General features: G+C 70.2%; 50 protein-coding genes. 27 read left to right on the top strand and 23 right to left on the bottom strand.

Annotated features, from left to right (window positions below):
* Positions 1-13: 13 nt before the first annotated feature.
* A complete protein-coding gene (locus CEY15_RS06360; RefSeq protein ID WP_095717753.1) occupies positions 14-616 on the top strand; it encodes a maltokinase N-terminal cap-like domain-containing protein in 603 nt (200 codons plus the stop codon).
* Positions 617-686: 70 nt separating this feature from the next.
* Here CEY15_RS06360 and CEY15_RS06355 read toward each other — a convergent pair whose 3' ends face one another.
* The 4 genes from CEY15_RS06355 to CEY15_RS06340 form a co-directional block, all read right to left on the bottom strand.
* Positions 687-1,238: a YceI family protein gene (locus CEY15_RS06355; RefSeq protein ID WP_095717752.1), complete on the bottom strand. Its 552-nt coding sequence runs from the start codon at positions 1,236-1,238 to the stop codon at positions 687-689.
* A gap of 118 nt (positions 1,239-1,356) precedes the next feature.
* Positions 1,357-2,280, bottom strand: coding sequence for an alpha/beta hydrolase (locus CEY15_RS06350; RefSeq protein WP_095717751.1), 924 nt, complete (start codon positions 2,278-2,280; stop codon positions 1,357-1,359).
* Positions 2,277-2,930 carry a TetR/AcrR family transcriptional regulator gene (locus CEY15_RS06345; RefSeq protein WP_095717750.1) on the bottom strand — a complete coding sequence of 218 codons (654 nt, stop codon included), beginning with the start codon at positions 2,928-2,930 and terminating at the stop codon, positions 2,277-2,279. The genes CEY15_RS06350 and CEY15_RS06345 overlap by 4 nt, the downstream gene beginning before the upstream one ends.
* Positions 2,927-4,282: a flavin-containing monooxygenase gene (locus tag CEY15_RS06340; protein WP_095717749.1), complete on the bottom strand. Its 1,356-nt coding sequence runs from the start codon at positions 4,280-4,282 to the stop codon at positions 2,927-2,929. Before CEY15_RS06340 ends, CEY15_RS06345 begins: the two co-directional genes overlap by 4 nt.
* Positions 4,283-4,439: 157 nt before the next feature.
* Here CEY15_RS06340 and CEY15_RS06335 point away from each other — a divergent pair, with 157 nt between their 5' ends.
* Both CEY15_RS06335 and CEY15_RS06330 read left to right on the top strand, forming a co-directional pair.
* Positions 4,440-5,225, top strand: coding sequence for an SDR family NAD(P)-dependent oxidoreductase (locus CEY15_RS06335; RefSeq protein ID WP_176475035.1), 786 nt, complete (start codon positions 4,440-4,442; stop codon positions 5,223-5,225).
* Positions 5,222-6,094, top strand: coding sequence for an SDR family NAD(P)-dependent oxidoreductase (locus CEY15_RS06330; protein ID WP_095717747.1), 873 nt, complete (start codon positions 5,222-5,224; stop codon positions 6,092-6,094). The genes CEY15_RS06335 and CEY15_RS06330 overlap by 4 nt, the downstream gene beginning before the upstream one ends.
* A 15-nt stretch (positions 6,095-6,109) precedes the next feature.
* Here CEY15_RS06330 and CEY15_RS06325 read toward each other — a convergent pair whose 3' ends face one another.
* Together CEY15_RS06325 and CEY15_RS06320 are read right to left on the bottom strand one after the other, a co-directional pair.
* On the bottom strand, positions 6,110-6,520 hold the full coding sequence (locus CEY15_RS06325) for a cupin domain-containing protein (protein ID WP_095717746.1): 411 nt from the start codon (positions 6,518-6,520) through the stop codon (positions 6,110-6,112).
* A complete protein-coding gene (locus tag CEY15_RS06320; RefSeq protein WP_017835430.1) occupies positions 6,517-6,942 on the bottom strand; it encodes a DUF1622 domain-containing protein in 426 nt (141 codons plus the stop codon). The genes CEY15_RS06325 and CEY15_RS06320 overlap by 4 nt, the downstream gene beginning before the upstream one ends.
* Before the next feature lie 80 nt (positions 6,943-7,022).
* Between CEY15_RS06320 and CEY15_RS06315 the strand changes: the two genes are divergently transcribed.
* The 3 genes from CEY15_RS06315 to CEY15_RS06305 are packed head-to-tail and all read left to right on the top strand — an operon-like array spanning position 7,023 to position 8,989.
* Positions 7,023-8,138, top strand: coding sequence for an LLM class flavin-dependent oxidoreductase (locus tag CEY15_RS06315; protein WP_017835431.1), 1,116 nt, complete (start codon positions 7,023-7,025; stop codon positions 8,136-8,138).
* Positions 8,139-8,162: 24 nt separating this feature from the next.
* Positions 8,163-8,525 carry an MTH1187 family thiamine-binding protein gene (locus tag CEY15_RS06310; RefSeq protein WP_095717745.1) on the top strand — a complete coding sequence of 121 codons (363 nt, stop codon included), beginning with the start codon at positions 8,163-8,165 and terminating at the stop codon, positions 8,523-8,525.
* Entirely contained in the window at positions 8,522-8,989 is a 468-nt protein-coding gene (locus tag CEY15_RS06305; protein ID WP_095717744.1) for a hypothetical protein, read from the top strand. The genes CEY15_RS06310 and CEY15_RS06305 overlap by 4 nt, the downstream gene beginning before the upstream one ends.
* 354 nt (positions 8,990-9,343) lie before the next feature.
* Here the strand turns inward: CEY15_RS06305 and CEY15_RS06300 are convergent, their stop codons facing one another.
* The gene (locus tag CEY15_RS06300) at positions 9,344-9,748 is read right to left on the bottom strand and encodes a hypothetical protein (RefSeq protein WP_141244219.1); all 405 of its coding nucleotides are present in this window, start codon (positions 9,746-9,748) and stop codon (positions 9,344-9,346) included.
* Between the two features lie 70 nt (positions 9,749-9,818).
* On the bottom strand, positions 9,819-10,169 hold the full coding sequence (locus tag CEY15_RS06295; RefSeq protein ID WP_095717742.1) for a hypothetical protein: 351 nt from the start codon (positions 10,167-10,169) through the stop codon (positions 9,819-9,821).
* Positions 10,170-10,408: 239 nt separating this feature from the next.
* On the opposite strand from CEY15_RS06295, the gene CEY15_RS06290 reads away from it, so the two are divergent.
* The gene (locus tag CEY15_RS06290; RefSeq protein WP_095717741.1) at positions 10,409-11,620 is read left to right on the top strand and encodes a D-arabinono-1,4-lactone oxidase; all 1,212 of its coding nucleotides are present in this window, start codon (positions 10,409-10,411) and stop codon (positions 11,618-11,620) included.
* A complete protein-coding gene (locus CEY15_RS06285; protein WP_095717740.1) occupies positions 11,617-11,994 on the top strand; it encodes a sensory rhodopsin transducer in 378 nt (125 codons plus the stop codon). The genes CEY15_RS06290 and CEY15_RS06285 overlap by 4 nt, the downstream gene beginning before the upstream one ends.
* Here the strand turns inward: CEY15_RS06285 and CEY15_RS06280 are convergent.
* The 3 genes from CEY15_RS06280 to CEY15_RS06270 form a co-directional block, all read right to left on the bottom strand.
* Positions 11,957-12,526, bottom strand: a complete 570-nt coding sequence (locus CEY15_RS06280) for a GNAT family N-acetyltransferase (RefSeq protein ID WP_245847320.1) — start codon at positions 12,524-12,526, stop codon at positions 11,957-11,959. The genes CEY15_RS06285 and CEY15_RS06280 overlap by 38 nt on opposite strands.
* Positions 12,527-13,008: 482 nt before the next feature.
* On the bottom strand, positions 13,009-13,779 hold the full coding sequence (locus CEY15_RS06275; RefSeq protein ID WP_095717738.1) for an SDR family oxidoreductase: 771 nt from the start codon (positions 13,777-13,779) through the stop codon (positions 13,009-13,011).
* Between the two features lie 145 nt (positions 13,780-13,924).
* The gene (locus tag CEY15_RS06270; protein ID WP_095717737.1) at positions 13,925-14,671 is read right to left on the bottom strand and encodes an SAM-dependent methyltransferase; all 747 of its coding nucleotides are present in this window, start codon (positions 14,669-14,671) and stop codon (positions 13,925-13,927) included.
* 457 nt (positions 14,672-15,128) lie between these two features.
* On the opposite strand from CEY15_RS06270, the gene CEY15_RS06265 reads away from it, so the two are divergent.
* Genes CEY15_RS06265 through CEY15_RS06250 form a run of 4 tightly spaced genes read left to right on the top strand, consistent with a single transcriptional unit; the run spans position 15,129 to position 18,339 of the window.
* Complete coding sequence (locus CEY15_RS06265) at positions 15,129-15,782, top strand: sigma-70 family RNA polymerase sigma factor (RefSeq protein WP_176475034.1); 654 nt, start codon at positions 15,129-15,131, stop codon at positions 15,780-15,782.
* Positions 15,779-16,423: a methylated-DNA--[protein]-cysteine S-methyltransferase gene (locus tag CEY15_RS06260; RefSeq protein ID WP_095717735.1), complete on the top strand. Its 645-nt coding sequence runs from the start codon at positions 15,779-15,781 to the stop codon at positions 16,421-16,423. The genes CEY15_RS06265 and CEY15_RS06260 overlap by 4 nt, the downstream gene beginning before the upstream one ends.
* Positions 16,420-17,133, top strand: coding sequence for a LysE family translocator (locus tag CEY15_RS06255; RefSeq protein ID WP_095717734.1), 714 nt, complete (start codon positions 16,420-16,422; stop codon positions 17,131-17,133). The genes CEY15_RS06260 and CEY15_RS06255 overlap by 4 nt, the downstream gene beginning before the upstream one ends.
* A 24-nt stretch (positions 17,134-17,157) precedes the next feature.
* On the top strand, positions 17,158-18,339 hold the full coding sequence (locus CEY15_RS06250) for an MFS transporter (protein WP_095717733.1): 1,182 nt from the start codon (positions 17,158-17,160) through the stop codon (positions 18,337-18,339).
* A 146-nt stretch (positions 18,340-18,485) separates the two neighbouring features.
* Here the strand turns inward: CEY15_RS06250 and ppc are convergent, their stop codons facing one another.
* A complete protein-coding gene (ppc, locus tag CEY15_RS06245; RefSeq protein WP_245847317.1) occupies positions 18,486-21,347 on the bottom strand; it encodes a phosphoenolpyruvate carboxylase in 2,862 nt (953 codons plus the stop codon).
* Between the two features lie 174 nt (positions 21,348-21,521).
* On the opposite strand from ppc, the gene CEY15_RS06240 reads away from it, so the two are divergent.
* Together CEY15_RS06240 and CEY15_RS06235 are read left to right on the top strand one after the other, a co-directional pair.
* Positions 21,522-21,935, top strand: coding sequence for a DUF4870 domain-containing protein (locus tag CEY15_RS06240; protein ID WP_017835447.1), 414 nt, complete (start codon positions 21,522-21,524; stop codon positions 21,933-21,935).
* Between the two features lie 119 nt (positions 21,936-22,054).
* The gene (locus CEY15_RS06235) at positions 22,055-22,903 is read left to right on the top strand and encodes a tyrosine-protein phosphatase (protein WP_141244218.1); all 849 of its coding nucleotides are present in this window, start codon (positions 22,055-22,057) and stop codon (positions 22,901-22,903) included.
* On the opposite strand, the gene CEY15_RS06230 is transcribed toward CEY15_RS06235, so the two are convergent.
* Positions 22,887-23,288 carry a hypothetical protein gene (locus CEY15_RS06230; protein WP_017835449.1) on the bottom strand — a complete coding sequence of 134 codons (402 nt, stop codon included), beginning with the start codon at positions 23,286-23,288 and terminating at the stop codon, positions 22,887-22,889. The two genes, CEY15_RS06235 and CEY15_RS06230, sit on opposite strands and share 17 nt — an antisense overlap.
* Before the next feature lie 250 nt (positions 23,289-23,538).
* Here CEY15_RS06230 and CEY15_RS06225 point away from each other — a divergent pair, with 250 nt between their 5' ends.
* Positions 23,539-24,672 carry a DNA gyrase subunit A gene (locus CEY15_RS06225; RefSeq protein WP_095717732.1) on the top strand — a complete coding sequence of 378 codons (1,134 nt, stop codon included), beginning with the start codon at positions 23,539-23,541 and terminating at the stop codon, positions 24,670-24,672.
* On the opposite strand, the gene CEY15_RS06220 is transcribed toward CEY15_RS06225, so the two are convergent.
* Genes CEY15_RS06220 through CEY15_RS06200 form a run of 5 tightly spaced genes read right to left on the bottom strand, consistent with a single transcriptional unit; the run spans position 24,665 to position 33,469 of the window.
* A complete protein-coding gene (locus CEY15_RS06220; protein ID WP_095717731.1) occupies positions 24,665-28,105 on the bottom strand; it encodes a UvrD-helicase domain-containing protein in 3,441 nt (1,146 codons plus the stop codon). The genes CEY15_RS06225 and CEY15_RS06220 overlap by 8 nt on opposite strands.
* The gene (locus CEY15_RS18940) at positions 28,102-31,074 is read right to left on the bottom strand and encodes a PD-(D/E)XK nuclease family protein (RefSeq protein WP_095717730.1); all 2,973 of its coding nucleotides are present in this window, start codon (positions 31,072-31,074) and stop codon (positions 28,102-28,104) included. The genes CEY15_RS06220 and CEY15_RS18940 overlap by 4 nt, the downstream gene beginning before the upstream one ends.
* Before the next feature lie 35 nt (positions 31,075-31,109).
* On the bottom strand, positions 31,110-31,703 hold the full coding sequence (locus CEY15_RS06210) for a TetR/AcrR family transcriptional regulator (protein WP_042328789.1): 594 nt from the start codon (positions 31,701-31,703) through the stop codon (positions 31,110-31,112).
* A 36-nt stretch (positions 31,704-31,739) separates the two neighbouring features.
* Positions 31,740-32,543, bottom strand: a complete 804-nt coding sequence (locus CEY15_RS06205) for a Fic family protein (protein WP_095717729.1) — start codon at positions 32,541-32,543, stop codon at positions 31,740-31,742.
* Positions 32,540-33,469: a putative nucleotidyltransferase substrate binding domain-containing protein gene (locus CEY15_RS06200; RefSeq protein ID WP_095717728.1), complete on the bottom strand. Its 930-nt coding sequence runs from the start codon at positions 33,467-33,469 to the stop codon at positions 32,540-32,542. Before CEY15_RS06200 ends, CEY15_RS06205 begins: the two co-directional genes overlap by 4 nt.
* 189 nt (positions 33,470-33,658) lie before the next feature.
* Between CEY15_RS06200 and CEY15_RS06195 the strand changes: the two genes are divergently transcribed.
* From CEY15_RS06195 to CEY15_RS06170, 6 genes are all read left to right on the top strand, one after another.
* Positions 33,659-35,230 (top strand): amino acid permease, encoded by a 1,572-nt coding sequence (locus CEY15_RS06195; protein WP_095717727.1) that lies wholly within the window; start codon positions 33,659-33,661, stop codon positions 35,228-35,230.
* A 4-nt stretch (positions 35,231-35,234) separates the two neighbouring features.
* The gene (locus CEY15_RS06190) at positions 35,235-36,128 is read left to right on the top strand and encodes an urea amidolyase associated protein UAAP1 (RefSeq protein WP_017835457.1); all 894 of its coding nucleotides are present in this window, start codon (positions 35,235-35,237) and stop codon (positions 36,126-36,128) included.
* A gap of 10 nt (positions 36,129-36,138) precedes the next feature.
* Positions 36,139-36,816, top strand: a complete 678-nt coding sequence (locus CEY15_RS06185; RefSeq protein ID WP_095717726.1) for an urea amidolyase associated protein UAAP2 — start codon at positions 36,139-36,141, stop codon at positions 36,814-36,816.
* Between the two features lie 55 nt (positions 36,817-36,871).
* Positions 36,872-38,854, top strand: a complete 1,983-nt coding sequence (locus CEY15_RS06180; protein ID WP_095717725.1) for a 5-oxoprolinase/urea amidolyase family protein — start codon at positions 36,872-36,874, stop codon at positions 38,852-38,854.
* Positions 38,851-40,596, top strand: a complete 1,746-nt coding sequence (gene atzF / locus CEY15_RS06175; protein ID WP_095717724.1) for an allophanate hydrolase — start codon at positions 38,851-38,853, stop codon at positions 40,594-40,596. The genes CEY15_RS06180 and atzF overlap by 4 nt, the downstream gene beginning before the upstream one ends.
* A gap of 589 nt (positions 40,597-41,185) precedes the next feature.
* Entirely contained in the window at positions 41,186-41,821 is a 636-nt protein-coding gene (locus tag CEY15_RS06170; protein WP_017835462.1) for a hypothetical protein, read from the top strand.
* A gap of 4 nt (positions 41,822-41,825) precedes the next feature.
* Here CEY15_RS06170 and CEY15_RS06165 read toward each other — a convergent pair whose 3' ends face one another.
* A complete protein-coding gene (locus CEY15_RS06165) occupies positions 41,826-42,422 on the bottom strand; it encodes an HD domain-containing protein (RefSeq protein WP_095717723.1) in 597 nt (198 codons plus the stop codon).
* A gap of 125 nt (positions 42,423-42,547) precedes the next feature.
* Here CEY15_RS06165 and CEY15_RS06160 point away from each other — a divergent pair, with 125 nt between their 5' ends.
* A complete protein-coding gene (locus tag CEY15_RS06160; RefSeq protein WP_095717722.1) occupies positions 42,548-42,856 on the top strand; it encodes a hypothetical protein in 309 nt (102 codons plus the stop codon).
* A gap of 16 nt (positions 42,857-42,872) precedes the next feature.
* Here the strand turns inward: CEY15_RS06160 and CEY15_RS06155 are convergent, their stop codons facing one another.
* Together CEY15_RS06155 and CEY15_RS06150 are read right to left on the bottom strand one after the other, a co-directional pair.
* The gene (locus CEY15_RS06155) at positions 42,873-43,931 is read right to left on the bottom strand and encodes an NAD(P)-dependent alcohol dehydrogenase (protein WP_095717721.1); all 1,059 of its coding nucleotides are present in this window, start codon (positions 43,929-43,931) and stop codon (positions 42,873-42,875) included.
* 254 nt (positions 43,932-44,185) lie between these two features.
* Complete coding sequence (locus CEY15_RS06150; RefSeq protein WP_095717720.1) at positions 44,186-44,803, bottom strand: hypothetical protein; 618 nt, start codon at positions 44,801-44,803, stop codon at positions 44,186-44,188.
* Between the two features lie 384 nt (positions 44,804-45,187).
* On the opposite strand from CEY15_RS06150, the gene CEY15_RS06145 reads away from it, so the two are divergent.
* From CEY15_RS06145 to CEY15_RS06130, 4 genes are all read left to right on the top strand, one after another.
* On the top strand, positions 45,188-47,161 hold the full coding sequence (locus CEY15_RS06145) for a DNA-binding protein (protein ID WP_095717719.1): 1,974 nt from the start codon (positions 45,188-45,190) through the stop codon (positions 47,159-47,161).
* A complete protein-coding gene (locus CEY15_RS06140; protein ID WP_095717718.1) occupies positions 47,161-48,768 on the top strand; it encodes a type I restriction-modification system subunit M in 1,608 nt (535 codons plus the stop codon). The genes CEY15_RS06145 and CEY15_RS06140 overlap by 1 nt, the downstream gene beginning before the upstream one ends.
* Complete coding sequence (locus tag CEY15_RS18100) at positions 48,765-49,886, top strand: restriction endonuclease subunit S (protein WP_141244217.1); 1,122 nt, start codon at positions 48,765-48,767, stop codon at positions 49,884-49,886. The genes CEY15_RS06140 and CEY15_RS18100 overlap by 4 nt, the downstream gene beginning before the upstream one ends.
* A gap of 806 nt (positions 49,887-50,692) precedes the next feature.
* Positions 50,693-53,905 (top strand): type I restriction endonuclease subunit R, encoded by a 3,213-nt coding sequence (locus CEY15_RS06130; RefSeq protein WP_095717716.1) that lies wholly within the window; start codon positions 50,693-50,695, stop codon positions 53,903-53,905.
* 28 nt (positions 53,906-53,933) lie between these two features.
* Here the strand turns inward: CEY15_RS06130 and CEY15_RS06125 are convergent, their stop codons facing one another.
* Together CEY15_RS06125 and CEY15_RS06120 are read right to left on the bottom strand one after the other, a co-directional pair.
* Positions 53,934-54,707, bottom strand: coding sequence for an SDR family NAD(P)-dependent oxidoreductase (locus tag CEY15_RS06125; RefSeq protein WP_095717715.1), 774 nt, complete (start codon positions 54,705-54,707; stop codon positions 53,934-53,936).
* The gene (locus CEY15_RS06120) at positions 54,704-56,212 is read right to left on the bottom strand and encodes a flavin-containing monooxygenase (RefSeq protein WP_095717714.1); all 1,509 of its coding nucleotides are present in this window, start codon (positions 56,210-56,212) and stop codon (positions 54,704-54,706) included. Before CEY15_RS06120 ends, CEY15_RS06125 begins: the two co-directional genes overlap by 4 nt.
* A 91-nt stretch (positions 56,213-56,303) precedes the next feature.
* Between CEY15_RS06120 and CEY15_RS06115 the strand changes: the two genes are divergently transcribed.
* Positions 56,304-57,350, top strand: coding sequence for an AraC family transcriptional regulator (locus tag CEY15_RS06115; protein ID WP_176475033.1), 1,047 nt, complete (start codon positions 56,304-56,306; stop codon positions 57,348-57,350).
* Positions 57,351-57,408 lie beyond the last annotated feature (58 nt).

Raw genomic sequence — 57,408 nt, 5'->3', positions numbered from 1 at the left:
GGATGCTTACCCCATGAGTGGAACCGCCGAGATCTATGACGCCGTCCTCCGTCCGGGCAAGCTGGAGCTGCTCCGGGGATGGATCGCACACCAACCCTGGTTCGACGGCGAGCCGGAGCTGCTGGAGCAGGTGACCGCGTACCGGTTCGTCGACCCCGACGGCGAGGTGGGCATGGAGTCCTTCCTCGTCTCGGACGGTGCCCGGACGTTCCACGTTCCCGTGACTTACCGGGGGGCGGAGCTGCCGGGGGCGCAGGACGCGCTGGTCGGGACTCTCGAGCACTCCGTTCTCGGTCGGCGCTGGGTGTACGACGCACCGGCGGACCCTGTGTACGTGGCAGAGGTGCTGCGGGTGATAAGCCATCGCGACACCGCCGCCGACCACCTGGCGGTGGCGGACGGCACCGTCTCCCCGTCGCCCGTCAACGTCCGGGGCGGTGGGGACGGCGCGTCCGGCGACTCGGAGGCCGCCGCCGCGCCGGAGGTCATCCGGCTCATCTCCGAGGAGAACGACGCCGAGTCGGACCGTCCGCTGATCGGCTCGCCGGGCACGCTCAGCGGCACCTGGCAGAGTGCCGACGGCACGCATTCCGCGGTCTTCGTCGTCGTCGCCTGAGAACGCCGCCCCCACCTCGTACGAGGTGGGGGCGGCGTCGGTCCGGTGGGGCGGTGTCGTCCGGTAGGGCTCAGGCCCGCTTGACGGCCGAGAGCTCGATCTCGAGGGTGATCTTCTCCGAGACGAGCACGCCACCGGTCTCGAGCGCGGCGTTCCAGGTCAGGCCGAAGTCGTTGCGGTTGATGACCGCGGTGCCCTCGAAGCCGGCGCGGAGGTTGCCGAACGGGTCGGTGGCGGTGCCCTCGTACTCGAAGGGGATCGTCACGGACTTGGTGGTGCCCTTGATGGTGAGGTCGCCGGTCACGTCCACGCCGCCGGAGCCGTTGGCTGCGATCGTCGTCGACCGGAAGGTGATCTCCGGGTGGTTCTCCATGTCGAAGAAGTCGTTGGACTTCAGGTGGCCGTCGCGGTCGGCGTTGCGGGTGTCGATCGACGAGGCGGTGATGACGACCTCGGCGGTCGCGGCGTCGATACCCTCGGCGGGGACGGTGACCGTGCCCGTGTAGTCGTTGAACGACCCGCGGACCTTGGTGACCATCGCGTGGCGGGTGACGAAGCCGAGGCGGGTGTGGGTGGGGTCGATGTCCCAGGTCCCGGTCAGATCGGTGAGGGTCGAGGTCATGGTGACTCCTTCGGTGGCGCCCGGCCGGATGCCGGGGTAAGTGGTTGTTGTGTCACATACAGTAGCGCCTCGATGGTGATGCGTCAACAACAAAGTCGGCGGGGTCTCACGCCGCCCGTCAGCCCACGTAGCGGCGGAGAAAGTGCAGTGCGTGGCCGACCGCGAGGTCGTGGCACGCCCGGCCTGGGAAGAGGTCGAAGTGATCGCCCGGGTAGTGGCGCACCTCGGCGCGGGCGGCGAACGCGGCGGTCCCTGCGGTGTGCGCCGGCGCGCTCCGATCCAGATCGGCGATCTGGAACAGCACGGGAGTCCCGGCGAGCTCCGCGGCTCTGGCGCCGGGGCGGAAGGACCCCAGCACCGCCCCGACCCCGCCGCCGATCTCGTTGCGCCAGCTCGGCCCCGCGAGCGACCGGTAGGCCTGGTCGTACCCGTCGAGGGAGAGCACCGCGGTCGACCCCGGTGGTCCGACCAGGGGTACCAGCGGCTCCGAACGCCCCATCGCCGCCGCGGCCTTGGCGGCGACGGTCGTGCCGGTGGAACGGAGCAGGGCGCCCGGCCGGTGCTGACGGGCCGCGGCCACTGCCGCGGCGCGTCCGTCGACCAGAGGGACCACCGCGATCACCGCGGCGATCCCCGCGGCGATCCCCGTGGCCCCGCCCGGCTCGCGGGCCACCTCGAGCGCGTGTCCGCCGGCCAGGGAGCAGCCCCACAGGACCACCCGGTCGGCGTCGACGTCCGGCCGCGCGGCCACCGCCGCGACCGCCGCCCGGATGTCGTCCTGCTGGCGGGTTGTCGAGACGACCTGTCGGGGCCCGCCACCGGAGCGGCCGAACCCGCGGTAGTCCATGGCGAACGCTGCGAAGCCCGCGGCGGCGAAGGCCTCGGCGAACGGCAGCAGGCCCGAGTCGGCCGTGCCGCCCAGTCCGTGCGCGAGAACGACGCACGGGGCGGGACCCGTCCGTGCCGCGGGCAGGAACCAGCCGCGGCAGGTGTCCCCGCCGGAGCGGAACTCGAGGTCGAGAGGGGTGATCTGGCTGGTCACGAGGGGTCTCCTGGGTTGTCGACCGCGGGGTCCGGGCGGCCGTAGATGGCCCGGACCCACAGGTCGGAGGCGGTGGCGATCATCGGCTCGCGATCCGCCCCGGGGTCGTAGACGAGATGTTCGAGGACCGACTCGTTGACCTGGATCAGCGACGTGGCGAGCGCCATCGGGTCGGCCCCGTCGGGGGCGCGACCGGCCGCCCGCTCGGAGCGGATGTACTCGGCGATGGGGGCCGCGAGTTCCGCCCGTCCCTCGTTCCACAGGCGGCGCATGGGCTCGTGCGTGGTGCGCGCGGTGAGCAGGGCCCGGTAGACGTGAGCGTTGTCGAGCATGCGGTCAGCGAGGCCGCTCAGCGTCGAGGTCACGCGGGACCGGAAGCGGCCGTCGGAGTTCACGAGCACTCCGTTCGACGTGGCGGCGGCCTCCTGGATGGAGGAGAGCAGCACGGTCACCGCCGCGGCCTTGGAGTCGAAGTAGAAGTAGAACGCCGACCGGGTGATGCCGGCCGCGTCGGTGAGGTCGGCCACCGAGATGGCGTCGAGTGTGGTGGTGCGCAGCTGCCGGTCCAGCTCCGCCAACAGGGCTTCCCGGCGTCGGTCGCCCCGCGGCGAGCTGACGGCGCCCTCGCCGGAGGTACCGTTACCGCTCACGCGTGCGCCGCCGTCCGGATCATCCCGCCGAGGCGTGCCGCCCGCTCCCGTCCCGCCGGGATCTCGCGCGTCCGCAGGTCGTGCTCGTACAGGAAGTAGTCCACCTGCTGCTGGTGCCGCGGGGTGTCGAGCATGTGCCCGATGTACTTCTTCTCGTCCGCCACGATGACCTGCTCCATCTCCGCCCGCCCTGGCGTCCGGTACAGGCCGGCCGCCCACGCGGCGGCCAGCCTGGCCTGGGCCTCGACGAACGGGAACAACGTGGGCGTGGACTGCGCGAAGCCGACCATCACCAGGTCGTCGATGCCCGGGGAGAACATCCGCTTGTAGAGCGGCACGTGGTTGTGGGCGTCGGCGCTGAGGAAGTCCGGGTCGAAGAACGGGAACGAGGTGTTGTAGCCGGTGGCCTGGATGACGACGTCGAACTCCTGCGCGGTGCCGTCCTCGAAGTGCACGGTCCGCCCGTCGAACCGGGCGATGTTCCCCTTGGCCGTGATGTCCCCCGAGCCGAGCCTCAGCGGCAACTCGACCGACTGGGTGGGGTGGGCCTCGAAGAACTTGTGGTTGGGCGTGGGCAACCCGTAGGACTCCGGCCGACCCGCGGACATCGGCTGCATGGCCTGAATTGCCTTGCGCTGCCACGAGTAGGGCAGAAAGGGGAAGGTGGCGAAGTACTTGTCGGCCGGCTTGCCGGCGATGTACTTCGGCACGATCCACGCGCCGGACCGGGTGGAGATCACCACCTCGTTCCGCATCACCTTGGAGGACAGCTCCACGGCGATGTCGGCGGCGCTGTTGCCCAACCCCACCACGAGAATGCGCTTGTCCTGCAGGTCGAGCGGATCCCACGGGTCGACGTAGGCGTGGGAATGGATCATCTCGCCGGTGAACTCGCCCGGGAAGTCGCCGAACCGCGGGTCCCAGTGGTGCCCGTTGCCCACCACGAGTGCGTCGAAGCGGCGGGTGCCGGTGCGTTCGGTGGTCAGCTCCCATCCGCCGCCGTCGAGCCGCTCGGCGTGCAGGACCCGGTTCTCGAACTCGATGAGACGCAGCAGGTCGAAGGCCTCCGCGTAGTCGTCGAGGTACTGCTTGATCTGCGAGTGGTGCGGGAAGTCCGGGAACTCCTCGGGCATGGGGAAGTCGCGGAAGCTCAGCTGGTGTTTGGAGGTGTCGATGTGGAGTGACCGGTACGCGCTCGAACTCCCGTTGGGATTGTCGAACGCCCAGTTCCCGCCGATGCGGTCGGAGGCCTCGAATCCCACCGCCTCGATGCCGTAGTCGTCGAGCATCTTGAGGGTGGTGAGACCGCTGATGCCCGCGCCGATCACGGCGACGGTGGGGGCGGGTGCCATGGAAACCTCTTCCTGCCGGGAGACGCCGCGCCGGAAAACTATGGCGCGGATCACAGTGCCGTCCTAGATTATGGCCACGGGTTGACGGGCGTCAACAGCGTCCATGGCGCTCTGACGGGGCACGCCGACCCGGGCTCGACCCCAGACGGAGACGGACATGGCAGAAGATGCGGCAGGTGGGCGACACGCGGTGGTGATCGGTGGCGCCTCCGGGATCGGATGGGCCACGGCCCGGCGACTCGCCTCGGACGGGTGGCGGGTGACGGTCGCCGACCTCAACGGTGAACTCGCCGAGGCCCGCGCGGCCGAGTTGGCGGGCCTGACCGACGCTTCGGGCGGGGGTCATGAGTACAGGGTCGTCGACGTGGTGGACGAGTCGTCGGTCGAGGCGCTGTTCGCCGGGACCGCGCCCGAGCTGGTCGTCACCACGGCCGGGGTGAGCACGCTGGGGTCGGTCACCGACCACGACACCGCGGAGTTCCGGAGAGTGGTGGACGTGTGCCTGACCGGCGCGTTCCTGGCGTTCAAACACGCCGGGCGCGTGGTGGAGGAGGGCGGGTCGATCGTCGCCATCGCCTCGCTCAACGCCCGGCAGCCGGGCCGGGGGATGGCCGCATACTGCGCCGCCAAGGCGGGCCTGGTGATGCTAGCGCAGGTGGCCGCGCTCGAGCTCGGGGAGCGGGGGATCCGCGTGAACACGGTCTCGCCCGGATTTCTGGTCACCCCGCTCACCGAACCGGTCCTGCAGATCCCCGGTCTCGCCGAGGAGTACGCCGAGAACTCGGCGGTCCCGCACCGCGGCACCGCGGAGGACGTCGCCCGGGCCGTGCTCTACCTCGCCGACTCGCCCTGGATGACGGGGGAGGACCTGGCCGTCGACGGCGGTGCCCAGTTGCGGCGCTATCCGGACGTGCTCGGCCTGGCCACCACGGCGTTCTCGTGAGGACGGGCCGCGGCCGCACCGCCCCGGGGTTCTCCGGACGATCCGCGATCGTCACCGGCGGCGGCTCGGGGATAGGTGCCGCGCTGGCCCGGGCCCTGGTGGTGGCCGGCGCCCACGTGGTGGTGACGGACATCGACGCGGTGGCCGCGCGACGGGTGGCCGAGGAGCTCACATCGGGGGAGGGGCGCCCCGGAACCGCGCGGGCGGCCGCGCTCGACGTCACCGACGCGGCGGCGGTGTCCGATCTCGTGGGCGAGGTGGTCGCCGAACACGGTGGCCTGGACCTCATGTTCGCCAACGCCGGCATCACCTGGGGCGGGGACACCGAGCTGCTGACCCTGGGGCAGTGGGACGCGATCATCGACGTGAACATCCGCGGGGTCGTGCACTGCGTCCACGCCGCGTACCCGGAGATGATCCGCCGGGGATCGGGGTCGCTCGTGCTCACCGCGTCGATGGGCGGGTTGTGCCCGGCGGGACTGATCACGAGCTACGCCATGACCAAGCACGCCGTGGTGGGGCTCGGGCTCTCGCTGCGCGCGGAGGCCGCCGGCCACGGCGTGGGGGTGACCGTGGTGTGCCCGGCCGCGGTGGACACCGCGATCCTGGACAAGGGCGAACTCGACGGTTTCGACGGCCGCCACTTCTGCCTGGAGGGCCAGGGTGTCCGCGAGCCGCTGGACCCGGACCTGCTGGCCCAGAGCGTCCTGCGAGGTGTCCTGGCGAACCGGGCGCTCGTGATCGAACCCGCGCGGGCCCGGGCGACGTGGCGGCTGCAGCGCCTGTCGCCGGCGCTGATGGACCGGATGCTCACCGGGTACGTGCGCGCCACGAGGCGCCGGCGGGACGTGGGCCCCACCGGCGCCTGACGTCGGGGACGTTCCTCAGTGCTCGTCGGCGTCCGACTCGGCCTTGGTCGCGTGCACGGTGCCGTGCTCGTGCTCCGGCGGCGCGTAGATGGAGTAGACCTTGAGCGGCTCGTCACCGATGTTGGTGACGTTGTGCCACGACCCGGCGGGGACCAGAATCACCCAGTCGTCGCCGACCTCCTCGTCGAACTCCAGCCGGTCCTCGGCGGGCCCCATCTGGACGCGACCCCGGCCCTGCTCGACGCGCAGGAACTGGTCGTGATCCTCGTGCACCTCGAGGCCGATGTCGTCGCCGGGAGCGATCGCCATGACCGTCATCTGCATATGCTTCCCGGTCCACAGAGTGGTGCGGTAGTTGGTGTTGGACAGGATCTCGTCCTCGATGTTGACGACGTAGGGGTGGGGTCCGTGATCACTGGCGGTCATGGTGTGGTCCTCTCGCTCTCGTGCACGTCGGCTCGCGCCCGGTCGTCTCCATCATGCCGGGCGCGCCCGCCGCGCGATCCGGTTCCCTTCTGCCACGGCCACCGGCCCGAGATCTCGAGCTCGAGCGACCAGCTGAGGAAGGTCCTGATGAGCACGACGAGTGCGAGCAACCCCACCGAGTCGTAGCTCGGTGAGATCGCGACGGTCCGGATGATGTCCGCGGCCACGAGCAACTCCAGGCCCAGGAGGATCGCGCGTCCGAGTCGGCGACGGAACGCGGTGTAGGCGTCGCCCTCCGGGCCGGACCGGCGGCGCGGGTCCAGGGCGAACAGGGCTGCCACCAACGCGCCCACCACGATGGCGGCCACGCCCGCCGCATCGATCGTCTTGCCCACCAGTTCCACGGCCTCCGAGAACGTCATGGAGGAACTCTAGACCGGCCCGGCGGGGCGTGAGGGGCCTCCGCGAACGCTATGGTTGACAAGTCAACTAATATGGCGGCATGACTCAGCACAGCGCCTCCACCCCCGCGTCGTCGTCACAGTCCGTCGCGCTGGGCCTCGACACCTTCGGTGACACGACGGTCGACTCCAGCGGCGCCCGCGTCCACCACGCCCAGGTCATCCGGGATGTGGTCGAACAGGCCGTCCTCGCCGACGAGGTGGGGGTCGACGCCTTCGGGGTGGGCGAGCACCACCGCCCGGACTTCGCCGTCTCCGCCCCGGACGTCGTGCTCGCCGGCATCGCCACCCGCACGCAGCGCATCACCCTCGGCTCGGCGGTCACCGTCCTGTCCAGCGACGACCCGGTCCGGGTGTTCCAGCGCTTCTCCACCATCGACGCCCTGTCCAACGGGCGCGCCGAGGTGGTGCTGGGGCGCGGGTCGTTCACCGAGTCGTTCCCGCTGTTCGGGCTCGACCTCCAGCAGTACGAGCAGCTGTTCTCCGAGAAGCTGGACCTGTTCTCCGCGCTGCTGCCCGAGACGCCGGTGACGTGGTCCGGCGAGCTGCGGCGGCCCCTGGTCGACCAGCGCGTCTACCCGGAGACCGAGCACGGGCTCTCCGCATGGATCGCGGTGGGCGGCAGTCCCGAATCCGTGGTGCGTGCGGCCCGCTACCGCATGCCCCTGATGCTGGCGATCATCGGCGGGCCCGCCGGCCGGTTCGCGCCTTTCGCCGACCTGTACCGCCAGGCGAATGCGCAGCTGGCGGGCACCGACGCGCCGCGGTTGCCGATCGCCGTGCACTCGCCCGGTTTCGTCGCGGAGACCGACGAGAAGGCCGCCGCCCTGGCGCTGCCGCACTGGCTGGTCAACCGCAACCAGATCGGGCGCGAGCGCGGATGGGGGGACGCGAGCGAGGCCGACTTCCACCGCGAGGTGCGGTCCGGGGCGATGTACGTCGGCTCGCCCGAGACCGTCGCGCAGAAGATCGCCGCGACCGTGCGCACGCTGGGGCTGGACCGCTTCGACCTCAAGTACGCCAGCGGACCGACCCCGCACGAGCACCTCATGACCTCGATCGACCTCTACGGGCGCAAAGTCATCCCTCGCGTCCGGGAGCTGCTGGCCGGGGCCGGATACGAACCCGGGGTGCCGCAGCAGGTGTCCCGCGCCTGACGGGCCGGGTATTACCGTGGGGCCATGCTCTTCGCGTTCTCCGTCGCACCCACCACGACTGCGGACGACTCGGCGTCCATGAGTGAGGCCGTCGCCGAGGCGGTCCGGGTGGTCCGCGCGTCCGGACTGCCCCACGAGACCACGTCGATGTTCACCACCATCGAGGGCGACTGGGACGAGGTCATGCCCGTCATCCGCGCCGCTACCGACGCGGTGCTGGCGGTGTCCCCGCGGGTGAGCCTGGTCCTCAAGGCAGATCTGAGACCCGGCCGCTCAGGTGAGCTGCGCGGGAAGGTGGACCGGGTGGAGCACCGCCTGCAACACGGCCTGGCGACGGATCCCGGGGGAGGGGAGAAGGGCGACGACGACGAGGTGGTCGCCCCGTGACCTCCCGCACCCCCTCGGATCACTCCGTGAACGACTCCGGTTCCGCCGGCCTGCACGGCGCAGACGGTCCCGCCCCGCGTGGTCCGCAGACGGTTGCATACGTTGCGGTCACCGCGCTCGGCGGGATCGGTGCTGTGGTGGTGGCGACAGTCGAAATGGTCTCCCCGGAGGCGGGGACCTTCGACGTCCTGCTGTGGAGCGCTCTCGCGGTGTTGCTCCTCGCCGCGGCTGCCCGCCGGTGGTGGTTCGGGGCCAGCGGCGAGGATCGCTCGCGTCGCATCGCCTCCGAGCTCGGGGCGGGCGAGGTCGCCGAGGCTGTGCAGGCCTCGTCCGGTGAGGTCGACGCGGTCCGCCGACTCCGGGTCGCGCACCCGGGTCTCGGGCTCCGGGATGCGGTCGAGCTGGTTCGGCGACATAGTGGTGACGGCCGGACCGTGGAGGGCCGCGGCAGCGGGGGCGGTTGACCCTCCCCGGGCCAGCGAGGCCAACCCCCGCCTAGAGACCGCGGCCACCAACAAACACATCGACGTAGTCCCCGTTCCAGGAGAGTTCGACTACGCCCACGTCTGGCGTTTCTGTGTGCCGATCTGGGGCCCGATGCCAGTCATCTCAGCGACGGTGCACCAGCCTATCTGTCGCCGGAGGGAGCTGTAGCGGTTGTCCGTGTCTGCGCGGCCTCTGCTCGATCACAGGCCCAATTGCGGAGGAGGGCCTGCTGCATCGTCAGGTGAGCCACGATCGCATGCCAGAAGCCGACCGGTTAAAGTGGTGCAAACGCCAGCCTTTCGCTTTCCACAGTCAGCTACTCCGGACGATGACTACGCCTGCAATGTTGTCGGCTGGCGGTTCGCCCAGTGTGTCGCCGGCGATGATCGACACAACGTAGTCAGGTGGTGATCGCACGAGTAAGCTCGACGTTGCTCGCCAGAGTTGTGATTGAACTTGAAGCTCCATTTGGCTTTGTCGACGTACAAGCGCTTCGCCTGCACGATCATCCCGAAGCTCTCGCCGCTCGGTGCCACCCACCACCAGAGCCAGTCGGCGCCGACCTTGGCCTCCTGCTTGCGGGTGAACGTAGCGAACCGGACCCGCGGAGACGTCCGGCTCAGCAAGATCTCGGTGACAGGTTCTTCCGTCCACTGGAGCCCGGCCGCCTCACATGCGGCCATATGTTCGAGACAAGCGGTACGGCCCCCAGCAAGGGCGGCATCGATACCAGTCACTGGTCGATACTCGCATGGGAACTGCCGGCTCGACGAGAATATAGGACGAGAATATAGACCGGCCAGCGTGTCAGACTCGGCCGCGCCTCCATGCCCACGCCGACAGTCCCCCCAGGACCAGCGCGGTGATCGGCAGGATCCACCGCCCCGGAGTGAAAGCGTGGAGCTGCCAGAACTGATCGTTGCCCAGGACCTGGACGCCGTCGTGGGAGTCGGCCAGAGGCATGTACATCGGCACGCCTCCGGTCGCAGCGATGAGCGGGAGCCACATGGTCAGCGACCCGGTCGCCAGGAGCACACAGAGCGGAAAGGCCACCCAGAACCAGGGGAACCCCTGCGAAGGCTCGGAGGCTCGTCGGGGCAGTACGGCAGCTCCGACCACCAGAACGATGACCACGGCGAACGTCCAGACCCAGACCATGTCAACGACGGTAATCCAAGGCGCGACCGGGGGGCCGGACGCCATCGACGGACGCCCGCGGCCGGATGCGTGGGCATCGCATAGATGCCACCATGCGGGTGACCCGTTCCCGATCCTCGGAGACGATCATGTCGACCGCCCTCCTTCCTGACCGTCTTCGCACTCAGCTTCGCGCTGTAGACCATCACCCCGCGCCGTGCGCTGTCATCGAGACATGACCGAGACAAGGAGAAACACCGGTGACCAAGGAATTCGTCAACTGGTCCGGAAGCCTGCGCTTCACGCCGTCGGACACCGCTCGGCCGTCGGACGAGGCCGCGGTGCAGGAGGTGGTCCGGCGAACCGCTGAGAAGGGCGGGACCATCCGGCCGGTGGGATCGGGGCACTCCTCGGTCCCGCTCATGCAGACCTCGGACGTCCTACTCACACTGGACGAGATGTCAGGGTTGGTCTCACACGACACCGACGCCGGGCGTGCCTCGTTGCTACCGGGGACGGGCATCGCCCGGGCGGGTGAACTGCTCGCCGAGCACGACCTGGCGATGGAGAACCTCGGCGACGTCGACTACCAGGCCCTCGCCGGGGCGATCGGTACGGGGACGCACGGGACCGGCCGGGAGCTGGGCAACCTCTCCCAGACCGTGGTCGGTGGCCGGCTGGTGACGGCGGACGGAGAGGTGGTGCCCTTTGGGGAAGACTCCGGGCCGGAGTACGACGCGGACCTCCTCCGCGCGGCGCAGGTCTCGATGGGCTCGCTCGGGGTCATGACGTCACTGACGTTGCGCCTGCTGCCCGCGTACAAGCTGCACCGCCTCAACTGGTGCACCCACATCGACTGGGTGCAGGAGAACTTCGCCCAGCTCACGACGTCCAATCGGCACTTCGACTTCTACTGGTATCCCCGCAGTGACGAGGCCCAGGTCAGAACGATGAACCTCCCCGGGCAGGAGCCGGACCTGACCCCCCCGGGCGACCACGTCCACGAGGACGCCACCGGCGCGAACTACGACATCATCCCGAACTCACGGGACCTGAGGTTCGAGGAGATGGAGTACATGCTGCCGTTCGACGACGGCCTGGAATGCTTCAAGGTCCTGCGGGAGCGGATCAAGGAGCGGCACCGCCAGAAGGTGGGCTGGCGCGTCCTGGTCCGGACCATCGCGCCCGACGACGCGCTCATCAGCAACTGCTACCAGCGCCCCACCATGACCATCGCGCTACTGCAGAATAACGAGCTGCCCTACGAGGAGTACTTCAACGACATCGAACCGATCCTGCAGGATTTCGGTGGTCGACCGCATTGGGGCAAGAAGCACACCATGCGCGCGGACCAGCTACGCGCCCTGTACCCGGAATGGGAGACGTTCCAGGACGTCAGACGGCGGCTCGACCCGAATGGTGTCTTCATGAACGACTACCTGCGGTCGCTGTTCGAAGGAGATGTGGCATGAACCAGGAGACCGGCCGGACCCTGTGGGTGTTCCCCGGCGGGAACATCCCGTCGACCAGCACCGGCCCGGAACCCGAGTACACCAGCCGGGACGAGCTCTGCATCCTCAACGTGTGTGAGACCGACGCCAGCCTGGAGATGATGATCTACCACTCCGACGGCGACCCTGTCGGCCCCTACCCGGTGCAGGTCGCGGCCCAGCGGGTGCGGCACGTGCGCGTCAACGATCTGATCGACCCCCAGGCCGTGTTTCTGGGTGAACCGTACGGCGTGGTCATCCGGTCGGATGTGCCGGTGTTCGTCCAGGTGACGAGGCTCGACACCCGTCGTGGCGGTCTCAGCGGTATGACGACGATGGGTTTCGCTCCCGACTGAGACGGCGCGATGCGGGAGGGAGTTCCCTGCGCATGCAGGCGCGCGGCCACTGGTCGAGGCCGTGGGCGATCTCCGCAGCCCGGATCTCTCTGAGGCCGGGGCTCTCCTCGTGCTCGGCGAGGTACCGGAACCCATGACGCTCGTAGTACGGCCCGTTCCACGGGACGTGGGTGTAGGTGGTCAACGTGACCGCGGGGAGCCGGTGCTCCCGCGCCCATCCGATCATGTGGTTCAGCAGGGCCGTCCCGATCCCGCGGCGCATGACCTCGCTGTGCACCGAGACCTGGCCCAGGTGAGCGTTGCCGTCGACCACATCGGCCAACAAGTACGCCACCGGCCGGTCGGATCCATCGGTGCTGACCCACGCCCGCCCGTTCTGCACAAACTCTCGGAGTGAGTCGATCGACGGCGGGTCGTCCTCGGCCACCGAGGTCATCCCCATGTCCGCAAAGGGTGCTCCGGCCGAGCGTTCGATGTCCTGCAGGACGATCAGGTCGATCTCCCTGGCGGGCCGAATGCGGTACGTCGTCACCGGCTCGCTCTCTCCGTTCACATCGTCCCGTGCAACGCAGTCTGGGCGTTGCGTCTCAGGCAGCACTCGCCGCCGCCGGGCTTCCCACCGCGAGCCTCACCGCCCCCGACACCATTCGCGCGGTCTTGTGCGCCGTGGCCTATCTCGTCCTGGCCGCCGTCCTGGGCCTCGCATTCGGCACCCTCACCCGCAGCTCCACCGGTGCGCTGGCGATCATCGTCACCGTCGCCCTCCTCGTGCCCGCCCTCGCGCCGGGCATGCCCGGCGTCCTCGGCGAGATCGCCGGGACCTACTGGCCCACCACGGCCGGACAGAGCTCTTACGCGGCCACCTCGACCGGCCCGCTGACGCCATTGTCCGGGTTCGCCGTCATGGCCGCGTTCACCTTCGTGACCGCCCTCGCATCTAACGTCACTCTGAAGACCCGTGACGCCCTATGGCCCGCGCGACGAGAGAGCGACCGTGTCTCCTGCGTCTCAGCTCTACTGGGCCAGGACCTTGTTGACCAGGCGCGTCGCGAAGTTGGGCGAGAACTTGGAGATGTTCGCGAGCACGGTCGTCTGCTCGCCGACGCTGTAGGACGTGCGATGAAAGCGGCGGTCGAGGGTCGTCGGGTGGACGGACTGCCAGACCTTCTCCGCGACCTGCTCAGGGGTGATCTTGATGCCGAGCGTCCTGGTCGTCTTGGCCTTGGGGTCCGCGAGAGCGGTCTTGGCCCACAGCGGCCAGATCCCCACCACGCGCACGCCGTGCGGTGCCCACTCGAGCTCCAACGCCTCGGTCAGCCCGGCGACGTAGAACTTGGCGGCGCTGTACGTGGCGATCCCGGGCTGACCGTAGATCGCCGACGCGGACGCGATGTTGACCAGGTGCGACCCCGGCGTGGCCTTGAGGTACGGGAACGCGGCTTTGGCGCCGAGCGTCACGCCCAGCACATCGATGTCTATCTGGGCCTTGACCGCGTCAGCCGAGATCTCCGTCAGGTCGCCGGCGACGAGGACGCCCGCGTTGTTGTCCAGGACGTCGAGCGTGCCTCCGGTGTGCGAGGTGAACTCCTCAAGCGCCCTCTCCCACTGCTGCATGTCACGGACATCGAGTTCCCCGGTGATCCAGTCGGGATGCTTCGACTGCACCGCGGCGAGGGCGTCCTTGTCGACGTCGTACACCCCGACAGTCCAGCCTTCGCGGCTGAATCGTTCCGCCGTTGCCAGGCCGATCCCGGCCGCTCCGCCCGAGATGAAGATCGATGCCATTCCCTGTCCTCCACACGCAAGTCCGAGGCAGCGTTCGCCCGGAGTGTCCGACACCCGACAATACCCAGCACTGGACGGGCGTGGTGGTGGTGGGGCTCGAGGGCCGCGACGTCGGTGGTGGCCGCAGTGGGGTCGGGTTCCCGGGCTAGCGCTTCATGAGGGCGAAGACGCCCCACCCGAGGTACTCACGCGTGTAGCGCGCGTAGCGGGCGGGAGTGGTGGTGAGTTCCTCCCTCACCTCGGTGGCGAGGTCGTCGTCGGGGTTCCGGTCGAGCCAGTGGCGCAAGTTGAGCCATTGGGCCGCCGTGTACCGGTCCCAACTGTCCTGGTCGGCGAGCATCATCTCCACGACGTCGTAACCGAGACTCTGAAACCGCCCTATCAGGTCGGGGAGCGCCAGGAAGTCGGCGATGGCGGTGGCCTGGCAGGCGACGGCCGTCTCCTCGTCCGGCGGGGTGCGCCGCCAGTACGGCTCGCCGATCAACATCACGCCTCCCGGGCGGAGGCTGCGTTCGAGCAACTCGATCGTCCCGGCGACACCGTTTCCGATCCAGGTGGCACCCACGCATGCGGCCAGATCAACCGACTCGTCCGCGACATGGCCTGCGGCATCCCCGTGGATGAAGTCGACACGGTCGGCGACCCCTAGTTCTGCGGCGCGGGCCCGGGCCTCCGCGGTGAAGACCGTACTGATGTCCACGCCGGTGCCCGTGATCCCGTGATCACGCGCCCAGGTCGTTAACATCTCGCCCGAGCCGCTGGCCAGGTCCAGTACTCGCGTCCCTGGCGTGAGTCGGAGGGCTTTCCCCAGCGCGGCGAGTTTGTCCTCGGTGAGTGGGTTGTGGATCCGGTGGCTGCTCTCGCGGATGGTGAAGATGCGGGGAAGGTCCATTAACTCGACCTCGTTCCTTTCTGTACTGCCCTGTCGTTTGCGGGCGATAGCTGCCCGAGTGGGCAGGAGCGGGCCGGCAGAGAGCGGTGTGGGGGGACACCGTGCCGGACCTGTGATGATGGGCCTTCCGGGCGGAGACGCTGGCCCCGTTGTTCTTACGCCGGGGGAATCCGAGCAACCGTCAGGACGAGGCCCGGGATGTGAGGACGATCCGGGCACCGCGCGCAGCGGTGGTCTCGACGACGACCATGCAACTCACCTCCGCAGACAGCCACTCGACCAGTGGTGTTGGTGGCCCAAGATATCACCAGTCGCGGACCTCGAAGTCGTGCTCAGGCCCCGCCCTCGTCTCCTACCGGACGGACCTCACGTTCTCGCGGCCCGGAACGACTACCTGCTGAAGTCGGAGGGAGGGTCGTGTGAACGAGGTGGCGGGGACGAGGGGAAGATCGAATTCATGAGGGCAGCCTTCGACGGTGCGGTGGTCCGGCACGGGCCGACCGTCCTGCGCGTGTGCCGCGCGGTCCTGGGACCCGGCCCCGATGCCGAGGACGCCTGGTCCGAGACGTTCCTGTCCGCGCTGCGGGCCTGGCCGGGCCTGCCGGAGGAGACCAACGTGGAGGCGTGGCTGGTCCGGGTCGCCCACCGCCGGTCGGTGGACGTGGTACGCCGATCGGTGCGGTCGGCCGCTCCGGCGGGAGGCGCGGACGATGTCGCCGTGCTCGACGAGTGGGCGGCCAGGAGCCACGGGCGCAACGGGTCCGCGTGGAGGGGCCGTGAGGGCGACGACGACGACCTCGGCGGACACCCGATCTGGGATGCCGTCGCCGCTCTGCCCACGCGGCAGCGGCTCTGTGTGGCCTACCGGTACCTGGGCGGGTTGCCGTACGCCGCGATCGCCGCGCTCACCGGGGGCAGCGAGGCGGCCGCGAGACGCGCCGCGGCCGACGGCGTGGCGGCCCTGAGGCACACCGTCGACCGCGCGACCGCAACTGGCCGCGAGGTCCGAGAACCCACCCTGCCCGACCAGACCGTGCCCGACCAGACCGTGCCCGACCAGACCGTGCCCGACCAGACCGAGCACACGACGCGAACCCAGGAGCAGCCATGACCGCGGACGACGTCATCGACACACTCCGCGGCGCCCCCGCGGACACGGACCGTCTGCGCGACCGACTGGCCCGCGACGCGCAGCGAGGGGGGCTGGTGGATGTGCTGGTCCGGTCCGTAGAGTCGCCGATCGGAGAACTGATCCTCGCGGCGACCCCGCGCGGCCTGGCGTATGTGGCGTTCGAGGGGGAGCCCCGGGAGGAGGTCCTCCAGTTGCTCGCGACGAAGATCGGCCCTCGCGTCGTGAGCGCGAGCACTCCGGGAACGCCGAGCGGGGGCACCGGCGACGCGGACATCGCGAGCGTGCTCGACGACGCCACCACGCAGCTGCACGACTACCTCGCCGGGCGTCGCCGCGAGTTCACCCTGCCGCTGGACACCGTCCTGGCCACCGGGTTCCGCGGCCTGGTCCAGCGCCGACTGTCCGAGGTCGGCTACGGGCGCACGGCCACCTACCGGGAGATCGCCACCGCCCTCGACAAGCCCGGAGCGGTCCGCGCGGTCGGCACGGCGTGCGCCACCAACCCGCTTCCCCTGGTGTGGCCATGCCATCGGATCCTGCGCTCGGATGGCGGTCTCGGCGGCTACCGGGGCGGGCTCGAGGTCAAGAAGCGGCTCCTGGCGATGGAGTCGGCTGCGTGACCGCAGCGCAGGTCGCGGCGCTCTACGGCGTCTGGGTGATCGCGGTGATCTCGCCGGGGCCCGACCTCGTCGTCGTCCTCCACCGGTCGCTCGTCGGTCGCCGCCACGGTGTCGCCACCGCGGTCGGGGTGGTCACCGGGATCGCGATCTGGCTCGCGGCCGCGTTCGCCGGACTGGCCGCGCTGGTGCGCGTGTATCCGCAGATCATGACGGGGCTACAGGTGGCGGGCGGGCTGCTGCTGGCGAGTCTGGGGGTGCTCGGGCTGCGGGGGTGGTGGCGCTCGAGGTCGAGGGCGGGACTCGCTGAACTCGATCCCGCCGACCCGGTATCACCGGACTCCACCCCGCTCTCACCCACCCAGGCCGCACCCACCCCTGCGGCCCCCACGCCGGCCTCACTCGGCACTCGTCCGCCGGGAACCGACTTCGTTCGCGGGCTGGCCACCAACCTGGCCAATCCCAAGGCGCTGGTGTTCTTCGGCGCCGTCCTGACCCCGTTCCTGAGCGGCGAGGTCCCGCCCGGCCAGGCCGTCGCACTCGTCGCGGGGATGATCACCGTGGCGCTGGTGTGGTTCTGCACCCTCGCCGTGGCGGCGTCGCACCGACTCGTCAACGAGCGGGTCGGGAGGGTCCTGCCGACGGTGGACGTGGTCGTCAGCACGCTGTTCGTGGCGGTGGGGGTGGCGTTCGTGATCGAGGCGCTGACCTGACGATCGGGCGATAGGTTCTGCCACATGACAAGTGCGCCTTCCGATCGCGCGTGGTGGCGAGCTGCCCTCGCGGTGTTCGCCGTGGGATGGGGCGCCAACCAGTTCGCACCGCTGCTGTTGCTCTACCGCGAGGAACAGGGCCTCGGTCAGACCGAGGTCGCAGCCATGTTCAGCGTGTACATCGTCGGGCTCCTGCCGACGCTCCTCGTGGCGGGCCGGTGGTCGGACGCCCACGGTCGACGTGTGCTCATGCGGCCGGTCCTCGTCCTGTCCCTGGTCGCCACGGTGCTGATGCTGCTCGGCCCGCATGACCCGCTGTGGCTCTACCTCGGCCGCTTCCTGGCCGGACTCGCATCGGGTGCCGCGTTCGGTGCGGGCAGCGCGTGGGTGCGCGAGCTCTCCGCGGGTGCCACACCCGGGACCGGCGCGCGGCGGGCCGCGATCGCCCTGACCGGCGGATTCGGGCTGGGCGGACTGGTCGGCGGCCTGGTGGGCCAGTTCGCTCCCGCTCCCATGATCTCGGCCTACCTACCGCACCTGGTGCTCGGGACGATCGCCCTGGTGGCCGCCTGGAACGCCGCCGACCCCTACCGTCCGCACGGGGGCGCCGACCCCGCCGGGCTCATCCCCTCGAGCGCCGGCACCAGGAGGTTCCTGCTGGGGGTCGCGCCCTGGGCGCCGCTGGTGTTCGGGTGCGCCAGCATGTCGTTCGCGGTGCTCGCGGACCTGCTGGGCGGAGACGCCGGGGGCCTGCCGACCGCGTACGCCGGGGTGGTGGTGGGCGTCACCCTCGGAGCCGGGGTGCTGGTCCAGCCCACCGTGCGTCGGCTCGCCGCGTCCTCCCCGCCGTCCCGCCCCCCGGTCATCGGCCTGACCGCCGCCGCGCTGGGCATGTCCGCGGGCGCGGTCCTGGCCGCCTCGCCGGACCTGCCCGGCCGGGCCCTGTGGCTCCTGCCCGTGGCGGTCCTGCTGGGCGCGGGGTACGCGACCCTGCTGGTGGCCGGGTTGGTCGAGGTGGAACTGCAGTCCGGCCCCCGCGACCACGCCGGGCTCGTGGCCGTGTTCTACGTCCTGGCCTACCTGGGCATGGCGACCCCGTACGTGCTCGCGCTGCTCTCCCACGTGGGCGGCCCGGTGCCGTGGATCGCGGCCCTGGCGCTGGTGTGCGTGCTGCTCATCCCGCTCGCGCAGCGGCAACTGCGGTAGCGGCCCGGTCGCTCCCGCCCGGCCCCGCCCGGTCGCCCCCGCCCCGCCCCGCCCGGCCCCGCCCCGCCCCGCATCGAGAAGAGCGTTCCGCGCACCCGCACTCGAGAAACGTGTTCGGAACGGTCTTCTCGATGCGGTGGCCGGGCTCAGCCCGAGTTTCGCAGCGCTGTGGCCAGGCCGTTCATCGTCAGTTGGATGCCCGTACGCACATCGGGGTCGTGGTCGCCCGCGCGGTAGCGCCGCAGCAACTCCACCTGGAGCCTGTTGAGCGGTTCGAGATACGGGAACCGGTTCCGGACGGAGCGGGCGAGGGCCGGGTTGTCGTCCAACAGGGTCTCCTGCCCGGTCACGGCCAGCAGCATCTCGCGGGTGAGTTCGAACTCGTCGGAGATCACCCCGTGGATCCTCCTGCCCACCTCGGCGTCGGGGACGAGCTCGGCGTATCGGCCCGCCAGACTCATGTCGGCCTTGGCCATGACCTGCGCCATGTTGGACAGCGTGGTGCGCAGGAACGGCCAGTCCCGGTAGAGGCGGCGCAGCGTGGCCAGCCGCTCCTCTGCGTTTATGCCACCAGCGTTCGAGCCCCCGCCGCCGTCGATCCAGCGCTTCAGGGCGCTGCCCACGCCGAACCAGCCGGGCAACATCACACGGGACTGCGACCACGACAACACCCATGGGATCGCCCGGAGGTCGTCGACCGTGGAGGTCTGCTTCCGGGACGTGGGGCGGGAGCCGATGTTGAGTTCCCCGATCTCGCTGAGCGGGGTGGAGGTGGTGAAGTACTCGATGAACCCCGGGTCCTCGTGGACCAGCTCGGCGTAGGCCTCACGACCGAGGCGGGCGAGCGCGGCCATCACCGCGTACGCCTCCTCGGCGTCGTCCCCGAGCCCCTCGACGTCGAGCAGTGACACCTCGAGCGTGGCCGCCACCAGCGCCTCGAGGTTGCGGCGGGCGCGGACGGGCTCCGAGTACTTGGCGGAGATGATCTCCCCCTGTTCGGTGATCCGCAGCGCGCCCTGCACCGCGCCCGGGGGCTGCGCGAGGATCGCGTCGTAGGAGTTCCCGCCCCCGCGTCCCACCGCGCCGCCGCGGCCGTGGAAGAAGCGCAGGTGGACATCCGCACGGGCGGCCGCGTCGACCAGAGCGAGCTCGGCCTCGTACAGCGACCAGTTGGCGGCCAGGTAACCGCCGTCCTTGTTGGAGTCCGAGTAGCCCAGCATGACCTCCAGCACGTCTCCCTGGGAGCGCACCAGTGCCCGGAACTGGGGGAGCGCGAGCACCTCGTCGAGCATCCTGGCCCCGCCGGCGAGATCGTCGATGGTCTCCAGCAACGGGATGAGGCGCACGGTCGACCGGGGCTCGTCCGGGCTGCCGGAGAACAACCCGACCTCCTTGAGGAGGACGGCGGGTTCGAGAAGGTCGGAGACCGAACCGCACATCGACACGATGTAGTGGGGCACCACGTCCGGTCCGAGCCCGGCGACCGCCTCCGCGGCGGCACGCAGCACCCCCATCTCCTTGTCCGCGAACTCCGAGAGCGACGCACGGACGCCCAGCAGCGGGCGATCGTGGGAGAGCTCGGAGAGCAGGAGCTCGACACGGGCGTCCTCGTCGAGCGCCGAGTAGTCCTCGGACACCCCGGCGAGCGCGAACAGCTCGGTGAGCAGGTCCTCGTGCGACTCCGAGTTCTGGCGCATGTCCAGGGACTGCAGGTGGAACCCGAACGAGTTCAGCGCCCACCGCAGGTCCCGTAGTCGCGGGGCGCGCAGCAGGTCTGACCCCACTGCGGAGAGTCCCGCGTCGATGATCTCGAGGTCCGCCGCCATCTCCTCCGGATCCTCGTACGGAGGATCGTCGTCCAGGCCGATGAGACGCCCGGCGGACAGGAGTACCGAGCGGGGCAGCGACGACCCGGTCGCGCGCGCACGCGCGGCGAGCCGACGACGGACCACCCGGACCGCCTGGCGGAACGGAACGTCCTCCCGGGCCGGGCTCCCCTCGACCCGGGTGTCCTCGAGGGAATCGGCCAGTGCCGCTATCCCCGGGTCGACCTCGACGATCCGGGCCGACATCGACAGCTCACGTTCGAGGAGGCGCAGCTGCTCGGCGTAGTGACCGTGGAGCAGCTCCGCCGCCCGGTCGGTGGCGAACCGCACCACGTCGCCCGTGACGTACGGATTGCCGTCGCGGTCGCCGCCGATCCACGAACCGGGCCGCACGACCGCACGACCCCCGCACCCGAGGCGCTCGTCGATCTGCGCGTTGAGCGGGGGGATCACCTCCAGCAGGGTGGCCTCGTAATACTGCAGCCCGGCCATCACCTCGTCCTCGATGTGGGGACGTTCGTTGCGGATGAGGGCGGTCTGCCACAGCGCGAGCACGAGGCGGCGCAGCTCGAGTTCGATCTCCGCGATCTCCGCCTCCGTCACCGGGTCCTGGTCCCTCGACCGCAGACCGTCCCGGCGGGCCATGAGGAGATGCACCCTGCGGGTGGCCTCGAACACCATCCGGCGACGGGTCTCCGTGGGGTGGGCGGTGAGCACCGGGGACACGCGGGCGGTCGCGCGCACGGCGGCCAGTCGCTCGTCGTCGTCCGCCTCCAGCAGGTCCGCGACCCGGGTCCACGTGACCTCCAGGTCCCCGTCGGGCGGCGTCTCTCCCGCGGCCCGGTGGATCCGCCTGCGGCGCTCCTGATGCAGGTCCTCCGCCACGTTGGCAAGCAGGGCGAACAGTGAGAACGCACGGATCACCGGAATGGCGTCGGCGGCACTGATGTCCTTGAACAGGGCGGACACCTCGTCCCTGTCGGCCTCCGAGCGCCGCACCGCGAACGCCGTCCGGCGGGCCGTCTCGACGAGATCGAACACCCGGTCCCCGGCGTGCTCCCGGATAGTGTCGCCGAGCAGGGAACCCAGGAACCGGACGTCCTCCCGCAGGGGGGCCACCGCGCGGGCGAGAGGATCGGTCCCGAAATCGGGTGCGGTGTGATCCTGTGCGGTCTCTGTCATGGCCGCCAGGGTAGGCGGGGGATGTGACAGGCGGGTGAAACCCGGGTTCGTGGGGGTCCGGGGTGTCGGGGCCCATCGCGGCAGAGGATCAGGGAAAGGAGAAGGGCGGGAATCGGTAGTGACACGGGGGTCATCCCTGATGTCCCCGGGCCCCCGGTGGCGCACACTGGGGGTATGACGCAACAGCCCGGATTCCCCCAGTACGGCGACTCCCAGTACGGCCAGCCCGTGGCCGGCCCCGACGACCGCACCCCCGCGGCCCTGGCGCACGCGTCCAGTCTCATCGCCATGGCGCTCTCGGCGGGGTGGCTCTCCTTCGTGGGGCCGCTGGTGATGTGGCTGATCTACAAGGACCGCAGCCCGTTCGTTCGGCAGGCCGCTGCCGGGTCCTTCAACTTCAACGTCGGCCTGTGGATCATGAGCATCGTGGGCTGGATCTTCATCATCACCGTGATCGGCATCCCGATCGGACTGGTCCTGCTGGCGGTCTCCTTTGTCCTCCAGATCGTCGGCCACCTGATCGGGGTCGTGCGGGCCACGCGGGGCCGGACCATCAACTACCCGTTCCAACTGCGCATCCTGAGCTGACGCCCCCGCTCGCACCGGTCCCGGCGATCCGGTAGGAACGACAGAGGGGCGGCGCGCCATCCGGGCGCGCGGGAGCCCGAGTGGGTGCGGAGCAGTGGACGCGGAGAAGGGGACGCGCAATGGGCGCAGATGCGCGCGTGAACACCGGGGTCGACGCCGAGGTCGTCCGGGATGTCAGTGCAGCGGCCGGGGCGTCCGGTCCGGCGCCGGGGGACGTCCGACTCACCAGCGTCCACAATTTCCGTGACGTCGCCGGCCACGGATACGCCCTCGAGCCGTCCGGGACCATGGCCCGCGGTCTGGTCTACCGGTCCACCACCTTGTCCGTGGGTGAGGACGACCTCGGCGTGCTCAACCGGCTCGGGGTGAGCACCGTCGTCGACCTGAGGACCGACGAGGAGATCGTCCGTCAGCCCGATGTGATCCCGGACGGGGCCCACTACCTCGCGATCGACGTGCTCGCCGGGAACACCTCCGCCGCCGCCTTCACCGGGGCCGGCACGTACAGCGTCGAGGACGCCCGGAGGGAGACGGCGATCATGTACGAGCGATTCGTCGTCGGGGACGAGGAGCGGACGGGTTTCGGACGCGTGGTCCGCGCCGTGGCGCGGTCGACGGGCCCGGCGATCGTGCACTGCACCGCCGGCAAGGACCGGACCGGCTGGACCTCTGCCGTCCTGCAGCTGCTCGCCGGCGTCCGCGAGGAGGACGTGATCGCCGACTACATGTTGACGCGCGAGCTGTCCGTCGACTTCGTCAACGCCATCCGCTCCTACGTCCGGGCGGAGATGCCCGAGCGCCTGGAGGCGATCGACGTGCTCATCGGGGTCGAGGAGGCCAACATCAGGCGGTCGCTGACAGCGTTGAACCGAGAGTTCGGCGATGTCCGTCGATACCTCGTGGACGGCGCCGGAGTAGAGGCGGGCCTGGTGGACGAGTTGGGGGCGCGGCTCAGAGCACCACGATGATCGCGCCGAGCACGCCACCGAAGGCGATCGCCTCGAGGACCACCGCCACCGTGCGGCCCACCTCGGTCCGGGCCATGGAATGGACTCGGGGGCCCGCCATCGTCAGCGCGAAAACCAGCACCAGCAGCGCCACACCCACCAGGGTGTCGGCGAGAAGCGCCGCGACGCCGTAGACGGCGCCGAGGCCGATCACCCCGCCCGTCGCCGCGGCCGAGACCGCGGTCAGCGGCGCGGGGAAGACCGCAGCCGGGGCGGCCTCGCGGATCCCGTGGTCGTCGAAGCCGGGGCGGGCCTCGGGCCGGGCCTCCTCCTCGGGGCCCTCAGCAGGAGGAACCGGGACGGAACGGCTCCGGCCCCCGTCCTCGAGCATCAGATGTCCGTTCATGTCCAGGACCCTACGTTCGTTTTCCACGGGAACGCTCGGTCGTCGATAGGAATCTGAGTAGAAAACGGAACGCACTGGTCAAGGCGGTGTGACAGCCGGAGAGATCGGTCACAGCCGCCGGCTGAGCCCCCCTCCGGGCCCTGCGGCTGCAGGACCGCCACAGGGCCCACCCGCGTAGGATCTCGCCTGGAACCGGTGGGGGCCGGGTCTGTTCGACGGTGGGGAAGATCGGGGGATCAGCGTGGGAGCTATGGGTGCACTCGGAGGGTGGTTCGAGCCCGGAGACCATGCGGGAAGGGCGTTCGACGAGGCCGAGGCGGTGCTCCTGGCGTGTGAGGACCTCACGGCCGTGATGGAGACGATCCGGCGCTCGGATTCCCCAGTCGAGGCGCGTCGCGCCCTCAAGCTGGGGTTCGGCTTCTCAGGACGGCAGGCCGCGTTGCTCCTCATGCTCCCGGTGATGTCGTTCACCCGATCCGAACGTGACCGGATGCGCGACAGCCGCCGTGACCGGCTGGACCTCTTCGCCGACGTCACCGGCTCGATCCCGGCCCTGCGGCAGGACGACGTCCGATCGGCACCGGCACCGGCACCGGCCCCTATGGACGCGGGCCCCTCCGTCGCCCGGCCGGAGTGGGTCGCCGATCTCGACGGCGCCCTCGAACGGATCCGGTGGGCGATGGAGGGGGAGAGGGGCGACGGTTCGGCTACACAGGAGTCCGTGACCACCGTGGCTCCCGTGACCACCGGGGCTCCCGCATCGACCGGGCAGGTGGTTCGTCGATCGCGGTCCGGACGCGTGGATGACGCCTCGGTGGTGCTCGACGAGCAGGTCGGGGAACTGTGCGACGCGCTGGCCGAGATCGTGCAGGTGGAGGGGCTGCCCGATGCGTGGCTGGATGATCCCCGGGCGTCCGATTCCCGGGCGGGCATGTTGCTCGACAGTTGCGGTGTCGACGATTCGGTGGGGATCCGCACGCTTGCCTGGCACCTCCGCCGGACGGGCCTGGACGCGGTCGAGGGACTGTTGCCGTTCGCCGACCCGCTGGACCCGGCCCAGGGCTTCGATGTCCAGGCGCGGATGTTCGAGCGCGCCATGGCCACCGGTGGGCTGGGTTCGGAACCGGGGCCCGGGGTGACCTGGGCCGGGAGACTGTGGCCGATCGCGGAGAGGCGGGGTTACGGGTACGCGGTCTCCTACCGGGACGGTCCGGGTGCCGGAGCGGTCTGGGCGTACGGCGGGGACGAACCGCTCCACCGGGTGTGGGACTCGGTCGTGGACCTGCTGGTGGAGCTGTACCGGGCGGCGACCACCGGCGAACCCTGCGATGCCGCCATCGCTGCCGCGACGCACGGGCGCGTGGCGTGGACGAACCTCAGCTGAGGTCCCGACCTATGACGGTGGCCCGGCCGCCGCGGCAGAACACGAGGTCGACGCGGCTGACCGTCCGGCCGGTGGTCGCGCCCAGGAGTTCGGCGTACGCGCACAGCTGGAGCAGATAGTCGTCCACGGTGGCGCAGGTGACGGCGACATCGGTCTTGTAGTCGATGACGGACAGGGACCCGTCGGGGTGGTCGACGACCAGGTCGACCACTCCCTCCACCGCGACGGACGTGCCGTCGGCCGTGGTGAGGGATCCCGCGACCGGCAACTCCGCCCAGTGCGGGCGGACAGCCGCCCTCCGCACGGGGTCCGAGGTGAGGGCCGTGCGGGCGACGGCGACCATCTCCTCGACGGCCTCGGGGGACCTGGCGCCGCGGACGCCGCCACCGAGACCGAGGGCGGTGAGCTGATCGGCCGCCCACGACTCCCACTCCGGGATGGCCGAGGAGGGGGCTGCTGCGGCGAGCTCGGCGAGATCGGTGTGTTCGGCCAGGTGATGGACGGCGGTGCCGACGTCGGGACCGGAGGCCAGGGGGACCGTACGGGGTGCGGGCGGCAGTTCCTCCTCACGCGTGGGAGCGGGCGCGAAACGGTCCCACAGGGCAGCGGCCAGTTGCTCGGGTAGCGAGGGGTCGGGACCGCCCGCGGGGTGATGGGCGATCCGGGTCGCCGACCACCCGGCTCGCTCGGCGGAACGGGCGACGACCTCGCGGCTGCGGTCGTTCCATTCGTCCCGTCCGGGGACGTCGACGGGGGGTGCGGGCGCCGGTTCGAGCAGGTCCTGTCCGTAGGGCACCAGCTGCGGCGCGTCGGGCACCTCCATGACCGAACCGAGGAGCGAACCCCACAGCTTCCGGGGTTTCGGGTTGGTCTCCTTGGTCAGAACGTATCCGTGCCCGGAGACGGCGAGGCGACTCTCCGCGCGCGTGGCGGCGACGTACAACAGCCTGATCCGCTCCGCCAGCGAGTGTTCTGCCTCGCGTTCCGCGGCCCGTGCGAACCCGGGATCGCGCACCGAGGTGGAGAACGAGGCCGCGGGCCGTGGAGGCTCGTCGTCCGTCCACAGCAGCCTGTCCCGGTCACCGGGCCACTTGCGGCTCATCCCGGCCAGCACGACCATCGGGTACTCGAGACCCTTGGCGGCGTGGATCGTGGTGATGCGCACGGCGTCGACCCCGATCTCCGGTATCGCCGCCTCCGGGACCCGGGCGTCCTCGGCGGTGAGGGCCAGCGCCCAGTCCGCGTACTCGCGCAGGTCGGCGCGGGCGGGGTCGGCGGCGGAGTCCTCCCACTGCCAGGCGTGTTCGATCACGAATCGGATGCGTCGCCACAGGTCGCGCCGGCGGGGCGACTCGGCGACCGATTCGAAGACCATCCGGTCGTGGACGAGTGCCTCGAGGATCTCGCCCGGCCGTCGGCTCCGCCGGGACAGGCCGGAGAGGTAGTCGATCCCCACGGCGACGGGGGAGTCCACGAGGTGGTCGGGCGCCGGGGCGCCGGGGGCCCAGGCCCCACCGGCCGCACGCCAACGGAGCAGGTCGTCGTCGCCACAACCGAAGAGCGGGGAGCGGAGCGCTCCGACGAGCGACGCCTCGTCGGCCGCGTTGGCCACGGCCCGCACGGCGAGGAGGAGGTCCCGGATCTCGGGGGTGCCGTAGACGATGGACGACGCTTCGGTCCGGAAGTCGATCCCTGCGTGGTCGAGGCACTTTTCGATCATCGGCAGGGAGCCCCGGGAGGGCAGGAGGATCGCGATGTCCCCGAGGCGGAGCGGGGTGTGGCCGCCATCCTTGGACTCGTGTGTCCACTGCTCCCGGACGGCGGTCGCGATCACCCGTGTGACATCGGAGGCCTCGGTCCAGTGCCGTGTGAGGTCGTCATTCGCGTCCGCGGGGCAGTGATCGGGCAGCGCGGGCACGTCCTCGGTGCGGAACACGAACGGCCGGGGCCCGTGTGCGGGGTCGTGCGGGGGCCGATCAGGACCCGGTTCCAGTTCCTGGTACCCGGGCTGCACGCCCTGCGCGGCGAGCATCACCTCCGAGAACACCGAATTGACCCAGTCCAGCACCGCCCGCGAACACCGGAAGTTCGTGGTCAGGCGCTCGAGCTCGACCCCGTCCATCCGCTGCGCCCGCAGGTAGGTGGAGATGTCCGCCCGGCGGAAACGGTAGACGGACTGTTTGGGATCGCCGACGGTGAACAGCCTCCCGGCCACCGGCCCCGATACTGGCCCCGACACCGACCCCGAATTCGCCCCGGCGCCCTGTCGGCCGTCCTCGGCGGTGAGGAGTACGGCGAGGTCGAGCTGGATGGGATCGGTGTCCTGGAACTCGTCGATGAGGATGCGCGTGTACCGGCTCCTGACCCGGTCCCGCACCGCGGGGTCCTGCAGCAACTCCCGCGCCAGGACGAGTTGGTCGTGGAACTGCAACGTGCCGCGCCGGCGCCGGTCCTCGGCGTGCCCGTGGATGACCGGGATGAGGGCGTCCAGGACGATCGCGATGCGGGGGCGCCAGTGGGCGGACAGGACCTCGGTGCAGATCGAGGGCAGTCGCTTGATCTCCTCCTTGATCCCCCTGACGGTGTCGGCCCCACCCCAGTTGGGCCCCTTGCCCCCGCTTCCGGGACCGAGGGGCTTGGCGAGGAGTTCGACCCAGGTGGGAGAGGCCGTCGGATCCGCGGCCGCCGACTGCAGGTCCCTCAGCCAGTCCTCGTGCTTGGAGAGGGTCTGGTAGAGCTTGTCGGTCTCGTCCTGGCAGGACTCGCGCCAGCCGATGATCGACCCGATCGCGGCGACGATCTCCGCGAGATCGGGGGTGGCGGGTAGCTCGGAACCGGGAACCCCGCCGGAGTGGAGGGGACCGCGCGGGAGTCGGTCCCAGTCGCGGTGCAGCGCCTCGACGATCTCGCGGAAGGCGAGGGTGCCGACGCCGGCGTCGAGCATGTCGTCGACCGCCTGGGCCAGGATGCCGGAGCGCGCCCCGTCCCGGTCCCCGCCGAACAGGACGCTCGCGCATTCCTGCCACATCGCTTCCACGGCCGTGGCCTCGGCGGTGTCCTGCTGGGCGGTCACCTTCGGGGGTATCCCGGCCTCGAGCGGATTCTCCGAGAGCAGGCGCAGTGCGAACGAGTGCAGGGTGCCGATCGCCGCGGTGTCGAGCCCGGCGAGTGCGGCGTCCGCGCGGTGGTCTCCTCCGTCCCGACGGTCGACCAGGTGGACCCGCAGCCGGTCACGCAGTTCGGCGGCCGCCTTCTCGGTGAACGTGATCGCGGCGATCCTGTCCACGGGCACCCCGTCGGTGAGGAGGAGGGTGCTGAGCCGGCGGACCAGGGCGTGGGTCTTACCGGTGCCCGCCCCGGCCTCGACGAAGAGGGTGGCGGCGGTGTCCCGTTCGACCCGGTCCCGGGCGGGTTGGTCGTGAAGCGTGCTCATGAGGTCGACTCCGATCCGGTCCCGGCGGTGTCCCCGGTGACGATGCCGGCGAACGCGGGATGGGACGCCAGTGGCTCCCGCCCGGACAGTCGCTCCCACGTGCGGTCCAGGTCCGCTCCTCCGAGGAGGTCGGCCAGGTCGCGGGAGGATCCGCGCCCGCCCTTGAGGGGGAACCATCCCCGCTGGATGGCGTCGACCAGGTGGCCGACGTCCGAGCGGACCCGGTCCATGACGGTGTCCGAGATGGCGAGGGAGATCTGTTCGAAGCCGCCGCGTTCGGTGCAATACCAGTAGCGGGCCTCGCTCACGGCCATGTGCCCGGCGGAGCCGGCGGCCGCGGCGTACAAGGGGAGTTGGAACCGGGTGCCGGCCACGGTGGGGTCGTCCTCGCCCGGTCGCAGTTCCGCCCCGGGAGGCGTGCCGGTCTTGTAGTCGGTCACGCGCTGCGCACCATCCCGGACGTCGAGTCGGTCGATCGATCCGGCCAGGAGCAGGGTCTCCGGTCCGCGGGAGGTGCTCACCTCGAACGGGATCCGGGCCGTCGGCTCTCCGAGCAGCTCGCGCCCGAATCCGAACTCGGTGGCGGTGGGGCGCCAGCCAGCATCCGAATCAGCGCTGTCCTCCTCGAACCACCGGCCGAGCTCGGCTGCCAGGAGCATCCGTCGCCGGCGCCACAGGGGGGCGAGCAGCCCGGGGGCCGCGGCGACGGCCTTGTCGCACTCCTCCGAGAGGGCGCGCATGAGCAGGTCACGATCCGGACCGACCCCCAGCTCGAGTCGGTCGTCCACGTATCTCTGCAGGATCGCGTGGACCAGGTCGCCGTACTCGCGGAGGTCCATTTCGATGTCCGCCGCCGGGTCGTCGAGCACGCGGACTCGTAGAACGGTCGCGAGGAAGAACAGGTAGGGGCTCTGGGCCCAGTCCTCCAGGCGGGTCGGCGAGACGGGTGTGTCGAGAACCGTGACCAGGTCGTTCACTGACGACACGTCTCCGGTGAACCGCGAGAACACACCGAGCCTCCGGTCCCTGCGCATCTCGTGAGCCCGGATGAGTGGCTCCGGCGCGGTGGGTCCCGCCCGCCACCCGCGTGCCGCCAGTTCACGGAGGCGCAGCTCGGTGAGGGTGGCCGGATCGGGACCCAGGAGGGGTGCGGGCGAGAGGACGCCGTCGACGAACGAGGGGACCGCGGTGACGGCGGGGCACCCCGCCACGGCGTCCTGCCACCGGGTGGCGTGGACCTGCCGGCCGGTGAGGCGCGAGAGCGTGGGCAGGAGCCACCGGGACGGGATGCGGTGTCCGCCGCCCCGCATCGACCCGCGGGGGAACGAGCACAGTCGACGGTTCGCGCCCGCCGACAGGGCCAGCTGGAGGACCCGGTACCGCTCGTCGAGCAGTTCGGAGGCGGGCGGTCCGACCGCTCCCTCGGGCAGCAGCGGGTCGGGTCGGTGCAGGACGGGTAACAGTCCCTCGGCCATGCCCACCACGCACACCGTGTCGAGGTCCCGGCCGACCGCGTCGTCGATCGGACCCAGGCTCACGCCCGCCCCCTCCTCGCCGACCCGCTCGGTGATCGAGTCCAACCGGGTGGACACGGCTCCGACGATCCGCTCGCGGGTGATCGCGGGCGAGAAGGTGTCGAGGTCGGCGAGAGAGCCGACCGCGGCCTGCACCGCCGCCCGGTCGGGGGTCTGCCGGAAGACCGAGGTGAGCAGGGCGTCCAGCGTCTCACCGACCTCGGACCAGGTCCGTGCGGATTCGAGGGCGCCGAGGGTGGACCGGATCCTGTCGACGAGGCGAAGTAACGCCGCGGCGGCCGCCCGGTCGGAGTCGGTGAACCCGTCCCCGGGCTGATCACCCCGGTCCGCGAGGCGGTCGGCCAGGCGGGCCCAGTCGCCCGCTCCGATGACCGGGAGACGCGTGCGGGTGAGCAACTCCAGCCGACGGGACGAGACCGACGCGCCCTGCTCGTCGAGGATCACCACGGCTCCCTCGGCCACGATCGAGAGCAGGTCGGCGCGCGGCATGAGTCCCGGGTCGATCGCGAGTAGTCGCACGAGGGACCGGCCGGCGGGCGTGCGACCGAGATCGGTGGCGGAGGGTCCGTTGACGACGATCCCCGCCTCCGAGAACGCCCGGAGCGCCAGTCGGAGATAGGGATCCGGCGACGGGTAGTAGACGCCGATCCGGTGCCCCGGGGTCCCGTCCGCCAGGCGTGAGCGGACGAACCGGACCACGGCCCGCACCTCGTCATCCGGGTCCGACGCGTGCAGGACGTAGGTTCCCGTGACGGCGCCGTCGCCGTCGGGCTCCGCCGCGGAGGCCAGGTGGTCGGCTCCCGTCCCGGGGATCGGCGTGACCCCTCGCGCGTCCAGGGCGGTGCGCAGACGTCGCTCGGCCTCTGTTCCCCTCAAGGGGGCCGCGAGGACGACGCGGCCGAGACCGTCGAGCCTCTCGAGCGCGTCCGAGACCGCCTCGAACTGCGTGTAGTAGGTGGCGCCGGTCATCGCACGGGCCTGCTCCGACAACCGGAGCACCTCGGCATGGAGCCGGTTCTCCGCGGCCACCGACCCCGCCTCCACGGTTCCCAGCCGCAGGCAGGCCCGGGCCACCGCCTGGCCGGTGACCGGCTCGCCGGCCACCGCCCGGAGTTCGCCGGGGTCCGCGTCCAGGGCCTTCTCCACTGCCGCCTCCAGGAGCGGGAACGGCAGCGCGGCGCGGGGGGCCAGGGCGGGTGCGGACAGCTCGGCGACCACCTGGTCGGCGGTCCGCACCGCGACGCCCGCCGCGCCGCCGGACAGGGCCAGCGCCCGGACCAGGTCCCGCGCGGCACCGAACGAGGCGACGATGACGGTGATGCGACCGAGGGCGTCGTGCGCGCGGAGTCGACGGATCTCGGCCACCACGGGAGAGCCTGCGACGGGAGCGTCGGCCACGGGAAGGCCAGCGGCGGGGGACTGGGAGCCGGTCACAACGTCATCGTGCCCCACGGCTACGACAGGTCGGCTCACCCCGTGCCGATCACGCGGACCGCGGCCGCCGCCCATCGAGCGGCGTCCACCGCGACCCCCGGGTGGTCCTGACGGTGCGGGATCACGGCCTCGACCACCCGGAAGGGCAGGTCCAGGACCGGATCACCGGGGTCGAGGTCGGGACGACACCCTGAGACGAGCTCCCGGTAGATCCCCCGTAGTTCGGAGCGGGCGGCCCGGAACTCGTCGAAGTCCTCCCCGGCCAGCTCCGGGAGCACGTACAGCATCCCGATGTTCCAGCGCGAGGCCAGGAGTCCCTCGACGTCGATCGTCGCGAGTTCCCGGAGGACCTCCCCCGGGTCCCGGCTCCCGTCGCGCAGCCCCCGGGCCCTGTCCAGGGTGGGGCGCACCGTCGTGTCGAGGAGGGAGACGAGGATCGCGGCCTTGGTGGGGAAGTGCGTGTACAGCGAGGCCTGCCGCAGGCCCACCGCGTCGGCGATGGCCCGGGTCGAGGTCGCCGTGTACCCGCGGGTGGTGAACAACTCCGCCGCCGCGTCCAGGATCTCCTCTGCCGGGGTCGCCCCGGGACGGCGCCGGTCCACGAGGCGGGGCCGTCCGGGTGAGGACACGGTGCTCCTTTCGGGCGCAGACCCGCGATACGGGTCCTAGGGGGTGACGCTCCGATCCATCGTGACACGGAGGAACTCGAACCGGTGCGCCGTGGGATCGACGCTCCGGCGAGGGGGCACCGGCATCGAGGAGACCGCGGCCTGGACCCACGACCCGCGATCGGTCCGGGTGAAGTCGAGGTCCACCCCGTGGGCGCGCGCGGCGAGGAGCGCGGCGACCGCGGCGGCCCGCCCGTTGCCCTCCCGGAAGGGGTGGACGTAGTTGAACCGCGCGTACCAGTTGGCCAGTGCGATCGCCACCGTCGTCGTCCGGCTGGCGGTGCCGGACGCCGACGACAGGGCGTCGGCGACGAGATCCGCGGGGTTCTCGAGCGGAGCGGTCATCATGGCGACGCGGGCCGTGGGCGCGAACGCCGACCCCTGCTTGCTCAGGCCGACGATCCGCGGCAGGCCGGCCCAGGGGTACACGTCGCAGAACAGCGCCGCGTGGACCCCGGACACCGTCCGGGGGGCGTGCGCGGGATCGCGGAGGAGACGTGCCCCCGCGGCGACGGCGAGCAGGGCCTCCGCGCGGCCGAGTGCCCGGGCCGAGGTGAGGCCGAGTGAGTTCTCCAGCACGGATGTCCCTCGGATGAGGTACGGGGTGCGTCGGGCGAGGATCCGGGGCCGGGGACGCCGGGTGGCCTCCGGGGGGAACGCGTTGCGGACGTGGAGGCGGATCAGCCGCCCCGGGGCCGCGCTGTCGACGAGGTCGAGGATCTCGTCGTCGTCCTCCTCCGGTCTCCACCCCTCCAGCGCCGAGATCGCCAGCATCGCGCTGGTGGCCGGATGGCGGGTCACCCCGGCTCCCGGAGCTCGCCTGTGGACCGCAGGTAGTCGAGGGTGCGCTGCGCGCCCGCGATCTCGCGAGCGGTGGAGCGCAGTCCGGCGCGCTCGGCGGTGGTGAGGGCGGACAGGGGGACCCGGTCGCTCCCGGGCCCGTCGGACCCGGCACGGAGGCGGACCTCCCACCGCAGCCGGGCGGCGAAGCGCGTGGCCGCGCGCAGGGCCTCCCAGCGGTCGTCGGGCAGGACCCGGGGGTCGGCGGCGAGCTCGAGGCGTGCGTCGGTCGAGGTGGCCGTCACCCCGGCCCGCAGCGCGGCCCACCGGGCGAGCTTGACGACCGGGGTGAGGACACAGGCCTTGAGGTCGACGACCGGGTCCGACCGCAGGGCGCGGGTGAGCCGGGACGGCACCGATGCGCGGGTGGACAGTGCGTCGGCGAGGATGTCGGTGAGGATCCCCGGGTGACCGGCCACGGCTCGGGCGGCGATACGGGGCAGGAGTTCGGGGTCGTCGTGGCCGTCCGTCAGTGGCCGGGCGTCGGCCAGGAGTCCCAGGTGGACGACCCCCAGGTCCCGCGCGGGGGCGTCGGCCCACCCGTCGGCGGCCCGCGTCCACCCGGCGACGCTCCGGATCAGGCGGGGATCGGCGGCCGAGGCGGGGGACGTCTCGGCGAACCAGGGTTCGTGCGAGAGGTCGGTGGAGGCGACGGCGCGGCGCACCGCCCGGCCGTCGGGTCGGCCGGGGTCACGGGGGGCGTCGGGATCGACGACGACGGCGAGGGTTTCCAGGTCGCTCCCCGGGACGGCCTCCCCGCGGCCCACCGATCCGCTGACCCAGACGGCGCGGGAGACCGCCGGGCCCAGTCGTGCGGTGAGCTCGCGCCGCACCCCGTCCGACCAGGCTCGCGCGCGCTGGTCGCGGGGGTCACGAGGGGTCGGCATGGGGGCATTCGATCATGCGACCGGGCCGCCCGGCGAGGGGTGGGCAGAGGCGTGAGGGCCTGTTAATCGGATGGAAACACCGGGCAACCCGGGGGTCACACGCGAGGGGAAAACTATCGGCAGACAGGAAATGGTCCGGCGCAGCTCGGGCTCCTGCTATCGACAACCACCCCGAGAGGAGCCCCGGACATGAGCGATCCCTCCGGCCTCGCCACCCCGGTCCCCGCTGGTCGGGATGACGAGTCCACCCCGGCTCCCGCACGTCGCGGGGACCACGACGACCTCGCCGACCTCGGTTACGACCAGCAGCTCCACCGCAGCCTCGGCACCTTCGCGTCGTTCGCGGCCGGGTTCTCGTTCGTCTCGATCCTCACCACGATCTTCCAGCTGTTCGGGCTGGGGTACGGGTTCGGCGGACCGGCGTTCTTCTGGACCTGGCCGATCGTGTTCGCGGGCCAGTTCCTGGTGGCCCTGTGCTTCGCCGAGCTCGCGGCCCGGTATCCCCTCTCGGGAGCGATCTACCAGTGGTCGAGGCGGATGGGCGGCGAGATCGTCGGGTGGTTCGGGGGTTGGTTCATGATCCTCGCCCAGATCGTCACCGCCTCCGCCGCGGCCATCGCGCTCCAGGTCGTGCTGCCCAGTATCTGGTCCGGCTTCCAGATCATCGGCGACGACCCGGCCCTCACCTCGCCCTCCGGCGCGGCGAACGCCGTCCTGCTGGGATTGGTGCTGCTCGTCATCACCACCACGATCAACTCCCTCGGTATCAGGTGGATGGCCTACGTCAACAACATCGGCGTGACCTGCGAGATCGTCGGAGTCGTCGCGGTGATCCTCGCGCTGCTGACCCACGCCGTCCGCGGGCCGCAGGTCGTCTTCGACACCGCGGGCATGGGGGACCAGCCCGGGTACATCTGGGCCTGGGTCGTCTCCGGCCTCATGGCCGCCTACGTGATGGTGGGCTTCGGCTCGGCCGGCGAACTGGCGGAGGAGACCGTCAACCCCCGCCGGGTCGCTCCACGGACCATCCGGATGGCCCTGACCGTCTCGGCCCTCGGTGGCGGACTCATGATCCTCGCCGCGCTCATGGCCGCGCCCAGCCTCACCGACGGCCGGCTGGCCACCGAGGGGCTGCCGTACGTCCTGAACTCGGTGCTCGGGAACTTCTGGGGCAAGGTGCTCCTCGTGGTGGTCGTGGTGGCCATCTTCATCTGCACCCTCGCCATCCAGACCGCGGCCACCCGGTTGATGTTCTCGATGGCCCGCGACGGGCGCCTGCCCTTCTCGGCCACCCTGTCCCGCGTCAACCCACGCACCGGTACCCCTATCGCCCCGGCCGTGCTCATCGGCGTGTCGTGCATCGCGATCCTGCTGGTCAACATGGGCAACGCCGCGATCTTCGCGACCCTGGCCTCGGTGTGCATCATCCTCATCTACCTCGCCTACCTGTGCGTGACCGCGCCGCTGCTCCTGCGCCGCCTCCGGGGATGGCCGAACGGCCCCCGGCTCACCGACGCCGAGGGCAAGCCGCTGTTCTCGCTGGGCCGCTGGGGGATCCCCGTCAACGTCCTGGCCGTGGGGTACGGACTGCTCATGACGGTCAACCTCGCCTGGCCCCGGACGGAGATCTTCGACCCCTCGGGACAGACCCCGTGGATGCGATGGGCCGGCGTCCTGACCGTCCTCGCCGTGGTGGGGCTCGGCATCCTGTGCTTCCCCCGCGGCAAGACCCATCCCAAACCCGTCACGATCGGAGAGTGACCTGATGACCAGCGCCACCGAATCCAGCACGACCGACTCCAGCACCACCGACAGCACGTCCACGACCTCGGGCGCCCGCGAACACGCCCGTGCCCAGGCCGGCGCGATCACCGACGCCATGCCGGTCGTTCCGGCCACCGACTGGCCCCACCCGCCGGCGGACATCCCGACCGACCGTCTCACCTGGGCGGAGTCGATCCCCGGCGGCCGGTACACCGCGCTCACCCTGGCCCGCGGCACACGGATCCGCCTCACCGACCGGGACGGCACGGCCTGCGCCTCGCTCATGATGTGGCGGGCCGACGCCCCCTGGGAGCGCCTCAACACCGCCGACACGGTCAAGGTCCCGTGGCAGGCCTACCTCGGGACCGGTCATCCGTTGCTCTCGGACCAGGGGCGCGTGCTCGCGACGATCGTCGCGGACACCTCCGGCCACCACGACGCGCTGTGCGGCGCCTCGACGCTGGCCGGCAACGTCGCCCGCTACGGGGCCGGAGCACCGGAGTCCGAGTCACCGGCGGGGCGGGAGCTGTTGCTGCTGGCCGCTCTCAAGCACGGATTGACCGAGCGGGACCTGCCCCACACCGTGTCGTTCTTCCACGGCGTCCGGGTCGCGGACGACGGGGCGCTCGTGTCCACCGGCGGTGCCGGGGCCGGGGCGACCGTCGACCTGATCCTGCACCTGCCCGTCGTCGTGGCCGTCGCGGTCGCGGACCACCCGCTCGACCCGTCGACGCGGTACCACGCCGGGAGCGTGGAGCTCCTGGCCTGGAGCGCCTCACAGGATCTCGACGCCCTCCTGGCGGGCTCCTTCCCCGGCGTCGGGGACGACCTCGAGTACCGCCGCGCCGTCGCCAACTCCGAGGCCGCCCACCGCGCCTTCACGCAGATCGACTGAGGAGAACCCCATGACACGTTCGACCGTCACCCCCGCAGACCTTCCCCCCGCAGAGCTTCCCCCCGCAGACCTCGCACTCGCCGGCGGCGCCGTGGTCGCCGACGAGACCGTCGCCGCCCGGGCCGCCTGGTCCCGCGTCCTGTACCGGGGGCAGACCCTGACCATCGTCGATCTCGAGGGCAACCAGGCCGTCGACACCCTGTTCTACGACGCGCACGACCCCACCCGGCGCTACAGTGCCCCGGCGACCGTCGCCGCCCAGGGGTCGATTTTCCTCACCACCGACAGCGTGCTGCGGGACGACGCCGGCGAGCCCCTGGTGACGATCACGGCCGACGAGGTGGGCAACCACGACACGCTCGGCGGTGCGTGCTCGCAGGAGTCCAACACCCTGCGGTACGGCCACCACACCCGGCACCAACACGCCTGCGTGGAGAACTTCCTCCGCGAGGGGGCCCGGCACGGACTGGGCAAACGGGACCTGGTCCCCAACGTCAACTTCTTCATGAACGTGCCCGTGGATCCCGACGGCACCCTCGGGATCGTCGACGGACTCTCCGCGCCCGGCAAGCGCCTGGCGCTGCGCGCCGACCGCGACGTGATCGTCCTGGTCTCCAACTGCCCGCAGATCAACAACCCGTGCAACGGCTTCGACCCCACGCCGGTGCGGATGATCGTCACCGCCTGAGTCCGCCACCCGCGAGCCCGCAACCCGCGCACCCGTCACCACAGGAGACGCCACCATGACCCGCCTCGAGATCCTCCACCCGGGACTCATCACCACCGTCCAGGACTGGCCCGGCCGCGTCGGGTACTGGGGCGTGGGCGTCCCGCCATCAGGGGCGATGGACGACTACTCGCTGCGACTGGCCAACACCGCCCTGGGCAACCCGGAGGGTGCCGCCGGTCTGGAGTGCACCCGGGGCGGCCTGCGGATCCGGCCTGATGCCGCGATCACGGTCTGCGTGGGCGGCGCGCACGTACGCCCCACGGTGGACGGTCGCCCGGTGGCCCAGTGGAAGCCGATCCCGCTGGACGCGGGATCCGTCCTCGACGTCCCCGTGGTCGACGGGCCGGGCATGCGCGTCTACGTGGCGGTCGCCGGTGGCATCGAGGTGCAGGAGTATCTCGGGTCGTCGTCGACCTTCACCCTCGGACGGTTCGGGGGACACGAGGGACGCACCCTCGCGGCGGGGGACACCCTCGCCGTCGGGGAGCCCGGACCGGGCGAGCCTCGCCGGATCCTCGCCGACGAGGTCCCGGCCATCGGCCATCACTGGCACATCGCGGTGGCCGAGGGGCCGCACGGGGCGCCGGAGTTCCTCACCCGCGCGGGAATGGACGAGCTCTACGCGGCCAGCTACACGGTGCACTTCAACTCGGACCGCACCGGGGTCAGGCTCGAGGGGCCACGACCGAAGTGGGCCCGGCCCGACGGCGGGGAGGCCGGCCTGCACCCGTCGAACGTGCACGACAACGCCTACTCGGTAGGCGCCCTGGATTTCACCGGGGACACCCCGATCCTGCTCGGCCCGGACGGCCCGAGCCTGGGGGGCTTCGTCTGCCCCGTCACCGTGGTCAGCGGAGACCGGTGGAAGCTCGGCCAACTCGCGCCCGGCGACACCGTGCGGTTCGTCCGCGTGCGGGTCGACACCGCCGGCGATCGCGCCGGGATCGCCGGGGCGGCGGCGGCCGGCCGCCCGTACGTCCTCGGCGACGGCGGTGATCGCGACGACGGCGTGCTGGGCCGCGGCCACACCGCCGACGGGGTGACCGAGGTGACCTACCGTCGGGGTGGGGACGACAACGTGCTGGTCGAATACGGACGGATGGAGCTCGACCTCGAGCTGCGTGCCCGCGCCCACGCCCTCTACCTGCACCTTCAGGAGAACCCCGTGCCCGGCCAGCAGGACCTCACGCCCGGTATCCGCTCGCTCCAGGTCAAGATCACACCCGGCCGCAGTACGGTCGGCGCCACCCTGACCGCCCTCCGTGAGGCCGAGGCCGCGCTTCCCGCCGCCGAGGACCTGGCGGTGTCGAGTAGGCGCGTCCGGCTGCCGCTGAGCTGGGACGACCCCGCCACCAAGGAGGCCATCGAGAGGTACATGTACGGCGTGCGCGACGACGCCCCGTGGTGTCCGTGGAACATCGAGTTCATCCGCCGGATGAACGGCCTGGAGACCGCAGACGACGTCTACCGCACCGTCTTCGACGCCGAGTACATGGTGCTCGGGCTCGGGGACGTCTACCTCGGCGCCCCCGTGGCCACGCCGCTCGACCCGCGGCACCGACTGGTGACGACCAAGTACAACCCCGCCCGGACGTGGACCGCGGAGAACTCCGTCGGCATCGGTGGTGCGTACCTGTGCATCTACGGGATGGAGGGGCCGGGCGGCTACCAGTTCGTGGGCCGGACCACCCAGGTGTGGAACCATCGCCACCCCGAACCGGCACCGGGATTCGACCCCGAGCATCCGTGGCTGCTGCGGCACTTCGACCGCATCTCCTGGTACCCCGTCACCTCCGAGGAGCTTACCGACCTCCGGGCCGACACCGCCGCCGGGCGGGGGCGCGTCGATATCACCGACGACACGTTCTCGCTGGCCGAGCACACCGCGTTCTGCGAGCGGGAGGCCGAGTCGATCGCCTCCGCCCGACGCCGGATGGAACACGCCCGCGCCGAGGAGTTCTCGCGCTGGGCCGCCAGTGGGGAGCTGAGCGCATGAGTACCGAGACGACCGGAACCGACCTGAGGGCCCGCGCCGAGGCGGCGGTCGACCACGTGGTGGCCCGACTGGCCGAGGCGGACCGGCCCGAGGTGTTCATCCAGGTCCGCCCACGTGAGGAGCTGGTGGACGACATGATGGCCTCCCTCGCCGCGGGGGGCCCGCTCGCCGGGATGACACTGGCGGTCAAGAACAACGTCGACGTGGCGGGGCTGCCCACCACCGCCGCGTGCCCCGGGTTCGCCTACCTGCCCGATCGGGACGCGGTGGCCGTCGCACGCCTCCGCGCGGCAGGAGCCGTGGTGCTGGGGGTGACGAATCTCGACCAGTTCGCGACCGGCCTGGTGGGCACGCGCAGTCCGTACGGGGCCGTGCGTGCCGCGCACCGCCCCGACCACGTGTCGGGCGGGTCGAGCTCGGGCTCGGCGGTGGCGGTGGCGTTGGGGATCTGCGACCTGGCGATCGGGACCGACACCGCCGGGTCGGGCCGGATCCCGGCCGGCCTCAACGGGATCGTCGGCATCAAACCCACCCTCGGCGTCGTCTCCATCGACGGGGTGGTCCCCGCCTGCGCGAGCTATGACTGCGTGACCATCCTCGCCCGCGACGTCCGGACCGCCGCCCGCGCGACCGGGGTGATGGCCGGCGGAGAGAGAACCCGTCCCTGGCCCACCGACACACCGCTGGACGCGGGACCCGGCGCGACGATCGCCGTCCCGCGTGAGCTCGTGGCCATGGCCCCGGGGTGGGCGGAGGCGTTCTCGGGCGCCGTCGACCGGGCCCGCGCGCTCGGGTACCGGGTGGTGGAGATCGACCTCGGGCCGTTCCTCGCCGCGGCGAGGCTGCTCTACGACGGCGCGCTCGTGGCCGAGCGGTATGAGGCGGTCGGTGACTTCCTCGACTCCGCCCCGCACTCGCACCCTCGCCCGGACGCGGGCATCGACCCGACCGTCCGGGACATCATCACCCCGGCCCGCGGCATCACTGCGGTCGATCTGTTGCACGACCGCCGGGAGGTCGAGGCCTTGCGCGCCGAGGCGGTGGCCGAACTCGATCGTATGGGTGCGGCTGCACTGCTCGTCCCCACCGCGCCCTTCCACCCGACCATCGCCGAGGTGAAAGCCGACCCGATCGCCCTCAACAGCCGTATGGGGACGTACACGAACTTCTGCAACCTCTTCGACCTGTGCGCCGTGGCGGTGCCGACCGACGAGATCGACGAGGGGGACCGCGGGACGGCGCGGTTCGGCGTGACAGTGGTGGGCAGACCCTTCCACGACGGGCCGGTGGCCGACATCGCGGCCGCCCTGTCCGGGGAACGGAGATCCGGCGCGGAGCCGTTCGTTCCGTGGCCGCTGAGCGCGGGGGCGCCGGCGGTCGACCTGGTCGTCTTCGGCGCCCACCGCCGTGGGGGCCCGCTCGAGCACCAGCTCATCAGCAGGGGCGCGGCCTGGCGCGGGCCGGTGCGGTCCAGCGCCGACTACCGGATGTACCGCCTCGCCACCGAGCCACCCAAGCCCGGGGTCCTGCGGCACCCGGACGGCGCCGCACTGCTCGGCGAGAGGTGGAGCGTCTCCCCGGCGGCGCTCGGCACGTTCCTCGACCAGTTGCCCAGGCCGATGCAGCTCGGCCGCGTGACGTTGGCGGACGGCACGGAGGTGGTCGGATTCGGCTGCGAGCCCACCGCCGTCACCGCGGAGGCCGACGACCTCACGGACCTCGGGGAGTGGCCGATCGGGTGAGCACCCGGGGCCCTGCTCGGGACCCTGCCCGCGACCCGGCCCGGGGGTCGGGTCGCGACGGGGCCGACAGCGACGCGGATGCCTGCTCCCTTCCCTACAGAACTGTACGAGCCGTCCGGATCCGGGCCGGCCGTAGCGGGGGAGTGGTCCGATGTCGTATGGCTGGGATGACGGGTCCGACGGACCGCGCGAGAGGTGGGGGCAGCAGGGTTATCGGCCGGAACCGCAGCGCTCCGTGTCGCGCGCGGTGATCGCCCTGGTCACGATCCTGGCGGTCCTGGGACTGGTCCTCCTCGGTGCGCTCGCCTACCTGCTCCTCCGGGAGCCGACGCATCGGGGTGGACCGACAACCGGCAGGCCCGCTGCAACGCCGGCGACCCGGTGGTGGCCGGGGGCTATGCGTCGGTGTCCAACAACGACGTCGTCTACTCGATCGATGCCGGTGGGATGGAGATCTACGAGGACGGTGTCCTGATCTCCTCCCAGCCGATGGTGGAGTTCTGGGCCGGGTGAGGTGGCCGGCCTCGGCGGATACGCTGGGGGTCAGGTCCCGCACCCGTCGCGACCTCGAACAGTGAGGTGAGCGCCCGTGAGTCAGCTCGTGTCCTTCTACGAGACCGCGCCGGTCACCGACAAGCGCGGGTTGCTCACCGACGTCATCCAGCGGCCCATGCAGGTGAGGTCGGGATATGACGTGGTCGAGGGCGAGGTGGTTCCGCGGGTGGTCTACGTGCAGGCGCCGATCGAGGGCCGTCCGCTGCTGGTGCCGTTCGGACAGTACGACGCGTGGAGCCTGCGGCAGCGCTTCGAGGAAGCCTTGAGGGTGATGAACACCCTGGGGGCCTGCGAGATCGAGTGCGCCACCTACAGCGCCCGCCGCAACGCCGTCGCCGCGCGCGTGGGGGTGGGCCCGATGGCCGGGTGGGGCAAGGTGACCCGCACCCAGAGCACGGACTTCGACTACTCCTTCTCGGGTTCGGGCGCCTCGCCGCGCGACCCCGGGCCGATCCGCTGGACCAACATCCCCGGATTGGACGCCGCCAAACAGTCGGTGCTGCTCAACGGCGGCCGCCGGGTAGAGATCACGATCGAGTCCGAGTCCGAGTTCGCCGCGGATTCGGACCTCGCCCGGCGGCTCAAGTCGGCCGGCCTGGTCCTCGGACTCGAGGGGCGGACCCAGGCCAAGACCCTGCTGCGGATCAAGGCCGAGTTCCCGGCGGTGTGACCGCTCACCCGCTGGCCGGCGGCACCAGCGCCGCGACGTCGTCCACCGCTCGGCGGAGCTCCCGCGAGGCCGCGCAGTCCCCGAGGCGTCGGGTGACCGCGTCCGAGATCGAGCTGTAGAACCACAGCTTCTCCTGCGGACCGGCGTTGAAGAGCTTCCACATGTCGTCACCGAGGCGGCCATGGGCGGCGACCATCGACCGCAGGTTGTGGATCTTGTCCGCCGCCGAGACCAGCAGGCACTCCACGGAGTCCTCCGCGAGCGAGGCGAGGTACCCCTCCTTGCGGACGCGCCAGGGCGGGGTCGTCTCTCCCGCCGTCTTGTCCTCCGAGACGCCGCGGACGATCCCGGTGACCCGTGCGCCGAACTCGGCGGTCATGTCGTCGGCCGAGTAGACGGACGGCGGGACGTCCTCGAGGACGTCGTGCAGCAGCGCGGCCACCGTCACGTCCGGGTCGTCGGTGAAGTCGGACACGATCATCGCCACCGCCACGGGGTGCGCGATGTAGGGCGTCGGGTCGTCCTTGCGGGTCTGGCCGGCGTGGCAGCGGGCCGCGACCGCGAGCGCACGGTCGATGGTGGGGGTCCAGGTGAGGGGCACGGTGCTCTCCGCTGCAGTCGGAACCGGCCGGCCGGGGCGGAACCGACCGGCCGGGTGGGGACGTCGAACCTCATGACGACGAGACCAGGACGACGCCGAGACCAGCACGACGACGAGGTGAGCATATGCCCGACGGGACGATCAGAGCGGACGCGGACAGGATCGCCTCCGCCGTGGTGGTGTTCCGCGAGTCCGGGGAACGCGTCGCGGAGGTGACGTTCCCGCACGTCGCGGCGGGCGTGGCGGCGGCGCTGCCCGGGGGTTCGGCGATCGCGTCCGCTCTCGACCGGGCGTGTGGCGCCGCGGCGGTGTGCGCGACCCGGAGTTCGGGGCGCCTGACCGGGCTGGCGGACTTCGCCGAGCAGGCGCACCGTTTCCTGGAGGCGCGGGACGAGGACTTCGCGGACCTGCTCGCGCAAGTCGCGCCGCGGTGAGTCAGACCGCGGTGAGTCAGAACGTCTTGGCGTCGATCACGAACCGGTAGTGCACGTCGGACCGGACCACGCGGTCGTAGGCCTCGTTGATCGTGTCCGCCGAGATGAGCTCGATCTCGGCGGTGATCCCGTGCTCGGCACAGAAGTCGAGCATCTCCTGGGTCTCGGGGATCCCGCCGATCATGGATCCGGTCAGGATCTTGCGCCCCGCGGCGACGGACCCGGCCCGCACCGACATCGGCTCGGTCGGGATCCCGATGTTGACCAGCGCCCCTCGCGGCTTGAGCAGGGCGAGGAACCGGTCCATGGGCAGGTTCGCGGACACCGTGTTGAGGATGACGTCGAAGGTACCGCGGAGCCCGCGCAGCGTGGCCTTGCCCTCCTCACCGGCGGTCGCGTAGTGCTCGACCGCGCCGTACCGCAGCGAATCGTCGCGCTTGGAGGTGGTCTGCGACAGGACCGTCACCTCGGCACCCATCGCCACGGCGAGCTTGACCCCGACGTGTCCGAGCCCGCCCATCCCCAGCACGGCGACCTTGGTGCCCGGACCGACGTTCCACTGCCGCAGCGGCGAGAACATGGTGATCCCCGCGCACAGCAGCGGCGCCGCCGACGCCGGGTCGAGACCGTCCGGCACCGACACCACCATGGGCTCCTCGACCACGATGTGGGTCGAGTAGCCGCCGTTGGTCACCGGGCCCTCGGGGTCGCCCTCGGGTAGCGGCGAGCCGTAGGTGGCGATCGCCCCGCGCTCGCACTCCTGCTCCTGGCCCGCGATGCAGGACGAGCACTCGTGGCAGGCCCCCACCAGGCACCCGACGCCGACGCGATCGCCGACCGCGTGTCGGGTCACCTCGGACCCGACCTCCTGGACGATGCCGACGATCTCGTGCCCCGGCGCCACGGGATAGGCGGTCTGGCCCCACTCGCCGCGCACGTGATGGATGTCGGAATGGCAGATCCCGGCGTACTCGATCTCGATGAGCACGTCGCCCGGGCCGGTGTCCCGCCGCCGGATCGTGGTCTTCTCCAGTGGCGCGTCCGGTGCGGTGGCGGCGACGGCGGCGACGTCCATGTGATCTCCCTTGGGTCGAGTGAATCGTGAGCTGATTGTTGATTTGGCTATCAGCCACAGTAGAGGGATTTCGTGCCCTGCCGCCGAGTCGACATCCGAGGCTGCACTGGTGCGGAAATGCGAAGGTGCCCTCCTGAACAGGATTGATACGTCTCGTACAGAGTCCGTACCGCCAGCTCAGAAGGGCCTCGCGTGATCCACCTTCGTTCCGCATGTTCAGCTACAGCGAGTCAGCCGAACTCCCCCGATAGAGGTCAACTACCGGCGCTTCCGAGGCTGCCGAAGACGTCGACGCTGCCGAGGTTGACGCTCCCGGTAGTGGTGACCGAGAAGTTGCGGAAGTGCATCGCGACCGGGAACTGCGCGTCCTGGAGGGCGCTGATCTCGCTGGGTCCGTCGAGCGGTGCGATGCTGTCCTCCGTCACGCAGATCGTCGTGGCAACGTAGTCCCCGTCGTTCAAATTCGGGACGCTGACCTCGTGCGGGCTCGCGAAGGCCCCTTCCTGGTCGAGCAGGTCGCTGGTCTCGTTGACCACGACGCGGAGATCAGCCTGATCGGTCGGCCAGACCGGGTTGCTGAAGAGGTCCTCGGCAAAGCTGTCGTCCCAGGTTTCCGGGTCGATGTCCTCTTGGCTGATCGAACCCTCGACCACCAGCGGGCCGACACAGGCCATGTTCTCCGGTGCGACGACAGTGAAGTGGGCAGTGTCGCCACTGACGTTCACTGTGAGTTCGGGCGAGTCGATCTTGAGGATATCTGTGGGGTCGAACGCCTGAGCCTGGGCGATTGCGGGCGCGATGAACGAGCCCGCGCCCATCAGGGCAGCGGCGATGGCAGCGGTGCCGTACGTACGGATTGATGTTGAGGTCATGGAATTTCTCCTGGCTGAGTTGACAGTGAAGTGAGAGGTGACGTGGTCGTGGGACCTAGTGGTCCTGTCTGTCCCGCTGGAGGGGAGCGCGGTAGAACCTCTGTCGGTGTAGGACTCAGTCGAGCGGGTTCGGACCGCGCGACTACTCCCCGTGGGCGACTGCAGGCCGACGCTCGCGGTGTGGCCGCTTGCGAGTTCATGGTTCACAAGTGACCTCCGGGGCGGATCGAGTGGTTGTGTGTCGCCACGTTCCAACGGCTGAGTGGAAGTAGACAACTACGTGACTTGATAAGGCCCCTTATCGCCGCATGCGTATGATCACATCGGTTTCTAAGGTAGCGTCCCTCGCATCGCAGACCAGACTGAACGAGAGGTGGTGACCCCGTGGAGACTCTGACCATGCAGCAGATCGCCGACCTCGCCGGCGTGAAGCGCCCGGTCGTCTCGGTGTGGCGCTCCCGGTCAGCCGCATCGGAGCACCCCTTCCCTGCGCCGCTGGATCCGGCACGGCTGGTGTTCTCCGCGAACGAGGTCGGCCGCTGGCTGCGCGTCACCGGCCGGGGGAACAACCCGGACGCGCAGGAGGATGCGGCGCTGTTCTCGTCGCTGATGGACCGGGCGGCCTCGCAACTCGACGACGCCTCGGCGCTACTCCTGCTCCACGCGCTGTCCGGTGCGCCGCTGGCGGACCAGAGCCGCGACGACCTCGCGATGCTCCCGGTGGGACACGGAGTGGAGGAAGTTCTGTCCGTGGCGCAGGCGGATAGGGCACTGCGTGACAGCGACCTGGTCGCGTGCGTCGATCGCCTCGCCGAAGCCGGCATGACTGCGACACGGGTGCTCGAACGGCTGGCGCGCCGTCAGGAGGAAAAGAATGCGCCGCTCGCCTCCGAGTCGCTCATTGCGAAGGGCGATGCGCTCGCGTGTGAGGTGGTCGCGGCGCTGGCTGGCGATTACGACAGGGCACTCGTGCCGTGGGGTCCGGGCGGCCTGCGCCTTCTCACGAGCGTGGTGGCCAGGTCTTCCGAGCTGGATCGGCCGCGAGTCGTTGCGCCGGATGGCCCGACCGGGCCGGTGGACCGACTTCTCTGGCGCTACCTCGCTGCACTCGGCGCCCGCCTGGAATCGGCGACGGCCGGTTCAGCCACGCTTCTCGTCGGGCAGTGGGCGGCGATTCCCTGGGAACGGACTGAGAGCTTCTTCGACTCGATAGACAACGTGGTGCTGGGCCTGGAGCCGGGCAGCGCCGCAGTGGTGTTCGCGCCTGCACCGCTGCTGGTCGACGAGTTACCGGGGACGGACCATCGGCGGCAGATTCTGAGCGGGAGGGGCGGCGACTACGTTGCGCCCTTGCGCTTTGTCGCTCGACTGCCGCGGGGATTGTGCCGGGTCGGTGGCCGTCGCCGGATGGCCGTGTGGGTGCTGGGCGAGTCTGGCGACGCCGCCGGGGACCGGGGCTTCACGACGTTCGGGGAGCATTCGGCGCACGCGCTCGACGCGAGGGAGAACCGGGCGCTCGCCTCCGACGTCGTCGCGGCCCTCCGCGGAGGCGCCGCGCGGCGGAGTCACGCGTTCCTGCGCGGCGAGCACCGACTCACGGAGGCGGTGGTGGTCAGGTCCGCGCTCGCGCTGCCGGTCACCACCGACGTCGCGGAGGACGGCGGTGATGCGCTGGCCCGCCTGTGGGAGAAGCGCGACGCTTCGGCGTCCCGGGTACTCGAGGGAGTCGAGGTGGTGGCGGCCGGATCTGCGGCTGATCACTCCCTGCCGTGGAGAGCGGCGACCACGGGCAAGCACCGGCCGGCTCGGGTGATCACGGGCGTGCGCATCCCCGCGGAGGTCTTCGCGGCGGGTCCGGGCGGCATCGGGGTGATCGGCCCGGACGAGGTGCGCGGCCAGTGCGCGATCGGGTCACGGTCGGTCGAGCTGGTGGAGTTGGTTCGACGAGCGCCTCGGTTCCGGCTCACGGAGCCGGGCGACGTGGTGTTTACGACGACGAGGGGGCCGGCCGCGATCATCGACACGGTCGGCGGCAACGCCGTTCAGGCGCCGGCCCGGACCCTGCGGTGTCTGGAACCGGTCGAGGGATCGCGACGTATTCTTCCCGAGCTCGCGGTTCGGGATATTTCGGCTGCGCGGGGTTCGGATTGCCGTTCTTGGCGGCTGCGCACCGTCGTCGTCGACGCCTGTGGCCCCTGGCGCACGGTGGCGGCACGGGCCGCCGAGCACCGGGCACGGCTCCTGGCCGAATTGAGTGCTCTCGACGCGCTCACCACTGAACTTGCCGACGGACTCGCGGCGGGCACGCTGCGCATAGACCACAACAACTCAGAGCAGAACAACAAGGAGAACGCCTGATGGCGAAAGTGTTGGTTCCGATGCCGATGGAGGCATCGACCCCCAGGGAGCTCAAGGACACGCTATGGAAGGCGGCGGACAAGCTCCGCGGGTCCATGGATGCGTCACAGTACAAGGACGTTGTGCTGGGGTTGGTGTTTCTCAAGTACGTCTCGGACGCCTTCGAAGAGCGCCGGGACGCGATCCGCGAGGAGCTCTCCGGTGAGGACGAGGCCTACCTCGCGGAGACGCTCGAGGACGCCGACGAGTACCTGGGCTCGGGCGTGTTCTGGGTGCCCGCCGAGGCGCGCTGGGAGTACCTCTCGCGGCATGCCAAGGGCATCCCGGCGTCGTCGACCAACGACGCGCAGTCGATCGGTGAGCTGATCGACGCCGCGATGCGCGCGTTGATGCAGGCCAACGAGTCGCTGGTGGGCACGCTGCCGGTGTTGTTCGGTCGCGACAACGTCGAGCAGCGTCGATTGGGTGAACTAGTGGACCTGTTCAACGCGGCGCGCTTCACCGGCGGTGGCGCTTCCAAGGCGCGGGATCTGCTCGGGGAGGTCTACGAGTACTTCCTGGACAAGTTCGCCAAGGCCGAGGGCAAGCGCGGCGGCGAGTTCTACACCCCGCCCGTGGTGGTGCGGACGCTGGTGGAGATTCTCGAACCGCATTCGGGGCGCGTGTACGACCCGTGTTGTGGCTCGGGCGGCATGTTCGTGCAGACCGAGAAGTTTCTCGAGGGGCACAAGGAGGATCCGACCAACGTCGCGGTGTACGGGCAGGAGCTCAACGAGCGCACGTGGCGGATGGCCAAGATGAACCTGGCGATCCACGGGATCGACTCGCAAGGCCTGGGCTCGCGGTGGGGCGACACTTTCGCCCGCGATATCCATCCGGACATGCAGGCCGACTACGTGATGGCCAACCCGCCGTTCAACATCAAGGACTGGGCACGGCGCGAGGACGACCCGCGCTGGGTCTACGGGGTGCCGCCCAAGCGCAACGCCAACTACGCGTGGATGCAGCACATCCTGTCCAAGCTGGCGCCGAACGGCGAGGCCGGCGTGGTGATGGCCAACGGGACCATGACCACCTCGACCAGCGGCGAGGGCGACATCCGCAAGGCGATGGTCGAGGGCGACGTGGTCCAGTGCCTCGTGGCCTTGCCGGGACAGTTGTTCCGGGCGACGGGAATCCCGGTGTGCGTGTGGTTCTTCGCGAAGAACAAGGCCGCCGGCAAGGGTGGTTCGGTGGATCGTCGGGGGCAGGTGCTGTTCATCGACGCCCGCGAGCTCGGCCACATGATCGACCGGGTGGAGCGCACGCTGAGCGAGGAGGACCTGCAGCGCATCGCCGAGACGTTCCGCTCCTGGCGCGGACGGCCGTCCGCAGTCGGCGAGTACGAAGACGTGGCCGGCTTCTGCAGGTCGGCCACGCTCGAGGAGATCAAGGCCGCCGGCTACGCGCTCACCCCGGGCCGCTACGTGGGCGTGCCCGAGGCGGAGGAGGACGACGAGCCGATCGACCAGAAGATCGCGCGGCTCACCGGCGAGCTGACCGCTGCGTTGGATGAGTCAGAGCGGTTGGATGCCGTTGTTCGCGAGCAGCTGGGGAGGCTGGGGTGAAGCGAGTATCGCTTGCTGAGGTAGCGGACTTGAAATACGGATATCCGTTTCCGAGTGCAACTTACAAGAATGTTGAGTTTGGGACGAGACTTTTAAGGGGCGACAACGTCGGGACCGGCCACATCCGGTGGGATGGCGTGATGTATTGGCCCTACACCGAAAGCTATGACGATATTTACATCGTCAGAGCTGGGGACATCGTCTTGGCTATGGATCGGCCGGTGCTCAGCAGCGGCTTGAAGTACGGAATTGCGACCACCGACGACGCATCTCTGCTTGTTCAACGTGTCTGCAGAATTCGAGCAACAGAATGCGTTGATCCTCGATATCTCGGTGCCGTGATCGGATCCAGGGACTTTCAGATGTACATCGGGTCTGTGACAACAGGTTCCGCAGTTCCCCACATTAGCGGAGGCGACATTGCACGCTTCACTTGGGACCTGCCCCCACTCGACCAGCAGATTGCTGTAGGCGAAGTCCTCGGCGCCCTGAGCGACAAGATCGCCGCGAACCGGCGAGTGCAGCGGTCGATTGACGACTTGCTTGAGGCCTGCTTCCGCCAGGTCACTCGATCCGCAAGTGAGCGCGTCGAACTCGGCAGTCTGATCGCCCTCAACTACGGCAAAAGTTTGCCTGCGTCTAAACGAGTTGATGGCTCGTTTCCAGTAGTGGGAAGCGGCGGCGTTGTGGGTTATCACGATGAGCCACTTGTAGATGGACCTGCTGTCGTTGTTGGCAGAAAGGGATCTGTGGGTTCCACGTATTGGATCAGCGAGGGGTGCTTCCCGATTGACACGACGTATTGGGTGGCTCCCAAAGGAGTCTCACTGGGATATTCCTACCGTCTCTTGCAGGACATTGATTTTGTGGCGATGAATACAGACTCTGCAGTCCCCGGTCTCAATCGGGAGCGTGCATACGCATTACAGGTGCCCCTTCCGAATGAAGAGCAACTCGAAGAGTTCGACCGATTGAGTGAGGCGCTCACCTTGAAGCACTCAGCGCTCGAGAAAGAGATTGCAGCCCTCGCCCGCACCCGCGACGAGTTACTGCCCATGCTCATGAACGGCCGGATCACTATCAAGGACGCCGAGCACGCCGTCGAGGGTGTGCTCTGAGTGCCTACCGGGCGTTCGTCGCTGTTGTTCCATGAGCGTCAGCGACGTCCTCTATGCACCACGGTTTCACCAGCACAATCGGATCTGTTCTGGACACGGCGACACGGCCTCTGCCCAGACGTGGCCCAGCGGTCGGGTCGCGCGGTGCACTGGCGACCGCTCACAGCTCGAGGTTGTTGGGCTGCCGCGTCCCAGCGCGCGATTGGGCGACGCTCTAATCCGTCAATGTCAGCGAGTTTCGCGAATCTCTGTGAGATTAGGGGGGTGGCTAAATTAACAAAGTGCAGGTCACACCTCGGCGGATGGTCCGAAGCGGCCAAGGAACTCGAGCTTGGATTCGCGCGCGACAGAAGCCATGCAGTTAAGAAAGAAATAGGCCGCGGAAAGAGTCATCTCCGCATTTCAAGCCTTAATTCGAGACGAAACGGGGAGCGTCAGAAGCGACGCATCGACCAGCAAGACTGGACCATGGGAGGTTCACTGTGACCCTGAAATCTAGGGGCGAGGCGGCCCAAGAAGCGTTACGGCAGCGGCCCCCGTGGTCGACCGGCGGCACCCCGGAGGCGGCTCAGTGTCTACCCGTCAGTGTTGGTCACTGTAGGTCACTGAACGTCAGTGGTGGTGAGTGCAGTGACGCATACAGTGACGGACCAGCCACCGGCTTCTCGCCGAACAGCTCGGCCCTGCGTCACTTGTCCGGCCGCCGCGGACGAGCTACTATGGGGGCATACCACCTGCCCCCTCTGGGGGCAGGTTTTTTTCATGTCAGGCCACGCTTCCCGCCGCTCTGACGTGGAGGGGACACGATGACGACAGGCTGGTCCGAAGCTCAAGCCGAGCAGGGCATCCTCGACGCCCTCGCCGAGCGCGAATGGGAGCACCGCTCGGGGCCATCGCTCGCGCCGGGCTCGGGGGAGCGCGACTCGTGGCACGACATCGTCCTGCGGGGCACCCTCCTGCAGTCGCTGATCAACCTCAACCCGGACGTGCCCGAGGAATACCTCCAGCAGGCCATGGCCGAGGTGACCACCCCCAAGTCGCAGGACGCCGTCACCGAGAACCACCGGCTCCACCACATCCTGCTAGACGGCTACAAGGGCCTGACTTACATCGACGACGAAGGCCGCGAGGTCGCCCCGGTCATCCGCTTCCTGTCCGCCGACGCCTCGCGCAACCGGTATTACGCCGTGGACCAGGTAACGGTCCGCAGCCGCGAACACGAACGACGATTCGACGTGGTGGCCTACGTCAACGGACTGCCGCTCGCGATCGTCGAACTCAAGAAGCCGGGCGCCAAGAACGCCACCGCCGAACTCGCGTACAACCAGCTGCGCACCTATCTCCACGAATTCCCCATGGCGTTCCGCTTCGCCGTCGTCGTCGTCGCCACCGACGACCTCTCCGCCCGCTACGGCACGCCGTTCACCCCGTGGAACCACTTCGCGCCCTGGAACGTCGACGACGACGGCCGCCGCATCGCCCCCCTCACCACCCTCGACGGCTCCGCTGAACCCATCACCGAACTCGACCTCCTCATCGACGGCGTGTTCAACGTCGAACGATTCGGCCAACTCCACCGCGACTTCACCGCCTTCGACGCCACCGAGTCCGGCCTGATCAAACGCATCGCCAAGCCCCACCAATACTTCGCCGTCACCAAAGCCGTCGGTGCCACCGTCCGCGCCGTGGACTCCGACGGCCGGGCCGGCGTCGTGTGGCACACCCAGGGCTCCGGCAAATCCATGGAGATGGAGCTCTACACCGCCAAGATCATGCGGCACCCGCGCCTGGCCAACCCCACGGTCATCGTCATCACCGACCGCACCGAGCTGGACTCCCAGCTGTTCGACGGCTTCCAGATCTCCGACCTGCTCCCAGAGCAGCCGGTGCAGGTCCGCACCCGCGACGATCTGCGGACGCAGCTGGCGGACCGCCGCTCGGGTGGCATCTACTTCACCACCCTGCAGAAGTTCGGCCTGAGCAAGTCCGAACGTGACTCCGGAGCGACTCACCCGCTGCTCTCGGACCGGCGCAACATCGTCGTCATCGCCGACGAGGCGCACCGCAGTCACTACGACAACCTGGACGGCTACGCCGCGCACCTCAAGAGTGCGTTGCCGCACGCGACCCTCATCGCCTTCACCGGGACCCCCATCACCGAGGGCGAACGCGACACCCGCCGAGTCTTCGGCGCGGACATCGACGTCTACGACCTGCACCGGGCGGTCGAGGACGGCGCCACGGTCCCCGTGGTCTACGAACCACGGCTGATCAGCCTGGCGCGCCTCCCCGGCGTGGACGACGAGTCGCTCGACGACGCCGCGGAGGAGGCACTGAGCGGCCTCGATGCCGCGGACGCCGAACGCCTCCAGCGCGCGGTGGCCAAGCTCGACACTGTCTACGGCGCCCCCGAGCGCATCCGCACCCTGGCCGCCGACCTGGTGACCCACTGGGAAACCCGCCGCGACGCCATGCGGCCCTTCCTCGGTGTCCCGGGCAAGGCGATGATCGTCTGCGCCACCCGATCCATCGCCGCGAACCTGTACCAGGAGATCGTCGCCCTCCGCCCTGACTGGCACTCCGATGCCGACGACACGGGCAAGGTCAAGGTGGTCTACACAGCCGACCCGGGCGACGAGGAGCACGTCACGAGGCATCTCCGTCGTCCGAGTGCGATCGCCGCGGTGAAGCAGCGGGTGAAGAACCCCGACGACGAGCTCGAGCTGATCATCGTCAAGGACATGATGCTGACCGGCTTCGACGCCCCGGCGCTGCACACGCTGTACGTGGACCGGCCGCTCAAGGGCGCGCTGCTCATGCAGACGCTCGCCCGCGTCAACCGCACCTTCCGGGGGAAGCAGGACGGGCTGCTCGTGGGCTACGCGCCGCTCACCGACAACCTCTCCAAGGCATTGGAGGAGTTCACCCGCGAGGCCCCGCAGGGCGGCGACCGGCTCGTCGGCCGCACCTCCGAGGAGGCCGCGCAGATCGTGCTCGACCTGCTCGCGGGCGTGCGTGAGCTCGTCGGTGACGAGTGGAAGGCGCAGTGGCACGCCAACGCCAAGACCGGCTGGCGTGATGCGCTGCTCACCGTGGTCACCCGCCTGCGGTCGCCGGGCACACCGGGAAACCGCGACGACGACGACCCGGACGCGCGCCCTCTCGCCGACCGCTTCCGCGACCTTTCGGCCAAGCTCGCGCGGGCGTGGGCGCTGGCGGCGGGGAACGACTCCCTCGAGACGGTCCGGCCCGAGGTGCGGTTCGTCGAAGAGGCCCGCGTCTGGATGCTCAAGCTCGACGCGCACCAGAAGATCGGCGCCGGAGAACTGGTTCCGGACGAGATCAAGCGCATTCTCGGCGAGTTGATCGTTGACTCCGCCGCGAGTACCGGAGTCGTGGACATCTACCGCGAGGCCGGACTGCCGCTTCCGCGGTTGGACACGCTCACCCCGCAGTGGGTCGAGGAGGCGCAGAAGCCCTCCAAGGCCCACCTGGCGATCGAGGCGCTCAAGGCGACGTTGCTGGAGGAGGCCGCGAAGGTCACCTACGGGAACGAGGTGCGGCGCAGGCTGTTCTCCGAGCGCGTCAACGAGTTGATGGTGCGCTACACCAACCAGCAGCTCACCGCCGCCGAGGTGATCGCGGAGTTGGTCGAGCTGGCCAAGGAGGTCAGCGCCGAGGCCGACCGCGGACAGCGGTTCGAACCGCCGCTGGAGAGCTACGAGCTGGCGTTCTACGACGTGGTCGCGTTGAACGAGTCCGCGGTCGACGTCCTGGGCGACGACGTGCTGGCCGAGATCGCCCGCTCGATCGTCGCCACCATGCGCCGCGACATCCGAACCGACTGGACGGTCCGTGAGGACGTCAAAGCCAAACTCCGCGCATCGGTTAAGCGGACCCTGCGTAAGTACAAATACCCACCGGACAAGCAGCCGGAGGCCATCCAGCTAGTCATGCAGCAGATGGAGGCGCTGGCGCCCCGCTACGCGGAGGAGATGGGACAATCTGCCACACACTGAACCCCGATATTGCCGCTCAAAAGGCTGCTTAACCCTGCCGTTCGACCACGCGGCCGATGAGACGGGTCCCCGCCAGGAAAGGGATCCGGGTGAACCGCTTGGTGTACCACGTGAGAGTGCTCAGCGCGTCCGGGGTGATGACCACCCGCCGGGCCTGGATGCCCCGGACCGACCGCGCGGCGACCTTCTCCGACGTGAGCGGCGTCTTGGAGAGCAGCATGCGGGCTGCCTCGTCGGCCTTGGGGTCATCCCCGGACAACGAATCCGCGAGGCCCGAGCGGAAGAACAGCGGGCAGATCACGGAGGTGGAGATGCCGCGGTGCCGCAGCTCGGCGTCGAGCGTCTCCGCCAGGGCGACCGCTGCCGCCTTGGTCGCGTTGTAGGCCCCCATGGAGGGAGCGTGCACCAGGCCGGCGGCGGAGGCGGTGATGACGACCCGCCCGCCGCGGCCGAGCTTGGGGACCATTGTCTTGCACCCGCGGACCACGCCGAGAAGGTTGATGTCCACTATGCGCTTCCACGTGTCCATGGACGTGGCGTCGAGTCGTCCGCCGACCGCGATCCCCGCGTTGTTGATGAGAATGTCCAACCTGTCGACGGCGAGCGCGGCCGCGGCCCAGTCGTCGTCGTTCGTCACGTCGAGCGTCAGGTAGCTCCACTGTCCGCCGAGCTCGCGCACGGCGGGCGGCGCCTCCGGGTGGAGGTCGGTGAGGATGACGTCGTCCCCACCGGCGAGGTATTCGCGGGCGAGCGCCAAGCCCAGCCCCGAGGCGGCACCGGTGATGAGGATGCGGCGGGTCATCGGACGGCCTCCTGCGGGATCTGTGCGTCGAACGCCATGTCGCGGCGCTGGTCACCGAAGGTCAGCTCGGGGATCTCGGCGAGGTAGTTCTGCACGTAGGTCCAGGGCCGGGCGGTGCCCTGTCGGGGGAACTTGTGCACGCCGCGTCGGACGTAGCCGGCGTCGAGGTCCAACAGTGGCCGGTCCCCTTTCTCCTGCGGCGGGATCGGTGCGTAGATCTTCTCCCCGTTCTTCTCCCCGGCCCGCCACAGCTTGACCATGTACCGGGAGACCATGTCCGCGCGCAGCGTCCAGGAGGCGTTGACGTACCCCACCGTGAAGCTGAGGTTGGGCACGCCGCCGAGCATCATCCCGCGGTAGGTGGTCAGGTCCTCGGGCTTGAGCTCGCGGCCGTCGATGCTCAGGGTTCCGCCGCCGAACGCCTCGAGTTCCAGGCCGGTGGCGGAGACGATGACGTCGGCCTCCAGTTCCACCCCGGACCTCAGGCGGATCCCACGTTCGGTGAACGTGTCGATGTGCCCGGTCACCACCCGCGCGCCCCGCTGGATCGCCCGGAAGATGTCCCCGTCCGGGGCCTTGCACACCCGCTGGTCCCAGGGCTTGTAGGACGGTGTGAAGTGCTCGTTGATCTGTGCACGCGAGATGTAGCGGCCCTGCAGGGTCCGCAGCCCTTGCTTGAACGCCCAGGGGAACCGCTGGGCGACGATGTACTGCGCCATGTCCCGGGCGCCGTGGGTGAACCGGGCGGCGCGGTAGGCCGCCTGCGTCGGCAGGACGCGCTTCCACACGGCGCTGATGATGTCCTTCTCCGGGAGCGGGGCCACATAGCTCGGGGTGCGCTGGAGCATGGTGACCTCGGCGCCGAGCTGCTCGAGAGCCGGAACGAGGGTGACGGCGGTGGCGCCGGAGCCGATCACGATGAACTTGCGTCCCGCGTACTCGACGTTCTCGGGCCAGTGCTGGGGGTGGATGATCTCACCGGCGAACGCCTCCTCCCCCGGGAAGTCGGGCCGGAAGCCGGCCGAGTGGGAGTAGTACCCGGCGCCGAAGTGCAGACGGCGGGTCCACACCGTGCGCTCGCTGGTGGTCCCGTTCTCGGTCCGGACGCTCGTGACCTTCCACAGGCCCTTCTCGCCGTGCCAGTCGGCGTTCCGGATCCAGGAGCCCAGGTGTAGGCGTTCGAGGACTCCGCACTCCCGGGCGGTGTCGCGGATGTACTCCTTGATTTCCTCGCCCTGCCCGAGGGTCGACGAGTGCGGCCAGGGGCGGAACGGGAATCCGAACGTGGCCATGTCCGAATCCGAGCGGATGCCCGGGTAGCGGAACGTGTGCCAGGTCCCGCCCAGGTCGTCCTGGGCGTCGTGGACCTCCCACGACCAGTGGGGAAAGGCGTTGCGGACGTGGTGCGCCAGGTCGATGCCGGAGATGCCGGCGCCGACGATCAGGAGGTCCAGCGGGTTCTCGGGTGCGCCGGCCGGGGGGCGGCGGTCAGCTGAGGCTGTCATGAAGAGGACGATAGCGCCGATCTGCCTCGATAAGTTGCCGTAATACGCCAAGAGGTTGCTCTATCGCGCCATTCGGCCGACAGTGTTCCCCGTGGCATATGTGCGATCTGCGGGACTGCGGGGCGTCAGGGCCGTGATCGACGAACTCGGGGGCGACGCCGACGACCTGACGCTGCACTGCGGGCTGCCGCGCGGCGCCCTGGACAGCGACGAGATCCTCGTGCAGGACCTCGCGATCGGGCTCCTCCTCGAGACCGCGGCGGTGGAACTGCGCTGTCCGGACTTCGGCCTGCGGGTGGCGTTGCGCCAGGATCTGGGACTGCTCGGACCCGTGGCCGCCGCCATCCGGCACGCTCCGACCACCACCCGGGCGTTGGAGATCACCTCCAAGTATCTCTTCTTCCACGCCCGCTCGCTCGAGATCACCGTGGTCGCCGATCCGGAGGGGGACCCCGATGTGCTGGGGGTGCGGTTCGGCTACCGCGACGACGCGGCCGCGCTGCCGCCCCAGGCGGTCGACCTGGTCCTGCTGTTCCTCCACCGGTCCATGCTCGCGCTCCTCGGGGGAGAGTACGGACTGCTGTCGGTCGAGCTGCCGAACGCGCTCAACACGGCACCGGGCCGCTACCGGGAGCTCTTCGCCGCCCCGGCCAGACCCTTCGCGACGGCCGCGATGCTCCGCGTCCCCGCCGTGCTCCTCGGCCGGGAGATCACCGGCGGCGACCTGATGGCCCATGAGCTCGCCCTGAGCTACCTGGACCAGCACGGCCCCGCGCGAGACCAGACCTACAGCGAGCGGACCAGGGCACTGCTGCTGCGGTCCCTCGACACCGGGACCTCGACCCTCGGTGACGTCGCCGGGCTCCTCTCGGTCTCCCCGCGGACCCTGCAGCGGCACCTCACCGGCGAGGGCACCTCGTTCACCGCGATCCGGGACGAGGCGCGCCGCGATGTGGCCGCCCGCCTGCTGGCCACCACCGAGATCCCCCTCTATCAGATCGCCTCGGCCCTCGCGCTCGACGACGTGACGACGTTCAGTCAGTACGCGCGCCGGTGGTGGGGGGTCACGGCCAGGCAGTTCCGGGCGGACAGGAAGGGGACGGGAGTCGCGGGGCGATCGACGGTCGGACTTTCCTGACGAGTGTCAGCTCAACTCGCTGTGATCTGAGTCACACCTTTCTCTCGCTTCCGAGGAT

The sequence above is a fragment of the Dietzia natronolimnaea genome, assembly GCF_002289575.1.
Lineage (GTDB): Bacteria > Actinomycetota > Actinomycetes > Mycobacteriales > Mycobacteriaceae > Dietzia > Dietzia natronolimnaea_A.
This window is presented reverse-complemented; position numbering and strand designations above follow the sequence as displayed.

Bases quoted from the DNA above. Each gene is read 5' to 3' on its own strand.
- ppc (WP_245847317.1), bottom strand. From the start codon at position 21,347: ATGACAGAGACCGCACAGGATCACACCGCACCCGATTTCGGGACCGAT.
- CEY15_RS06285 (WP_095717740.1), top strand. From the start codon at position 11,617: ATGAACCAGGAGACCGGCCGGACCCTGTGGGTGTTCCCCGGCGGGAAC.
- CEY15_RS06150 (WP_095717720.1), bottom strand. From the start codon at position 44,803: ATGACCTCAACATCAATCCGTACGTACGGCACCGCTGCCATCGCCGCT.
- CEY15_RS06125 (WP_095717715.1), bottom strand. From the start codon at position 54,707: ATGACCCGCCGCATCCTCATCACCGGTGCCGCCTCGGGGCTGGGCTTG.
- CEY15_RS06185 (WP_095717726.1), top strand. From the start codon at position 36,139: ATGACACGTTCGACCGTCACCCCCGCAGACCTTCCCCCCGCAGAGCTT.
- CEY15_RS06240 (WP_017835447.1), top strand. From the start codon at position 21,522: ATGACGCAACAGCCCGGATTCCCCCAGTACGGCGACTCCCAGTACGGC.
- CEY15_RS06225 (WP_095717732.1), top strand. From the start codon at position 23,539: ATGGGTGCACTCGGAGGGTGGTTCGAGCCCGGAGACCATGCGGGAAGG.
- CEY15_RS06310 (WP_095717745.1), top strand. From the start codon at position 8,163: ATGCTCTTCGCGTTCTCCGTCGCACCCACCACGACTGCGGACGACTCG.
- CEY15_RS06195 (WP_095717727.1), top strand. From the start codon at position 33,659: ATGAGCGATCCCTCCGGCCTCGCCACCCCGGTCCCCGCTGGTCGGGAT.
- CEY15_RS06190 (WP_017835457.1), top strand. From the start codon at position 35,235: ATGACCAGCGCCACCGAATCCAGCACGACCGACTCCAGCACCACCGAC.
- CEY15_RS06235 (WP_141244218.1), top strand. From the start codon at position 22,055: ATGGGCGCAGATGCGCGCGTGAACACCGGGGTCGACGCCGAGGTCGTC.
- CEY15_RS06335 (WP_176475035.1), top strand. From the start codon at position 4,440: ATGGCAGAAGATGCGGCAGGTGGGCGACACGCGGTGGTGATCGGTGGC.
- CEY15_RS06180 (WP_095717725.1), top strand. From the start codon at position 36,872: ATGACCCGCCTCGAGATCCTCCACCCGGGACTCATCACCACCGTCCAG.
- CEY15_RS06200 (WP_095717728.1), bottom strand. From the start codon at position 33,469: ATGCCGACCCCTCGTGACCCCCGCGACCAGCGCGCGCGAGCCTGGTCG.
- CEY15_RS06155 (WP_095717721.1), bottom strand. From the start codon at position 43,931: ATGGACGTCGCCGCCGTCGCCGCCACCGCACCGGACGCGCCACTGGAG.
- CEY15_RS06360 (WP_095717753.1), top strand. From the start codon at position 14: ATGAGTGGAACCGCCGAGATCTATGACGCCGTCCTCCGTCCGGGCAAG.
- CEY15_RS06250 (WP_095717733.1), top strand. From the start codon at position 17,158: ATGACAAGTGCGCCTTCCGATCGCGCGTGGTGGCGAGCTGCCCTCGCG.
- CEY15_RS06160 (WP_095717722.1), top strand. From the start codon at position 42,548: ATGCCCGACGGGACGATCAGAGCGGACGCGGACAGGATCGCCTCCGCC.
- CEY15_RS06130 (WP_095717716.1), top strand. From the start codon at position 50,693: ATGACGACAGGCTGGTCCGAAGCTCAAGCCGAGCAGGGCATCCTCGAC.
- CEY15_RS06275 (WP_095717738.1), bottom strand. From the start codon at position 13,779: ATGGCATCGATCTTCATCTCGGGCGGAGCGGCCGGGATCGGCCTGGCA.
- CEY15_RS06230 (WP_017835449.1), bottom strand. From the start codon at position 23,288: ATGAACGGACATCTGATGCTCGAGGACGGGGGCCGGAGCCGTTCCGTC.
- CEY15_RS06295 (WP_095717742.1), bottom strand. From the start codon at position 10,169: ATGGTCTGGGTCTGGACGTTCGCCGTGGTCATCGTTCTGGTGGTCGGA.
- CEY15_RS06270 (WP_095717737.1), bottom strand. From the start codon at position 14,671: ATGGACCTTCCCCGCATCTTCACCATCCGCGAGAGCAGCCACCGGATC.
- CEY15_RS06320 (WP_017835430.1), bottom strand. From the start codon at position 6,942: ATGACGTTCTCGGAGGCCGTGGAACTGGTGGGCAAGACGATCGATGCG.
- CEY15_RS06220 (WP_095717731.1), bottom strand. From the start codon at position 28,105: ATGAGCACGCTTCACGACCAACCCGCCCGGGACCGGGTCGAACGGGAC.
- CEY15_RS06260 (WP_095717735.1), top strand. From the start codon at position 15,779: ATGACCGCGGACGACGTCATCGACACACTCCGCGGCGCCCCCGCGGAC.
- CEY15_RS06325 (WP_095717746.1), bottom strand. From the start codon at position 6,520: ATGACCGCCAGTGATCACGGACCCCACCCCTACGTCGTCAACATCGAG.
- CEY15_RS06120 (WP_095717714.1), bottom strand. From the start codon at position 56,212: ATGACAGCCTCAGCTGACCGCCGCCCCCCGGCCGGCGCACCCGAGAAC.
- CEY15_RS06340 (WP_095717749.1), bottom strand. From the start codon at position 4,282: ATGGCACCCGCCCCCACCGTCGCCGTGATCGGCGCGGGCATCAGCGGT.
- atzF (WP_095717724.1), top strand. From the start codon at position 38,851: ATGAGTACCGAGACGACCGGAACCGACCTGAGGGCCCGCGCCGAGGCG.
- CEY15_RS06315 (WP_017835431.1), top strand. From the start codon at position 7,023: ATGACTCAGCACAGCGCCTCCACCCCCGCGTCGTCGTCACAGTCCGTC.
- CEY15_RS06140 (WP_095717718.1), top strand. From the start codon at position 47,161: ATGGCGAAAGTGTTGGTTCCGATGCCGATGGAGGCATCGACCCCCAGG.
- CEY15_RS06355 (WP_095717752.1), bottom strand. From the start codon at position 1,238: ATGACCTCGACCCTCACCGATCTGACCGGGACCTGGGACATCGACCCC.
- CEY15_RS06265 (WP_176475034.1), top strand. From the start codon at position 15,129: ATGAGGGCAGCCTTCGACGGTGCGGTGGTCCGGCACGGGCCGACCGTC.